The sequence below is a fragment of the Halomonas sp. 1513 genome, assembly GCA_001971685.1.
Taxonomy (GTDB): Bacteria; Pseudomonadota; Gammaproteobacteria; order Pseudomonadales; family Halomonadaceae; genus Franzmannia.
Genome location: CP019326.1, coordinates 3,320,921 through 3,378,591 on the forward strand (window position 1 = coordinate 3,320,921; position 57,671 = coordinate 3,378,591).

The window sequence follows — 57,671 nt, forward strand, 5'->3', positions numbered from 1 at the left end:
GCAGGTCCTCGAGGCTGCGGATCGGCTCGCGGGTCACGAAGTTGCAGGGGTCCCAGGCGCCGGCACCCAGCCAGGTCACGCCGTCGACCTCGGCGTAGGCCTCCTCCCAGATCTCCTTGAGGCCGTAGTGGTGGAACAGCGTCGGCACGTCGAGGCTGTAGCGCGAGGCGAACGGGAAGTAGCCGCCGAACACCGAGACATCCACCGGTGCGGCGATGGAGTCGTCGTCGCTCTGCACCGCGTCGATGGTGCCGCGCTGCATGGCGCGGAACAGCTCGCCGGTGGGCACCAGCTGGTCGGCGTAGTAGAGCTCGATCTCCATCTCGCCGTTGGCGGCCTTGTTGAAGGCATCGATGGAGGGCTTGATGACATGGGCCGCCAGCGCCGGACCGGCGTAGGTCTGCATGCGCCAGCGAATCGGGCTGCGCGACTGGGCATGCACGTAGGGCGCGCCGACGCTGGCCGCGCCTACCGTGGCGGCGGTGGCCACCCCGGCCTTCTTGAGGAAATTACGCCTGTTGTGATCGGTCATGATACTTCTCCATGGATTGTTGTTGTTACCACTCGTCACGCCGCTTGCTCGCGGCTCTTGTGCCTGCCCGTCGCCGGGCATGCTCGCGCCTTATCCGTAGTAGAGTTCCGGCAGCCACAGCGCCAGCTGCGGAAAGACGGTGATCAGCCCTAGCCCCAGCACCATGATCGCCACGAACGGCCAGACGCTGCGGTAGATGTCCATCAGCGTCACCTCGGGGGGCGCCATGGCGCGCATCAGGAACAGGTTGTAGCCGAACGGCGGGGTCATGTAGGCGATCTGCACGGTGATGGTGTAGAGCACCCCGTACCACACCGGGTCGAAGCCCAGGCTGACCACCAGCGGTACGTAGAGCGGGGCGACGATCACCAGCATCGCGGTATCGTCGAGGAACATGCCCATCAGGATGTAGGAGAGCTGCATCATCAGCAGGATCTCCCAAGGGCCGAGGCCCATACGGTCGAGGAAGACGTTCTCGATGGCGCGCACCGCGCCCAGGCCATCGAACACCGCGCCGAAGCACAGCGCGGCGAGGATGATCCACATGAACATGCAGCTGATGCCCAGGGTGCGGCGCACCGTAACCTCGATCACCGCGCGGGTAAGGCGGCCCTTGACCAGCGCCGCCAGGGTCGCGGCGAAGGCGCCGTAGGCGGCGCTCTCCACCAGGCTGGTGACGCCCATCAGGAACAGCCCGGTCATCGAGAAGAAGATCAGCAGCGGCAGTATGCCGGCACTGAGCAGCTTGAGCTTGGCGCCCAGCTGCATGGTGCGCTCCTCGACCGGCAGCGCCGGCCCCAGGCTCGGCTGCAGCCGGCAGCGCACCACGATGTAGATCACGAACATCGCCGCCAGGATCAAGCCGGGAATCGCCCCCGCCAGCCACAGCTTGCCCACCGGCTGACGCGCGATCATGCCGTAGAGCACCAGCACCACGCTGGGCGGCACCAGGATGCCCAGCGAACTGCCGGCCTGGATCACCCCGGTGACCATGATCTTGTCATAGCCGCGACGCAGCAGCTCGGGCAGGGCGATGCTGGCGCCGATCGCCATGCCCGCCACGCTCAGGCCGTTCATCGCCGAGACCACCACCATCAGGCCGATGGTGCCCACCGCCAGGCCGCCCTTCAGCGAGCCCATCCAGACGTGGAACATCTCGTAGAGATCACCGGCGATACCCGACTCGGAGAGCATGTAGCCCATGAACACGAACAGCGGCAGGGTCAACAGCGGGTACCAGTTCATCAGCACGAAGCTGGCGTTGAACGGCATCTCCACCCCGCCGTCGCCCCACAGCAGCAGCGCCGCGGCGGCGCCGACGAAGCCGATCACCCCGAACACCCGCTGGCCGGTCAGCAGCAGCAGCATCATGGTCGAGAACATCAGCAGCGCGATCATCTCGTAGCTCATGCCTCGCCCTCCGCGTCGATGGGGCGACCCAGCGCGGCGCCGAGATCACGGAAGAAGGTGGCGAATGCCTGCAGCAGCATCAGCACGATGCCAAAGCACATGATCAGCTTGACCGGCGCCAGCGGCGGCGCCCAGGAGGAGTGGTTGCGCTGGCCGTACTCCAGCGCGTACTGGGTGCTGGAGATGCCGCCCAGCAGCAAAGTGGCCAGGAAGGTGATCAGGAACAGGATGGTGACGGCATCCACCGCCGCCTGGGTGCGCGGCGACCAGCGGCTGTAGAACAGGTCCATGCGCACGTGGGCGCCCATCTGCATGGCGTAGGCGCCGCCCAGCAGGTAGTAGCTGGCGAGCATGAACTGCGACATCTCCACGCCCCACAGCAGCGGCGCATTAAGCACCGAGCGCGAGAAGGAGGCGTAGAGCAGCAGCCCCATCATCAGGAAGATCATGTACATCACCAGCCGCCCCACCCCACGATTGAGGCGCTCTACCCAGCGGACATAGACGCATATTGTTGTTGGCATTGGGTGGTCATTCCCGCGTCATGAATCGAATCGATTCAGTCTTGGACGCAGATCGAGGATCTGGCAAAGAGCATCGGTCGCACCGACGCCGCCGCTATCGGAAAAATCGATAGTGCACACCCAAGGCGCATTCGGCGGGGTGCGATGCGCCGACTCAGGGCTGGGTAGAGACCTCGGAGGAGAGCCAGGGCAGGCCGCGGTCGAGCTCCTGTCGGAAGCGCAGCTCCAGCAGGCGGCGGGCGTCGCGGGCGAGCTGCGCGGGCAGGTCGCCCAGCTCGTCACGGCGCGAGACCAGCGTCAGCTCACGCTGCAGCGTCGCCACCGGCAGCGGCGCCACCCGTACCTGAAGCGTCTCCAGGCCGGCCTGGTAGAGACATAGCGGGGTGGTGATGGTCCAGCCGGCGCCTGCGCTGACCAGGCGCAGCACGGCGAAGGTGTTGTCGAGATGCAGGCGCGCCGGCAACTCGAGCCGGTTGAGGCGCAGGTGGCGCTCGATGGCCTGGCCGATCAGCGACTGCGGCGTATAGCGCACGAAATCCAGCTGGCGGGCCAGCCAGCGCAGGTTGTCGAGGGGCCCCGACCAACTGGCCGGCGCCACCAGCACGAAGGGCTCGCGCAGCACTGCGTGGCGCTCGAGGCCGTCATAGTTCTCGAGCCGGTCGTCGGAGACGATGATGTCGACGTGGCGGGTCAGCAGGGCGTGGCTGTGCATGTGCGACAGCCCGGTGGTCAGGGTGTAGTCGCGGGTGTGGCGCTTGATCAGCTCGATCAGCGGCTGGCCCACCGCCGTGGCCAGCGAGTCGACCAGCGCCAGGCGCACCTGATGCAGTTGGCCGAAGGCGCCGGAGACCAGCTCGCGGCGGGTGCTGCGCGCCTCGTCGAGCAGGCGCCGGGCGCGGTCGTAGAAGAAGCGTCCGGCACTGGTCGGCTCCAGCGGCCGGGCGTTGCGCTTGAACAGGCTGACGCCGAGCCCCTCCTCGAGGGTGGCCAGGCTCTGGGATACCGACGACTGCTTGAGACCCAGGCGCCGCGCGGCGGCGCTCTGGCTGCCCTGCTCCAGGGTCTCGACGAAGATTTCCATGCTGCGTAGATCGAACCCGAAACCGCTGCGCATCCCAGTGTCCTTGAGTGGCCCACACTTGACCCTGTATCTCCAGCATCAGACTATCCTGTCAGGACGACCAGGCCCAGCCTGACCGGGAGGATCCCATGCCCCATCTGCTGTTCGTGTACGGCACCCTCAAGCGCGGTTTTGCCAACCACGCAGGCCACCTAAGCGAGGCCGACTTCCTCGACCTGGCGGTGACCTGCGAGCCGTTTCCGCTGGTGCTCAACGGTCCGCGTTACTCGCCAGTGCTGGTCGACGCCCAAGGCCGGGGGCTCAAGGTCCAGGGCGAGCTGTTCAGCGTCGACGCACCAACCCTGGATGAACTCGACCGCCTGGAGCGGGTCAATGAGCGCGACGGCTATCGCCGCCGCCGACTGGCGGTCGCCGATCCGCGCGGTCAGGTCCGCGCCGCCTGGAGCTACCTCAAGCCCCCCAGCTGGGTGGAGGATGTGAGAAGCGAGCCCATGGCGGTGTATGATGATCATCGCTACCGACCCAGGCCCGACGATTGACAAGCAACTGCCCCATCGCTACAACCCGGAGGTAACGATGAGCGCAACGGCAAGCGCCGCCGCCCCTGACAGTTTCCGCCCCGCCTCGACCTGGACCGCCTGGGGCCAATGGCTGGCCCTGGCGACCATGAGCATCGATCATCTGACCCGCTACGTGCTGCCCGACAGCTGGCAGCTCGACTGGGCCGGCTCCTCGATCGGGCGCATCGCCTTCCCGCTGTTTGCCGCCATGGTCGCTTGGCACGGGCTGTTCAATACCCGCAATCCGCAGCGCTATGCGCGGCGCATCCTGATCATCGGCGTCGCCGCGCAGCTGCCCTACATGATGATGCCGCGGGCCTCGGACGCCATCATCCTCAATGTCTGCTTCACGCTGGCGGCAGGCCTCGCCGGCGGCGCATGGCTGCGTGAGCTGGCGGCTCGTCAGGGGCGCGGCGAGCTGGCCGCGCACTGGGCGGTATTGGGCGCCGCGGCGACGCTGATCGTCTGGTACCTGCTCGGCGACTGGGTCGAGTACGGTCACAACGGCCTGCTGCTGATCCCGCTGCTGATGTTCGCCATGCATCACCTGAGCCAGGCCGGAGCCCACTTTTCGGCACGCCTGCTGGCCGCCGCCGCGGCATTCCCGGCGCTGTGGGTGGCGGGCCAGATGAACGCCTCGGACATGGCCAAGTCGTTCACCGTCGCCACCTGCCTGGCGGTGCTGCTGCTCGCCGCCGGCGCCGCCCAGCGCGTGCCTCAGGTCGGCGTGGCGATGCCGCGGCGGCTATGGCTGGCCTGGTACCCCGGCCACTTCGCGCTGATCGCCGCGTGGCTGTGGGTGATCGGCGCCGCGAGCTGGCCGCTGGGCTAGCCGGCCCTCGCCTCACGGCCAGCTGTAGACACCGCGATTGAGGCCGTCGCGTATTGCCGAGTGCACCTTGTTGCCGCGCAGCGTAGCGCCGCTATAGCCGTCTACGTCTCCTGCCAGCCGCTGCGGGGTGTAGAGCAGGAAAATCTCATACAGCTCTCGCCCCTCCAGTGACTCGCCGAGCTGACGATGCTGCTCCAGTACCGGATACAGGTCATCGTCTTCATCCAGCCGGCGATAATCAGTGCCGGCATAGGCCAGGTGACGATAACTGAGGCTGCCGATCCGGCCGTCGCGCAGCTCGAACTGCACATTGACCTGCATCTCGCCGCCGTCGCTGAACACGCCACGATAGCGACCGTCGGGATAGTGAGCGCTGAGCAGCGCCTTGGCCAGCCGCGACTCCGCCTCATCAAGCCCCTCTTCCTGAAGACCCTCCTCTTCATCTACTACGGCATCCGCTTGCGTATCCGCAGGTGCCTCCCTCTGCTGCTCGGTCTCAGCTACCGGGCTATCGAGCGGCTCGCCCTGGTCGTCGACCAGCCGCCCGATACGGTAGTTCTCCAGCTGGCGCTCGGCGGCCGGGCTGTGTGGCCGCCCGGGGCGTTTGTTGTCCCACGCCTCGCTGGACTCGCGGCCGCACCACTCGAGGATCACCTCCTCCTCGGTGGGATGGTCGGGCACATAGTCGGTGATGTCGTAGACACCGCCGTGGATGGCCTTCCAGCAGCTCTCGGCAGTGGCGTGCTCGGCCAACTCGTCGAGGGTGATATCACGCTCCTCACCCGAGCTGTCGGCCTCCTCGTCCGAGGAGAGCGCCTGCACCGACACCAGAGTGCCGATACTGGCCAGGAAGGCGATGAAGGCACTATAGGCAAACTTGTTCATAGGAAATCGAAGACCTCGCAGTGGATGCGCGCGGCCGGCACGCCTTGGGCGTCAAGCAGGTCGCGCAGGTGGCCAATCATCCCGGGCGGGCCACACAGGTAGATCTCTCGGTGGGCGTAGTCCGGACAGTGGTGGCGCAGGAAGGATTCGGTCAGCGGCCCCAGCTCGCGATAGAAGTGGGCCGTCACCGTGAAGCGCTCGACCTCCGCGGCGCAGCGGGTGAGCTCATCGAGGTAGTAGGCGCGGTCGGGGCCGTTGGCCAGGTAGAACAGCTGCACGTCGCGCGTCTCGTCCGACGCGGCCATGCCTCGCGCCGCGCTGACGAACGGAGTGATGCCGATGCCGCCCCCCAGCCATAGCGCATCGCGCTGGGGATAGTCCGCGGCGAAGAAGTCGCCGTATGGCCCTTCGATCATCGCCCGGCTGCCGACGCTAACCGTCTGCAGGGCATGGCTGGCATCGCCGAGGTCCTTGATGCCGACCCGCAGCAGCGGGTCATGCGGTGCCGAGGCGATGGTATAGGGGTGCTCCTCGCCGCGCCCCGCGGTCAGTGACTCGTCGAGCGGCGTGAGGTAGACGAACTGGCCGGGGCGATAGCTGAGCCCGTCGGCCTCTGGACGCAGCGCAATTTCCACCACGCCGCGGGCCAGCGATTCGACGCTCTCCACCCGGTAAGCGTGCCGGGCAAGCGACGGCGACAGCAGCTTGCGCCATACGATGGCCCCGGCGCCCAGGGCGCCCAGCAGCCACCACGGCCAGGTCTCCCCCGCCAGCGGCAGCGCGTGGCCCAGCGCCAGCAGCAAGGCCGCCGCCGAGAGCAGATGCAGACGCTTCCAGCGCTGATAGTCGAGCCGCCCGAAGAACTGGAAGGTCGGCGCCAGGAAGACCACCATCGCCAGCCAGGCCAGCCAACCGCTCCACAGCGCCAGCTGCGACAGCGGCGGAAACAGCTTCAGCACCGCGACATCGAGGCCCGCCGGCACCCGCGCCAGGCCGAGCGCCAGCACATGCAGCATGATCAGGATAAAAGCGCCGAAGCCGAGCAGCCGGTGCAGCTGCCAGAGCCGGTCGAGCCCACCGAACCAGCGGTCTAGGCCCGGCAGCCGGATGCTCAAGGCCGCCGTCACCAGCAGCATGGCCAGTCCCAGAATACCGCTGACGCGCCCCACCCAGCCGAGCAGCGCGGCGGCTTCCCCCGTCGGCCAGCCTAGCCTGGGCGCCGCTACCACCAGCGGCACCAGCAAGGCGATGATCAGCAGCAGATCACCGCGCTTCAATCGATAGCCCATATCCCCTCCTTTGCCCCAGTGTTACCGATCGCCGGCCAACCGCAAGGGAGGCGACATGCCAATGCCGTTTGGCTTGATCCAGGTCAAGCCGTGGCGCCCCCATAAAAAGGCCGCCCCTGGGGGCGGCCAACCACGCGAGCGAACCCTGTGTTCGGCGCGACTAGAAGTGCCACTCCAGATTGACGGTCATGGCGTCGGTATCCACCCCCGGCGCGTTCTGGTTGCCGAACTTGTTGCGCCAGTACTCGTAGCCGACCCCGGCCCACAGCTGGTTGCTCTCACCCCAGCTGAGCTGCCCCACGTCGAGCATCAACGCGCTGCGCAGCAGTTGCTCGGTAGCGGTGTCATTGCCGAAATAGTCCTCGCCCTTGCTGCCGTTCAGGTTGTAGAAGCCCTGGAACTTCATCGCCGCGGCGCCGACGTCGAAGGGCACGTTCCAGGCGATATTGAGCTGATAGTAGGGGTCGAAGCTGATGCGGTTGTCGACGCCGGCGCTGTCGCACACCTGGCCGCAGTGATTCCACTCGCGGCTGACGAACAGACTGACGTCGAGAAAGCCGCGCGGCAGATCGAACTTGAGGGTCGGGCCCAGCACCAGCTGGCGCTTGCGCGGTGCGAAGGCGCTGTTCTTGGTATTGAGATCGAAGCCGCCGGTCAGCGCCACGTCGCCCACCGGGCCGAACGCAAGCGGCTCGCCGAACAGCTTGCCGTAGTGCAGCTGGTGGCGGTAGACCAGATAGGCTTCGGTAGCACCGCTGTCGCTGCCCGCCGCTGGGTCGTTGCCGTCGGACTGCAGCACGTCGAGACTGAAGAAGTTCTGGCCACGGGAGTAGCCGCTGGCATGACTCAGGTTGAGGATGTGTTTGCTGACATGGTCAGGGTTATTGGGCTCGGTGAAGTCGCTGCCGTAGCGGTAGCCGAGCGAGGTATTGCTCCAGGTCGCGGCCTGTGCCTGGCCAGCCAGGGCGAGCGCCAGCGCCAATCCGGTGCCTATCGTTACAAAGCGTGCATGAATCATGGAAAGAGGATCTCCGGCGTCTTGTCGTTGTCGTGGATGCAGTCGCGCTGCACCCGCCCAGTCTAGGGACGCCAGAGAAGATGAAAACCGATATACTCCAATACCACTTATAAACCAAACAATATGATCAATCGGTCAACAAGGAGCCGACATGACGTCTCGCCAGGCCTCCCTCGACCCCTATCTGCTGCGTGTGCTGTGCCTGCTGATCGCCGAGCGCAGCGTGTCGCGAACCGCCCTGCGCCTGCATCAGTCACAGCCGGCGATCAGCGCCGCATTGCGTAAGCTGCGCGAGACCTTCGACGATCCACTGCTGGTCAGGGAGAAAGGCGGCATGGTGCCCACCGAGCGCGCCCTGCAGCTGCTACCCGACGCCGAGGCGGCGCTGGCCGCCCTCGACAAGCTGACCCGGCCGCCGCAGGCATTCAGCCCCTTCGCCAGCCGCCAGCGCTTCCGGCTCGGCGCGCCCGACTACCTGGCGCCGATCTTCATGACCACCGCAGTGGCCCGCTTCTGCCGCGAGGCACCCCAGGCGCAGCTGGAGATCCAGGCGCTGGGGCCGGAGTTCGACGTGGAAAGCGCCCTGGCCGAGGGCGAACTGGACGTGGTGATCGGCAACTGGCCCGAGCCGCCGGAGCGCATGCACCTGTCGATGCTGCTGGAAGATGAGATCGTGTGCCTGGTGTCGTCGCGCCACCCACTGGCGCGTCGCGGCATGACCCGCGAGCAGTACCTGGCCGCTCGGCATGTGGTGCCACTGCCCTACTCGATGAGCCAGCGTGGGCTGATCGACAGCCAGCTGGCCAGCCTGAGAGAGCGCCGCCATGCGGTGGTCGAGGTGCAGTCCTTCACCCTGGCGCCCTATCTGCTGCCGGACAGCGACCTGGTGTTCACCACCAGCCGCCATTTCGCACGCTTCTATGCCAATCTGCTGCCGCTGAGCATCCTGCCCTCGCCGATCGCCTTCCCGCCGATGCGCTTCTACCAGCTATGGCACGAGCGCAGCCACCAGGCGCCGCCCCAGCGCTGGCTGAGGCGGCTGCTGGGCGAGGCCGGACGGCAGGTGCAGTAGGCTTATTCGAAGCTGAAGCGCGGTGCCGGCGCATCCGGCAGCAGGGCGGCACAGGCGCGCACCTTGTCGAGCAGCTCGGCGTGGGTCGGCGCCACCAGGTTGACGTGGGCCAGCTTGCGCCCGGGGCGCTCGCGCTTGTCGTAGCGGTGCAGGTGGGCATCACCGATGGCGAGTATCGCCGCCGGGTCACCCTCCTGGCCGATCACGTTGACCATGCAGGTCGGCATGCGCGCCGCGGTGTCGCCCAGCGGCAGCCCCTGAATGGCCCGCAGGTGGTTCTCGAACTGGCTGGTCACCGCGCCGTCCATGCTCCAGTGGCCGGAGTTGTGCACGCGTGGCGCCATCTCGTTGGCCAGCAGGCTGCCGTCGCGGGCCTGGAACAGCTCCAGGGTCAGCACCCCGACGTAGTCGAGCTCATCGAGCAGCGCACGGATATAGCCGTCGGCGGTCTGCTGCACGCTGGCTTCGAGGTCGGGCAGCGGAGCAATCGAGTAGCGCAGGATACCGTCGACGTGCTGGTTCTCGGCCATCGGATAGAACACCACCTGGCCGTCGCGGCCACGCACGGCGATGATCGACACTTCGCGCACGAAGTCGACGAAGGCCTCGACGATCAGCCGCGGGTGGTTGATGGCACGCCAGGCAGCCGCGGCCTCGGCGGGATCCTTGAGCACCGCCTGACCCTTGCCGTCATAGCCCTCGGTCACCGACTTGGCGACCACCGGGGTGCCCAGTTCACGGGCCGCGGCTTCGAGCTCGGCGGCGCTCTCCACCAGCCGATAGGCCGGGGTGGGGATGCCCAGGCGGTCGAACAGCGCCTTCTCCTCGGCGCGGTTCTGGCACACGCGGATCGCCTCGCTGGACGGATAGACCGGCTTGACCTCCTCGATGGCCTGCACCAGCGACACCGGCAGGTGCTCGAACTCGTAGGTGACCAGCTCGACCTTCTCCAGGAAGGCCTCGAGGTGCCTGCGATCGGTATCGATCATCACGTCGCCGATGCCGGCGCTGGGGTGGCCGGTGGTGTCGAGGAAGGTGAAGCGGTTGGCCAGCGGATAGCCGGCCAGCGCCAGCATGCGGCCCAGCTGGCCGGCGCCGAGTACACCGATGTTCATCTGGGTCACCTCACTGCGCTTGCGGTCGGGGATCGGGGTTGTCGAGCACCGCCTGGGTCTGCTCGGCGCGGAAGGCCTCCACCGCCTCGCGCACCTTGGCATCCTGCAGGCCGACGATCTGCGCCGCCAGCAGGCCGGCATTGGTGGCGCCGGCCTTGCCGATGGCCAGCGTCCCCACGGCGATACCGCCGGGCATCTGGGCGATCGACAGCAGCGAGTCGAGCCCCTTGAGCGACTTGGACTCCACCGGCACGCCGAGCACCGGCAGCGGCGTCTGGGACGCCACCATCCCCGGCAAGTGCGCCGCACCACCGGCGCCGGCGACGATCACCTGCAGGCCGCGCCCGGCGGCACTCTTGGCATAGTCGAACAGCAGATCGGGGGTGCGGTGGGCCGAGACCACCTTGGTCTCATAGGCCACGCCGAGGCGTTCGAGCATCGCCACCGCATGCTCCATCACCGGCCAGTCGGACTTGGACCCCATGATCACGCCTACGCGCGGCTGCTGATTGGATGGCATCTATGGCTCCCGGAAGTGACACTGGAATGCGAAGGGCAGACATTCTAACGGCGCCCGCGGGCGCCGTCATCTTGACCAAGCAGGCAGGACTGATCCGTTGATATGCCTATTGCGAATACCGGCACCGCTCAGGACTGATCCGGGGGCAGGCTTACGAGGAGGCGCTGTAAACCATCCATGGGCGCTACCGATGCCATCCATGGCATCGAAACCTCCTCTTCAGCCTGCCCCCGGCGTCCTTCGCTTAGTAGCTATGCGCGGTTAGCCTAGGCGTGCACGGCGCTTAGCCGCTATTCGGCGAAGGCGTGGCCACCGCCTCACGACGGCTGGCCAGCCAGTTGCCGCCGATCGCCAGCGCCATCACCACCACCCCGACGATCTCGGCCATCAGGTTGGGGTAGAACACCGCCACGATGGACGGCACGATGGCCAGTCGCGGCAGCAGCGACATGCGCGTGAACAGGTAGCCCTCCAGCGCCGCGGCGAAGGCACAGAGCGCGAATATCGCGATCACCCCGTTCCAGATCACCACCGGTACCGGTCCGCCGACGATGATCTCCGGATTGAAGACCATGAACATCGGGATCAGGTAGAGGCCCTTGGCGAACTTCCAGGCCTGGAAGCCGGTCTCCATCGGCTTGGAGCCGGCGATCGCCGCCCCGGCAAAGCCGGCCAAGGCTATCGGTGGCGTGACGTTGGAGTCCTGGGAGTACCAGAACACCACCAGGTGGGCGATCAGCAGCGGCACGCCGAACTCGGCGGTCAGTGCCGGGCCGACCAGCACGATCAGCACGATATAGCTGGCGGTGACCGGCAGGCCCATGCCCAGGATCAGGCTGGCCAGCAGTACCATCACCAGCGCCAGCACCAGGTTGCCGCCGGAGAACGCCATCATCATCGACGAGAACTTGAGGCCCAGGCCGGTGAGGCCGACCACGCCGACGATGATGCCGGCCACGGCACACGCCATGGACACCGCCACGGCATTACGCGCGCCAAGCTCGAGGCCTTCGACCAGCTTGATGAAGCCGGCGATCACCACCCGCTTGATGCTCTCGAAGGTCACCGTCTGCCCCTGGCGCGGCGCCACGAACAGGAACCAGATCGCATAGCGCAGAACCGCCACGGCGACCATGGTCACCACGGCATAGAAACCCACTCGCATCGGCGAAAGATTCATCACCAGCAGCCACACCAGCACGCCCAGCGGCAGCAGGAAGTGCCAGCCGTCGCGCATCACGTCGCGCATCTTGGGCAGCTCGCTGCGCGCCATGCCCTGCATGCCCTGCTTGAGTGCGATGATATGCACGAACAGGTAGACGGTGGCGAAGTACATGATCGCCGGCAGGATGCTGACCTTGACCACCTCGAGATAGGGGGTGTTGGTGTACTCGGCGATCAGGAAGGCGCCAGCGCCCATCAGCGGCGGCATGATCTGGCCGCCGGTGGAGGCCGCGGCCTCGATGCCGCCGGCCTGGTGCGGCTTGTAGCCGAGTCGCTTCATCAGCGGAATGGTGAAGGCGCCGGTGGTCACCACGTTGGCGATGGCGCTGCCGGAGATCGAGCCCATGCCCGCCGAGGCGATGACCGCCGCCTTGGCCGGCCCGCCGCGCTGGCGGCCGGTGGCCGCGTAGGCCATGTCGATGAAGAACTTGCCGGCGCCGGTGCTTTCGAGGAAGGCGCCGAACAGCACGAAGATGAAGATGTAGGTCGCCGCCACGCCCAGCGGCAGGCCGAAGATCCCCTCCTGGCCGAGATACAGCTGGCCGGCCACCCGCTCGAGGTTATAGCCGCGATGCTCGAGGATGCCCGGCATCCACTGGCCGAGCCACGGCAGCTCGCCGCGCGGCCCGGCGAAGGCGTAGACGATGGCCAGCAGGCCGATCAGCGTCATGCCGAAGCCCACCGCGCGACGGCTGGCCTCGAGGACGGTCACGGTGGCAATGCAGGCCACCAGGATATCCGTCTCGTTCCAGAAGCCGGCACGCGAGATGATGTCATCCAGGAAGAACAGGATATAGCCGCCGGTGACCACCGCCCCGGCAAAGAACACCGCATCGATCAGCCCGCCGATGATGCCGCGCTTGCGGTGGGGGCCGAAGGCCGGAAAGATCAAAAAGGCCAGCATCATGATCAGCGCCAGGTGAATCCCGCGCTGGTAGAACAGCCCCAGCGGCTGGATACCCGCCGAGTAGAGCTGAAACAGGGACAGCCCTACCGCCACGATAGTGATCAACCACAGTATCGCGCGCGGTTGGATGGCGTTGCCGCCCGGCATCTGCACCGGTGGGCTCGTCGAGTCGCTCATGAATTCCTCGTCAGACGTCGTCTGGCTCGCTCAATGCTCGAGCGTGATAAGTTGTAGGATGACCCGTTCACCGCTGGCTCGCTCGCTGAGGCTCAGGGTCTGCGTCTCACCGCCCACCTCCCAGATCAGGCGATGATCGACCTCGCGGGAGCCGACCCGCAGTGCATAGCGGTTGTCGGCGACGGGCTCATGAATGTCATTGATCCAATAGCCGCCCTGGCCATCGGATACCTGTTCGCCGCGCCCCTGGGAGTGCCCCAGGCCGGCGGCAAAGTCGGGCTGATGACTGCGCTCCAACTGCATCTCGCCGGCCACGTTGCGGTAGCAGTCGAGGACCGTGAAATGGCGCACCGAATGGTTCCAGCCCAGGCACCATCGCTCCCCCGGTGCCCGCGCCACCTCGGCGAGCACGCTGCCGTCCTGGCCTACCGCCTGCAAGACGGCGTCTGGACGCGCCGCATCATCGCCCAACGCTAATATGGGAGCGCTAAAACACAACAGCAGGGCGGACACCAGTGTCCGCCCTGCCAGGTTGCCGAATCTCACGATGTTCATCGTCACATCGCTGGATCGCGCCGCGTTACCGTTACGGACGCAGACGATCCGGGATGTCGGCGTCGACTTCCTCGAAATAGCGAATCGCGCCCGGATGCAGCGGCACCGGGGTGGATTCCATGGTGAACTCGATGGTGGTGTCGTTGGCCGCCGGATGCACCGCGATCAGCTCATCGGTGTGCTCGAACAGCAGCTTGGTCAGCTGGTAGGCGAGCTCTTCGTCCATGTCGGAATTGACCACCAGGACGTTGGGGATACCGATGGTCTGGACCGCTTCATCCATGCCGTCGTACATGCCCGCCTCGAGCTCGTAAGGCGCAAACACCGGCTCGACTTCCTGGGCGTTGGCGATCTCCTCGTCGGAGAAACCGATCAGGCGAATGTCGCGGGTTGCCGCCAGGTTGAGGATCGAGCTGGTGGGCGGGCCCACGCTCCAGAAACCGGCGTCGATGTCACCGTCGCGAATGGCGTCGGCGGTCTCGTTGAAGTTGAGACGCTGGGGACGGAAGTCGTCGTAGCTCATGCCGTTGGCTTCGATCAGGGCGCGAGCGTTGAGCTCGGTACCGCTGCCCGGGGCACCCACGGAGACACGCTTGCCTTCCAGGTCGGCCAGCGACTCGATGTCGGAGTCGGCCAGGGTCACCAGCTGCACGGCATTAGGATAGACCGACGCCAGGGCGCGCGTGTTCTCGATCTGGCGGCCTTCGAAATCGCCGGTACCGTTGTAGGCCTGGTAGACGGTATCCGCCAGGGCCAGGGCCAGGTCGGCATCGCCGCGCATGATCAGGCCCATGTTCTCCACCGAGGCGCCGGTAACTTCGGCCGTGGCGCTGGCACCTTCGATATGGTCGTTGATCATCTCGGCAAAGCCGCCGCCGATCGGGTAGTAGACCCCGCCGGTACCGCCGGTGGCGATGGACAGCTGCTGGGCGGCTGCCAGCGGGGCAGTGGCCAGCAGTGATGCGGCAACCGCATATTTGATAGTGCGCATGGACTTCCTCCGGTCGTGAAACCTGACGTTCGTTATGATTGTTGGCGACCCGCCGCGCATGTGAACCGGGGGCCGCACTCCTGAAAAACCTAGCACGTCAGTAGCCTGAGTGACTACAACGACAATTTCACCATTGCCGAGCACGGCGGGATATGCTCGCCATTCAACGCTCGCCGCTGAGCCAGGTCGGGGCCAGCTCGTGCTGGCCGCGACCATCGGTGACATATAGCGTGCCTTCGCTGATCATCACCGCCCAGTCGATGCTGCGCGGCAGCTCCTCGGCCAGCGCCGCCAGCGGCGCCGCCGGCAGGCTGGCCACGTGCACGTTGGCCAGCGACTCGGCCGTGGCCAGCACCTTTGAGGCCCAGGCGTCGACCTTGCCGTAGGCCAGCAGCGAGACCCGCTCGGCGCGGCGCGAGCACCAGGTCAGGCGGTCGGCGTCGGGCAGGCCGACCTCGATCCAGTGCAGCACCCGACCGTCGAGGCTCTTCTGCCACAGCGCCGGCTCGTCGACGTCCGACAGGCCGCGGCCGAAGGCCAGCGCCTCGTCGTACCACAGCGCGTGCGCCAGCAGCCTCACCGTCATGCGCGTCTCGGTCTCCGAGGGGTGGCGCGCCACGGTAAAGCGCTCGGTGGCATAGACGCCGCGGTCGAGATCGGTGAGCGACAGGGTCACTTTATAAGGGGTTGCGCTAAGCGCCATTGCAAGATCCTGATGTCCAAGGCAATAAAACGGGCAATTGACGCTAGTCTACGCCGTCTCGTCGGGCAGGTCTGCGCGGGGCAAAAAAATCTCCGTGAAGCGCTGGAAGATTGCCGCAAAACCTTGCATCCTGAACAGGTCGAAAGCCAAGCCAACGGAGCCACATGAGCACGGCACGATTAACGACCGGTTGGGACCTGCGTGAGCCTTCGCCAGCGACACCCGACCTGGACGTCCGGGAACTCGAGAAGCGTTCCCGCCTGATGCGCGTCGTCACTCGCCGCATCGCCCTATCCGACCTGCCTAACCGCGAGATTGCCCAGCGCGCCGGCATCCCCACGCAGCGCCTCAGCGACCTGCTGGCCGGCAAGATCGAGCACTTTTCCGTCGAAGAACTGGAAACCCTGCGCCATAGCGTCGAAGACGAAAGCTAGATGGCCCGCGAGCTGGTGCTGGTGGGGGGAGGCCATAGCCACGTCGAGGTGCTGCGCCGCTTTGCGCTGGCCCCCGCCCTCGACGTACGCCTGACCCTGATCAGCCGCGACCGCTTCACGCCCTACGCCGGCATGCTGCCCGGCTATCTCGCCGGGCACTACGACTTCGACGACGCGCATATCGACCTGGCGCCGCTGGCCGAGGCCGCCGGCGCGCGCTTCCTGCGCGACAGCATCGACGGCCTCGACCTCGCCGCCCAGCGGGTGATTCCCCACGACCACTCGCCGCTCACCTACGACCGCCTGTCGCTGAATATCGGTGCCACACCGCGCCTGGCGACGGTACCCGGTGCCGCCGACCACGCCACGCCGCTCAAGCCCATCGACGGGCTCAATGCGCGCTGGCTGGCGCTGCTCGAGCGGCTGCAGCACGACCCGGTCAGCAAGACCATCATGGTGGTGGGTGGCGGCGTCGGCGGCGTCGAGATGCTGCTGGCCATGCAGCAGCGTCTGCAGCGCCTGTGCCGTGAGCGCGGTCTGGATGAGGATCTGCTGCGTTTCTGCCTGGTGACCCGCGGCCCGCGGCTGCTGCCCGGCCACAATGCGCGGGTGAGGCGACGCTTTACCCGCCTGCTGACGCGCCGCGGCGTGACGCTGCACAGCGATGCCGAGGTGGTCAGCGTCGGCGCCGGATGCATCCACATCGCCGACGGCCGCCGGCTGGTCTTCGATGAACTGCTGTGGGCGACGCAGGCCGGTGCCGCGCCGTGGCTGGCCAGCACTGGCCTCGACCTCGACGCCGAGGGTTTCATCCGCGTCGACGACCACCTGGCCAGCGTCAGCCATCCCCACGTGTTCGCCGCCGGCGACACCGCCTCGATGATCAACTACCGCCGCGACAAGCCCGCGGTTAACGCCGTGCGTCAGGGCCCTGCGCTGGCCGACAACCTGCGCGCCAGCCTTCACGACCGCCCCCTGACCCGCTACCGCCCCCAGCGCCGCCACCTGGCGCTGATCAGCACCGGCGACCGCTACGCCGTCGCCTGCCGCGGCCCCTGGAGCTGGTCCGGCGCCTGGGTGTGGCGCTGGAAGGATCGCAGCGACCGCCGCTTCATGGCCCGCTACCGCCCGCCGCTGGCAGCGCCATGAAAGACGTCCGGCCATAGGCGAGCTAGTCGTTGGATAGATAGTGCACGCTGAACAGGCCCTCGGCGTCGCGCCAGACCGCGCTCGGCCGATACCCCGCTCGCCGTGCCAACGCCTGGAAGCCCGCCACGCTGTATTTACAGGAGTTCTCGGTGTGCAGCGTCTCGCCCGGTTCGAACTCGAAGCGGTGATCCTCGAGGACGAGCGTCTGCCGGCACTCGCTGACCAGGTGCATCTCGATGCGCGAGGCCGCCTCGTTGAAGAAGGCCCGATGGCGGAAGCTGCCAGGCTCTACCTTGGCCCCCAGTTCCCGGCGCATGCGCTCCAGCAGGTTGAGGTTGAAGGCCGCCGTCACACCGGCGGCATCGTTGTAGGCCGCCTCGAGGAGGTCGCTATCCTTGACCAGGTCGACGCCGATCAGCACCCCGCTGCCGTGGGGCAGGGCCCGGCGCAGCGCGGCGAGGAAGGCCTCGGCCTCGGCCGGCGCGAAGTTGCCGATGCTCGAGCCGGGAAAGAAGGCCACCACCCGTCGCCCCTCGACACCCGACGGCAAGCGCAGGCGCGCCGAAAAGTCCGCCCAGGCGGCATGCACCTCCAGCCAGGGGTAGTCGGCCGCCAGGCGGCGGGTGCTCTGCAGCAGGAAATCCCGAGAGATATCCACCCCCAGGTAGCGCGTCGGGCGCATCGCCTCGAGCAGCAGGCGCACCTTGCGGCTGGCGCCGCTGCCCAGTTCGACCAGCAGCGACTCCGGCCCGACCAGCGCCGCGATCTCCTCGGCGGCCTCGGCGAGGATGCTCTCCTCGGTGCGGGTCAGGTAGTACTCGGGCTGGCGGCAGATCGATTCGAACAGCAGGGATCCCTGCTCATCGTAGAAATACTTGGGCGACAAGGCCTTGGGAGAGCGGCCCAGCCCGGCGATCACGTCGTCGCGAAACGACGGCCCCGTCTCGTCGACATGCTGGTCGTGAAAACGCACTGCAGTGGACATCGCTTGGCCTCGCTGGCGAACGGTGCTGGCAGGGTTCGACAATACGCCGATCTGCGGGATGGCGTCGTACCATCGATTTGCCTTTAGACTGTGGCGGCAACGTCGACGTCTCATCAATCTAGAGCGAGCCTGACCATGCAGCAACCGCAGCAGTCCCTGGGGTTACAAGCGTTACGGGATATCGTCCTGGTTGGCGGCGGACACACCCACGTGGGGGTGTTGAAGCGCTTCGCCATGAAACCCGAACCCGGCGTCAGGCTCACCGTGATCTGCCGCGACACCCATACCCCCTACTCGGGCATGCTGCCGGGCTATGTGGCCGGGCACTACAGCTATGACGACGTGCATATCGACCTGCGCCGCCTGGCGGAGTACGCCGGGGCACGCTTCTTCCGCGACGAGGCCATCGGCATCGACCACGAGGCCCAGACCGTCCTCTGCCGCTCGCGCCCGCCGGTGCCCTACGACTGGATGTCGATCAATATCGGCTCGACCCCCAGCGTGAATTCGGTCAGCGGTGCCGGCGAGCATGCGGTGCCGGTCAAGCCGATCCACCAGTTCAACGACCGCTGGCAGAGCCTGCTCGAACGTCTCTCGCACCCACACACCGGGCAGCACCCGGACCAGACCCGCGTCGCGGTGGTCGGCGGCGGCGCTGGCGGCGTCGAGCTGCTGCTGGCCATGCAGTACCGGCTGAGCAACGAACTCAGCGCCCAGGCCCGCGACCCGAGTGAACTGCGCTTCTCCCTCTTCACCCGTGGCACGCAGATCCTGCCGACCCACAATCCCCGAGTGCGCGCTCACTTCCAGGCCACCCTCAAGCAGCGCGGCGTCGAGGTGCACACCGCCACCGACGTGGTCGGTGTCGAGGCGGGCCGGCTGCAGACCGCCGACGGCAACTGGCACGCCGCCGACGAGATCGTCTGGGTCACCAATGCCGGCGGCGCCGCCTGGCTGCGCGACACCCACCTGGCACTCGACGACGACGGCTTCATCCAGGTCGGCGACACCCTGCAGTCGCTCTCCGACCCACGCATCTTCGCCGCCGGCGATATCGCCAGCCAGGTCGACCATCCCCGCGAGAAGGCCGGGGTCTTCGCCGTGCGGCAAGGGCGCCCGCTGGCCGACAACCTGCGCGCCGCCGTGACCGGCCGCGCCCTGTCGCCCTACCGCCCCCAGGCGCAATGGCTGGCGCTGATCAGCACCGGCGACCGTCATGCCGTGGCCTCCCGCGGCGGCCTCTTTCTCGCCGGTGACTGGGTGTGGCGCTGGAAGGACGGCATCGATCGGCGTTTCATGTCCAAGTTCAACGACTTGCCGCCGATGGAGGAAGGCGCCATGCGGGCGCCCCGGGCCAGCCGCGTGGCGCTGAACGAGGAGGAGAGCGCCCAGGCGATCTCGGCCATCGCCATGCGCTGCGGCGGCTGTGGTGCCAAGGTCGGCGCCTCGGTGCTCTCCCGGGCCCTCTCGACCCTGCAGCCGGTGGAGCGGGACGAGGTGCTGGTGGGCCTTCACGCCCCGGACGATGCCGCCGTGGTACGGGTACCGCCGGGCAAGGACGTGGTGCATACCGTCGACTTCTTCCGCGCCTTCATCGACGACCCCTATGTGTTCGGCAAGGTCGCCGCCAATCACGCCCTGGGCGACATCTTCGCCATGGGCGCCGAGGCCCAGACCGCCACCGCCGTGGCCACGGTGCCCCAGGGGCTCGAGGCCAAGGTCGAGGACACCGTCTACCAGATGATGCGCGGTGCCGTTGAGGTGCTCAACGAGGCCGGCTGCGCCCTGGTCGGCGGGCACACCGGCGAGGGCAGCGAGCTGGCCCTGGGGTTTGCCGTCAACGGCCTGATCGACGCCGGTGGAGCGAGCGACAGCCCCAAGGGGAAAGCGATCCTGACGAAAGGCGGCCTGCGCCCGGGCCAGGTGCTGATCCTGACCAAGCCCATCGGCACCGGCACCCTGTTCGCCGCCCATGCCCGGCTCGGCGCCCGGGGGCGCTGGATCGACGCCGCCCTGGAGAGCATGTGCCAGTCCAACCGCCAGGGGGCGAGCTGCCTCCGCGAACACGGCGCCACCGCCTGTACCGACCTCACCGGTTTCGGCCTGCTGGGGCACCTGGTGGAGATGACGCGCCCTTCCGGGGTGGATGCCGAACTCGACCTGACGGCGCTGCCGCTGCTCGAGGGCGCCGAGGAGACCGTCGCCGCCGGTATCCTGAGCTCGCTGCAACCCGCCAACGTGCGCCTGCGCCGTGCCATCCACGACCAGGCCGCCTGGGTCGACCACCCCCGCTATCCGCTGCTGTTCGACCCCCAGACCGCCGGCGGCCTGCTGGCCAGCGTGCCCGCCGAGCGCGCCGAGGCCTGCCTCGCGGCCCTGCACGCCCTGGGCTACGCCAGGGCCGCCATCATCGGCCACGTCCTCGAGGCCGGCGAAGCGCTGGAACCCATCCACCTGAAGGGTTGAGGGCGAGATTAAAGCGTCAGCCCGCAGGCGGCGATGACTCGCGCCAGCGCCTCCCGCTCGGCCGCGGGGCTGAACAGTGGTGCCCGCACCAGCACCTGCTGGCGGAGCCGGTCGACGAAGGCCGGTTCGGCCTCTGCTCGGCACAACAGGGCCCTCAGGGCCGCGGTGTCGGCCACCGGGAAGTAGCCGGCGTAGTCGTCGCCCAGCAGCCCGCGGTTTCCGGGGATATCGGAGGCCACCACCGGCAGGCCGGCCACGCAGGCCTCGCTGACCACATTGGCGCCCCCTTCCATGCGCGAGCTGATCACCATCAGCCGTGCCCGGGCCATCCACTGACGCACCCGCCAACGGGGCAGGTCGCCGAGCCAGCGGTAACGCGCATTGCAGGCCATCTCCTCGCGGGCGGCCTCGGCCCACTCCGGGCGGTGGGCGCCACCGAGTTGCACCACGCACAACCGCGACGTCGATGGCAGCTCGTGCACGGCCAGGGCCGCACGCAGCGAATCCTTCTCCTCGCGCAGGTGGCCGGCGACCAGCACCTCGAAACGGCGACGGATGGGTCCCGGGGCACGGGGCGGCAGTGGCAGGGCCGACTGGTGGACGACATGCAGGCGCGACAGGAAGCGCGGCGGCAGATCCTCGGCCAGGCAGTCATGCAGGCCGATCAAGGCATCGCTGGCGGCGAGGCTGTCGAGAAACGCCTCCGGGTCGCTGTGCTGGAAGCGGTAGACGTCGGTTCCGGTCAGCACCACCACCAGCGGGCATGCCGGAAAAGCGGCGCGACAGGCGCGAATGGCGGCGTGGCTGCGCACCGCATGCAGCGCCAGCACCAGGTCGGGAGGCTGGCCGTCCAGGCGGCAGCCATCGGCGTCCCCGTCGGATTGTGCAACGCGCACGCGACAGCCCAGGTCGTGCAGCAGCCCCGCCCAGCGGGTGGCCGTGGTCCGGTTGCCGGCATGAGAGCCTCGACGCGCCGGCGTGATCAGCGCTACCTTCAACACTATCTCGACTCCCTATCTCGACTACTTAGCTCGACTCCCTATCCTTGCTCCCTGAGCGCTCCACTCTCGACGAGGTCGGCATGCTCTCCACACCACTCAGCACACCGCCTACGCCACCCCGGCCCGCCGTCGAGCTGGCGGCGATGCTCACCGACGCGCGGACGCGCAGCCTGGCGCTGATGCAGGACACCCTGGAGGCCCGCGAACTCGGCCCGCGGCTGGCGATCGTCAATCCACCGCTGTGGGAGCTGGGCCACCTGGGCTACTTCCACGACCATTTCGCCCTGCGCGGCCTCTTTGGCCTGCCCGACTACCAGCTCGCCGATGCCGAGCGACTGTTCGATTCCAGCAGCATCGCCCATGACGACCGTTGGTCGCTACCGCTTCCGTCACGGGAGCAGACCCTGGCGTATCTGTCGCGGGTCCAGCAGGCCATGCTCGAACGCCTGCCCGACGGCGAGGCCAGCCCGGCCCAGAGCTATGTCTACCAGCTCACCACCCTGCACGAGGACATGCACGGCGAGGCCTTCCTCTACACCCGCCAGACCCTTGGCGACCCGGCCCCCGACCTGGGCACGCCACCGCCGGGGTTCGCCCCTGGCGAGCCCGCTGCCGGTGCGCTGCCCGGCGACGTCGCCATCCCCGGCGGCCGCCACCTGCTGGGCTCCGATGAAAGCGTTCCCTTCCGGTTCGACAATGAGAAGGCGCCCCTGGAAGTCCAAGTGGCGCCCTTCTCGATCGCCAAGGCGCCGGTGACCAACGCCGAGTTCGCCGCCTTCGTCGACGACGGCGGCTATGCACGACGAGAACTGTGGAGCGAGGCCGGCTGGCGCTGGTGCGAAAAACAGGGCCTGCGGGCACCCGTCTACTGGCGCAAGGGCGCCAACGGCCGCTGGGAGGAGCGACGCTTCGACCGCTGGTTGCCGCTGGCCCCCCATCAGCCGGTGGTGCATGTGAGCTGGTTCGAGGCCGAGGCCTGGTGTCGCTGGGCCGGTCGTCGCCTGCCCAGCGAAGCCGAATGGGAGGTTGCCGCCAGCCGCGAGCCAACACCCGACGGGGCCTCGCTCGCCCCCGGCAAGCGTCGCTTCCCCTGGGGCGACACGCCGCCGGATGCCCGGCTGGCCAATCTGGACGGCTGGCGCCTGGCGTCGCTGGACGTGGCGGCACTGCCCGACGGCGACAGCGCCTTCGGCTGCCGACAGATGCTGGGCAACGTCTGGGAGTGGACGGCCTCGCCCTTCGGCCCCTTCCCGGGCTTCGAGCCCGAGCTGTACCGCGACTACTCGGCGCCCTGGTTCAAGGAGGGCCGCTACGTGCTGCGCGGCGGGGCCTGGGCCACCCGGGGGCGGCTGATCCATAACGGCTACCGTAATTTCTTCACCCCGGAGCGCCAGGACATCCTGGCGGGGTTTCGTACCTGCGCGCTCTAAGAGGAGATAGCCCTGGGATTTTCGGTATCATGGCCCGTTCCGGTTACCCAGGCTCTATGCTCTAGAAGCCAAGATAATCTCGACTGGCCACTCCCCCACAAGGACGCCCTGACATGTTCCGACGCCTGCTGCCTGCTCTTGCGCTTGTCACACTCATCACGCCTTCCCTGGCCGCCGCCCAGACCCTGGTGTTCACCGCCATCCCCGACGAGGATGAGACACGCCTGCAGCAGCGCTTCCAGGCCGTCGCCGACTACCTCGCCGAGACGCTGGAGGTGGAGGTCCGCTTCATTCCGGTAACCTCCTATGCCGCCTCGGTCACCGCCTTTCGCAACAACCAGGTGCAGCTGGCCTGGTTCGGCGGCTTCACCGGCGTGCAGGCACGCCAGTTGGTGCCGGGCTCTCGCGCCATCGCGCAGGGCGTGGAGGACCCCGAGTACAAGAGCTACTTCATCGCCAACCAGCAGACCGGACTCGAACCGCACGGCGGCGACACCGCCCCCGAGGGCCTGCGCGACCTGACCTTCAGCTTCGGCTCCCAGAGCTCGACCTCCGGGCGGCTGATGCCGGAGTACTTCCTGCGCGAGCACCTCGGCGCCTCGCCCGACGAGCTGTTTACCCGGGTCGGCTTCAGCGGCAACCACAGCCGTACCATCTCGGTGGTGCAGTCCGGCGCCTACCAGGCCGGCGTGGTCAGCTACAAGGCGTGGGAGAACGAGCTCGAAGCGGGCAACATCGACCTCGACCGGGTTCAGGTGATCTGGGAGACGCCGCCCTACCCCGACTACCAGTGGACGGTGCGTGGCGACGTCGATGAGCGCTTCGGCGAGGGCTTCACCGAGCGCCTCCAGCAGGCCCTGCTCGACATGGATGACCCCGACCTGCTGGCCAGCTTTCCCCGCGCAGGCTTCATCCCTGCCGTGAACGACGACTACCGGGAAATCCTCGAGGTCGCGCAGTCCCTGGGGCTGCTCGACTGATGACCTTGCTGGCGCTGCAGGATGCCGTCGCCACCTATGGCGAGGTGCGCGTGCTCGGCCCACTGAGCCTGACGCTGGCACCCGGCGAACGCGTGGCGCTGGTGGGTCGCAGCGGTGCCGGCAAGTCGACGCTGCTGTCGGTGATGTATGACCGTTGGCGCGACCAGGGGGCCGCCCTGATGCCCCAGGACCTGGGTCTCGTGACGACACTCTCGGTATTCCACAATGTCTACATGGGCCGGCTCGACCGCCACCCCTGGTGGCGCAACCTGCTGACCCTGGTGCGCCCACGGCCAGCCGACGTGACGGAGATCGACACCCTGCTCGGCCGGCTCGGCCTGGACGACAAGCGCTGGACACCCTGCGGCGAACTCTCCGGCGGGCAACGCCAGCGCGTTGCCGCGGCGCGGGTCATCCATCAGGGCGGCGGCATGCTGCTCGCCGACGAGCCCGTCTCGGCACTCGACGGCCCGCTCTCCGAGGTGACCCTGACCGCGCTGACCGACGCCTACCCCACCGCGGTGCTGGCCATGCACGACGTGGACCTGGCACTGCGCTACTGCACCCGGGTGATCGGCATCCAGGATGGCGCCATCGCCATCGACCAGCCCAGCCAGCGCCTCTCCGCCACCGACCTGCTGCCGCTCTACTGATGCCGTTGACCGCCACGCGTCGCGTTACCCTGGGGCTGGTCCTGCTGGCGGCGGTGTGCCTGCTGTTCGGCGACTTCGAGATCAGCACCCACGACCCCTGGCACGCGCTGGGCCGCCTGTTCATGGGGCTGATCCAGCCCGACCTCTCGCGCGTCGACTTCCTCGGCGAGGCCCTGCTGCGAACCGTGGCCTTCGCCTTCGTCGGCGTGGGGCTCGGCTCGGCGGCGGGCATGCTGCTGGCCCTGCTCTTCCGGCATGTCTGGGTGCGCACCTTCTGCGCCTTTATCCGCGCCATCCACGAACTGTTCTGGGCGCTGATCTTCCTGCAGAGCTTCGGCCTGCACCCGATCACCGGGGTACTGGCCATCGCCATTCCCTACGCCGGCACCTTCGCCAAGGTCTATGCCGAGATCCTCGACGAGTGCGACCCACAGCCGGAACGCAGCCTGCCACAGCGCGCCGGGCGGCTATCGGCGCTGGTCTATACCCGCATCAGCCAGGCCTGGCCGCACCTGGTCAGCTATACCGCCTACCGCCTCGAGTGCGGCCTGCGCTCCAGCGCGGTGATCGGCTTCGTCGGCATGCCGACCCTGGGCTTTCACCTGGCAGGCGCCTTCGCCCAGGGCCACTACGGCACGGTGGGCGCACTGCTGCTGCTCTTCTACGCCCTGATCGCCAGCCTGCGGCTATGGGCGCGGCCACGGCTGCTGCCCCTCTACCTGGTGGCCTCCCCCTTCCTGCTGGGTACCGGGCTGCCGATCGTGTGGAGCAACGTCTCGCGCTTCTTCACCGAGGACATCGTGCCCGCCCCGCTGCGCAACGGCGAGGGCCTGGAGGGCCTGTGGCCCTGGTTCGGCGACCTCCTGCTCGGCCAGGCCCTGCCCGGCATCTGGCACACCCTGCTGCTGACCCAGATCGCCCTGGTACTCACCGGGGTGCTGGCGATGACGCTGTTCCCGCTGATCTCGCGCCACTTCACCGGGCGCCTGGGCGGCACCGCCGGTCATGTGCTGCTGGTGGTCATGCGTTCGACGCCGGAGTATCTGCTGGCCTTTATCCTGCTGCAGCTGTGGGGGCCCTCGATGCTGCCGGCGGTGGTCGCCCTGGCGCTGCACAACGGCGGCATCATCGGCCACCTGGTCGGACGCCGCAGCAACGAGATCCACCTGCGCCAGGACGCCCCGGGCGGCATCAACCGCTACGCCTACGAGGTGGCGCCGCGGGTCTACGGCCCCTTCCTGGCGCTGCTCTTCTACCGCTGGGAGATCATCATGCGCGAGACGGCGATACTCGGGATTCTCGGCATCGCCACCCTGGGTTTCTACGTCGACAGCGCCATCCAGGAGCTGCGCTTCGACCGCGCCATGCTGCTGATCCTGATCACCGCGCTGCTCAACATCGCGGTGGATATCCTCGCCCGCCGACTGCGCGCCCACCTGCGCCTTAGCCACACCGCCCGTAGCGAGCCGTAGCCGACTCGTCCCCGAAGGACAAACGCCCCCGCCGGGTGACCGGCGGGGGCGCTGTCGGATGATACCTTCCAGCAGGCGGGCGTTCAGTCCAGCAGGTCGGTCACCGCACCGCGCGAGGCCGAGCTCACCGTTTTGGCATACTTGGCCAGCACGCCGCGGGTGTAGCGTGGCGCCGGCTGCTGCCAGGCGCCGCGGCGCCGCGCCAGCTCCTCGTCGGAGATGTCGACGTCGATGGAGTTGGCCTCGGCGTCGATGGTGATGGTGTCGCCGTCCTCGACCAGCGCCAGCGGGCCGCCCTCGAAGGCCTCCGGCGAGACATGGCCGACCACGAAGCCGTGGCTGCCGCCGGAGAAGCGTCCGTCGGTGATCAGCGCCACCTGGCTGCCCAGGCCGCGGCCCATGATCGCCGAGGTCGGGGTGAGCATCTCGCGCATGCCGGGGCCGCCGCGGGGGCCTTCGTAGCGGATCACCACCACGTCACCGGCCACCACGCTGCCGTCGTTGATCCGCGCCTGGGCCTCCTCCTCGGAGCCGAACACCCGTGCACTGCCGGAGAAGCGCGTGCCCTCCTTGCCGGTGATCTTGGCCACCGCGCCCTGGGGCGCCAGGTTGCCGTAGAGGATGCGCAGGTGGCTCTCGGCCTTGAGCGGCGCCTCGAGCGGCGCGATGATCTTCTGCTCCACGGGATAAGGCGCCACCTCGGCGAGGTTCTCGGCCAGCGTCTTGCCGGTCACCGTCAGGCAGTCGCCGTGCAGCATGCCGGCATCCAGCAGCGTCTTCATCAGCGGCTGGATACCGCCGATCGCCACCAGCTCGCTCATCATGTAGTGGCCGCTGGGGCGCAGGTCGGCCAGTACCGGCACGCGCTTGCCGATCTCGGTAAAGTCCTCCAGCGACAGCTCGACACCGATGGTGCTGGCCATGGCGATCAGGTGCAGCACCGCATTGGTGGAGCCGCCCAGTGCGATCACCACGGTGATGGCATTCTCGAAGGCCTGGCGGGTCATGATGTCGGAGGGCTTGATGTCCTGGGCCAGCAGCTCCAGCACCGCGGCGCCAGCCGCCTCGCAGTCGGCAGCCTTGGCATGCGAGACCGCGTTCTGCGCCGAGCTGCCCGGCAGGCTCATGCCCAGCGCTTCGATGGCCGAGGCCATGGTGTTGGCGGTATACATGCCGCCGCAGGACCCCGGCCCGGGAATCGCCGTCTCCTCGATCTGCTTGAGCTCGATGAGGTCCAGATCGCCCCGCGAATGGGCGCCCATGGCCTCGAACACCGAAACGATGTCGGTGTGGCCCTCGCCGGGCAGGATGGTGCCGCCGTAGACGAACACGCTGGGCCGGTCGAGCCGCGCCAGGCCCATCAGGCAGCCCGGCATGTTCTTGTCGCAGCCACCGATGGCGACCAAGCCGTCGAAGCCCTCGCAGGCCGCGACCGTCTCGATGGAGTCGGCGATCACCTCCCGCGACACCAGCGAATACTTCATGCCCTCGGTGCCATTGGCGATACCGTCGGAGATGGTGATGGTATTGAAGATCACGCCCTTGCCGCCGGCCGCATCGGCGCCGTCGCTGGCGCGCCAGGCCAGGTCGTCGATATGGCTGTTGCAGGGCGTGAGGTTGCTCCAGGTCGAGGCGATGCCTACCTGAGGCTTGGTAAAGTCGCTGTCGGTGAAACCCACCGCGCGCAGCATGGCACGGCTGGCCGCCTTGCCTGGGCCATCCACTACCGGGGCGGAGTGACGGCGGCGGGAATCATTCGGCGTATCGCTCATGGGGCGCTCCTGACGGTTTCGATGCATTTTTTAGAGCATAAAGAGTGGCCCCCCTGAGCGCATCTGGCAACCGGCCAGACTGGCATCAGTCGAATCGGGCCCAGACCGCGTCGTGGAAGCCGCGCTCCTTGGCCACCGTGTCGCGGAAGCACTCGGCCATGGCGGCGAAAGCGGTCGCGTCGAGCTGCGCCGCTTGCTCATCGAGGCGCTGGCGCAGCCAGGCGACGAATTCCTGAAAGGCCGGGTTGTCGTGCAGATCGATCCACTCCCCCATCAAGGGGTGCAGTCCGTCCACGCGGGTCACCCGCAGCGCCCACTCGAGATAGATCCACTCGGTCACCACCAGCGCCGCCAGCAGCTCGGCGTAACTGCCGCTCAGGCCCGTATCGCGCAGCAGCCGCTGGAAGGCCTGGGTCTCGGGCAGGTAGTCGGGGGCCTGGCCGGCCACACCGAAGGTCTCGAAGGTGCGCTGGAAGGTGCTGTTCTCGTCGCTGGTCAGCATGCCCATGAACTGGCCCAGCACCACCCGGTCGTCCATGCCCGGGGCATGGCCGATGGCGTGGCCGATCAGCGCCGTGAAGGGGTCGACGAAGCCGTAGTCCTGCACCATATAGGCGGCGAAGTCGTCTCCCGCCAGCCGGCCCTCGGCCAGGGCGTCGAACAGCGGGTGGTCCACCGTGGCCGACCAGTCGGGCTCGCTGATCTCGCGCAGCCAGTCGCTGATGCGCGGGGCGCTGCGCGAGGCGGCCCAGTCGCGGTACTGCTCATAGGTGCTCATGATGCGCTCCTTGGCATGTCAGAGGAGAAGGCAGGGCGCCGCCAGGCGATCAGCAGGCTGACCAGGGTCGACGCCAGCAGCGCGCCGAGAAACGGCGCCAGAGTGGGAATGCTGTCGGGGAAGCTCGCCGCCAGCAGGCCGGCGCTGAGGCTGCCGGAGGTGATCCAGCCCGGCACCACGGCGCCGAGCATGCCGGCAACGCCACCGGCCACCGCCGCCAGCGGGCTCATCCGCCGCCACAGCCCCAGCAGCACCGGCACCACGATGGCGGCACACAGCAGGTCGGCGATCAGGAACAGGCGCAGCACCGAGTAGCCCTGCAGCGCCACCGCCACCACCGGTACCATCAGCGCCACCGTGGCCAGTCTTGCCCCACCAATCGACAGCCCCGGCTTGCCGGCATCCGCCACCACCAGCGAGGCGATGCCGTTCTGCAGGGTATCGACGCTTGATGCCACCAGGGTCACCGCCAGCACCAGCGCCGGCAGCGCCAGCCAGGCCGGCGCCTCGGCCAGCAGCGCGAAGAACGGGATCGGCGGCTCACCGAGAGCGATGCCGCTCATCGCCGCCAGCATGCCCAGGCCGCCGATCAGCATCACTACCACCACGCAGATGCCGGCACCCAGCCAGGCGCCCTGCCCCAGGGCGCGGTCGTCGCGAGCCGACCACACTCGCTGCCAGTAGCCCTGATGGAAGAGGTTGGCGGCGGTGACCGCGATCACCAGGGTCAGCGCCACCGACAACGAATTGCCCAGCGGCGCCGTCGGCAGGGCCGCCCCGGCCGGCATCTCCGGCAGGCGCCACAGCGCCACGCCGCTCACCAGCAGCAACAGCACCAGCAGCAGCCAGGCCTGCCAGCGGTCGGTGGCGAGGCTGGCGCGCAGCCCGCCCAGCGCGGTGTAGAGCAGGGTGACCAGCGCCACGCCGATCACCACCAGCGCCGGCGGCACGTCCGAGAGCAGCGCGGCAATCGCACCGATGGCGGTGAGCTCGGCGGCCAGGAAGCAGGCCATGTAGGCCACCGAGACCAGCGACACCCAGCGCCGCACGCCGACCCCGTAGCACGCCTCGGCGAACTCGCCGATGCTGCGCCCGCGCGGCAGGCGGCGGCGAATCGCCGGGCCATACAGCCCCAGCACGATGAACGGCAGCGACGAGCCAATGGCGTAGCCGGCCAGCGCCAGCGGGCCGACGAAAGCGCCGATTTCCGGCGGTGCGAAGAGAATCCAGGCGCCCATGCTCGAGGCCAGGAACGACAGCCCCAGGGTCTGGGCACCCTGGGAGTTGCGCGCGGTCACGTAGTCGTCGAGGGGGCCGTCGGCGCGGCGCGCACGCAGGCCAAGGTAGGCAAAGCACAGCAGCGCCGCGCCGAGCACGGCAGACGTCAGATAGGGCATGTCGCACTTCCTCCGCCGGTATGAACCGGATCAGGTTCCAGGGTCGGCGCATGGCCCTCTCAGCCCCCGCTGGTGCGGCGGGACTCCCCTGGCGACAGTGAATTGTGGGATATCCTTCGATGGAAAACCCGGCGCTAGCCGGGGCAATTATCATCGGCCGCCCATCGGGAGAAGTCAAAGTCGCCGCCCGCGGCTCAAGTCGACGCCCCTGATGGCCGATACTAATCTAATGGACGACTGACGCTGCCGCGCCTGCTGCTGCGACACCGACAACAAGACTACCGCCACCGAGACTGCCCGATGCCTTTCAAGGAAGCCAAGGAACACGCCCCAGGCCGCTTGCACGCGCTGTTCGCCGACCCCTACAGCGCCTTCGAAAATGACACCATGGAGCGACAGCTGCATCTGGTCGTGGCGCTCAAGATGCTGTTCGAAGCGCCGCTGCGTGCCGGCAGACTGAGGCTGCGGGTGATCCATGGCTGGGAAAACGGCAGCGCAGAGCCGCCGGAGTTGGCATACAGCGAGCATCGGATCGCCTCGCTGGCGGATGCCCGGGCGGTGGCCGAGCGCTATCATCGTGCCGTCGTGGAAGGCGATGTGCTGCCTTGCGATAGCGGTTCGCTGCTGGCCGAGCCGCTGGCTGACGCCATCGACCGCGCCGAGCGGCAGGGTCACGCCATCGACAGCGAGACACGCGCCAATCCCGCCCACTGGCCGGTATTCGAGCACGGCCTGTCACTGTATACCTTCTTCAAGGTCTACCACCGGCTGACCTATGGCGAAGACGACACCTACCGTGCCAGCCGCTGTGATACACCGGAAGGCGTGCGCGAGATTCACGAATTTCATCTCGAAGAGGGCGAGTTCGCCATCGTCACCCCGCCGACCGACGCCGACAGCGGCGACACCCTGCTGCTGCTCCATGAAAGCCAACTGGGCCCGGTGCTGGCGCTGATGGAGGAGTGCCTGGCCGCGGCGCGCAGGTGGGGCCTGGTCGGCTAGGTACCGCAGAAGGTGCGGAAGACCCGGGCACTAGGCGGTGCCGGCTGAGCGTAGTCGGCGTCAGCGGCACGCTCCTCGAAGGGGCTCGCCAGCACCTGCATCAGCCGCTCGAAGGGGGCGAAGTCGTCCTCGTCGATGGCCGCGGCCAGCGCCGCCTCGACGCGATGGTTGCGCGGGATATAGGCCGGATTGGCCAGCCGCATGCGCTGCGCGATCTCGCTGCCCTCGTCGCCTTCCCGCGCCAGGCGTCGACGCCAGTCGGCAAGCCAGGCCTGGATCGGCTCGGCGCGCTCGAACAGCGCCACCAGTGCCTGCTCCTCACCCTCGGCGGCATCGCATAGCCGCCGGAACGTCAGGGTAAAGTCGGCATGGCCCGCCTGCATCGCCTCGAGCAGTGCCTCGACCAGTTCACGATCCGCCGCGTCACTGCCGGCGGCCGACTCGCTCAGGCCTAGCTTGGCACGCATCACGTCAAGCCACTCTGCCTCATACGCGGCCGGATAGGCCTTGAGCACCTCGCTCGCCGCGTCGACCGCCCGCTGCTGGTCGTCATCGATCAGCGGCAGCAGGGTCTCGGCGAAGCGCGCCAGGTTCCACTGGGCAATCCACGGCTGATTGCGGTAGGCGTAACGCCCCCCCTCATCGATGGAGCTGAACACCGTGGCCGGATCATAGCGCTCCATGAAGGCGCAGGGGCCGTAGTCGATGGTTTCGCCGGAAATGGACGCGTTGTCGGTGTTCATCACCCCATGAATGAAGCCAAGTCCCATCCACCTGGCCACCAGCGCCGCCTGGCGCGCCTGCACCGCCTCGAACAGCGCCAGGTAGCGCGCCCCCGACGGCTCGATATCGGCAAGCGCGGGATAGTGGCGCTCGATGGCGTATTCCGCGAGCTGCTGCAGCGCCTCGCTGTCGTCACGCGCAGCGAAGTACTGGAAGGTACCGATACGCAGGTGGCTCGACGCCACGCGGGTCAGTACCGCGCCGGGTTCCGGTACACCGCGCACCACCCGCTCGCCGGTGGTCACCGCCGCCAGCGCCCGGGTGGTGGGCACGCCGAGTACCTGCATGGCCTCGCTGATCAGGTACTCGCGCAGCACCGGTCCCAGCGGCGCGCGACCGTCGCCGCCGCGCGAGAACGGCGTGCAGCCGGCGCCCTTGAGCTGGATATCGCGCAGCCGCCCGTCGCGGTCGGTGACCTCGCCGAGCAGCACCGCCCGGCCATCGCCCAGGCGCGGGTTGAAGTGGCCGAACTGGTGGCCGGCGTAGGCCTGGGCCAGCGGTGCCGCCCCGTCGGGCACGCGATTGCCGGCCAGCCACTCGGCGGCCTGCGCCGCGTCGAAGGTGCTCAGGTCGAAGCCGAGTGCGTCGGCCAGCGGCCGATTGAAGGCCACCAGCCGCGGCGCCTTGACCGGCACCGGTTCGAAGCGGGCATAGAAGCGTTCGGGGAAGTGTGCGTAGCGCAGGGTGAACTCGGGAAACATGACGGCTCCGGTCGCTGGCGAGAGGTATTGGCGCCTAAAGCCTGAGTATAACGCTCAGGAATGCAATGATCGACCGACATGCGTCGATCGTTTGGCCAGGACGATCAGCGCTCGACCGCCATAGTCAACTTCGGCGCATCTGAAAGCATTTGCCCCCCAAATCGGGGCAGATTGGACTTTTAGCCTTCAAGTGAGTAGGGTGAGGCTCCCTCGGATCGAACCTAACCACGACAATAGCGATCCCTGACCGGCCCGGCCTCCGGCCCAGGCCACCCTGGTCTTGCCTCCCTGCAGACTGGACCACCGGTGCTAGCGACACTGCGTCGCCCGCGCCATCAATAGAGATGACACCCATGTCGCGCCACTATGCCGATGAAGGCCGGTGCATGCCGCGCCGCCCGCCGCCTGACCGCCCCTCTGCGGGGTAATGCCTGACCCACGGCATCGTCTTGCCGTGCCCGATCGATAGCAGTGATTGCTGCGCCACGCTTGGCGCCAGCACGTTCGTGTCTGCGCGTCGGTCAACCACAGGCCGACTTCGAGCCTGAGCACCCCGCACCACCACCGCCATCGCGCCCGGTATGTCGACCCGATCGTCATGCCCTGGACGTATCCGTTCCACCCTCAGAGGGACTGCCCCTTGAACAGCGAATCGCTCTATCAATTTTCGACTCTGACCGTCATCTTGCTGCTGCTCGCCTTCTACGGCGGCACCTACCTGATGACGCTCGGCATCCGCAAGAAGAACGAGGACGCCGACGCCTTCATGGTCTCCAACCATCGCGTGGGCTTCGGCATGGGCGCTGCCAGCATGACCGCCACCTGGATCTGGGCCGCCTCCTTCTACGCCGCCGCCACCTCCGGCTATACCTACGGCGTCTCCGGGCCTATCCACTATGGCCTGTGGGGGGCACTGATGATCCTGTTCATCTACCCCTTCGGCCGGCGCTTTCGCAAGCTCGCCCCCAATGCCCACACCCTGGGCGAGCTGATCCACGCCCGCCACGGCTCCTCCAGCCAGCTGATCCTGGCGCTCTCCAACGTGCTGGGCAGCGTGATCAGCCTGATGGTCAACTTCACCGCCGCCGGCGCCCTGGTCTCGGTGCTCTCGCCGCTGTCGTTCCAGGCCGGGGTGATCATTGCCGGCTTCGGCGTGCTGCTCTATACCCTTTGGTCGGGGTTCCGCGCCTCGGTGATGACCGACTTCGCGCAGCTGGTGGCGCTGATGGCGATTGCCATCGTGATCATTCCCGCGGTGTTCTTCGCCATGGGCGGCCCCAGCGAACTGGTGGCAGGCCTGGACAACCTGACGGTCGAGCAGGCCAACCTGTTCTCGATGGATGCCATCCTCTACCAGGGCGCGCCCTTCTTCGTCGCCGTGCTGGCCTATGCCATCGGTAACCAGACGATTTCCCAGCGCCTGTTCGCGGTCAACGAGAGCCATATCAAACCGACCTTCATCACCGCGACCATCGGCTACGGTGCCATCGTCATCGGGCTGGGCATGATCGGCCTGATGGCGCTGACCCTGGGCGTCGAGCCGATGGGCGGCGACATGAACAACCTGATACCACAGATGGTCTCCGGCTACCTGCCGCCGCTGTTCATTGCGCTGTTCTTCATCCTGGTGATCGGCTCGCTCTCGTCTACCGCCGACTCCGATCTCTCGGCGCTGTCGGCGATCATGATGGCCGACGTCTACGGCAAGAACATCGCCCGCGGCAAGGCCGACCCCAAGCGCATGCTGCTGGTGGGCCGTGTGACCATGATCGTCGCCACCGCGGTGGGCATCGTGTTTGCCAGCTTCTCGCTGGATATCCTGGTGATGCTGGTGTTCGTCGGCGCGCTGTGGGGGGCCATCGTCTTCCCGGTCATCGCCAGCTGTTTCTGGAATCGGGTCACCAACCAGGCCTTCACCACCTCGGTGCTGGTGGCCATGGTGCTGTTCTGCCTGGCGCGCTTCGAGCTGCTGCCCATGAGCGGTGCCAGCGGCCTGTTCTTCGAGGTCCTGGCCAGCATCGGTGGCGGCGTGATCATCGGCCTGATGGTGTTCGGCTTCCTGGGCCGCATCGCCGGGTTCATCGCCGCGGCCCTGGCGCTGCTGGCGATGCTGGTGTTCGCCACCGACTTCCTGCGCGACTACACCGTACTGCTGGCCTCGCTGACCGCCTACGGCGCCAGCACCGTGGTCTGCGTGGTGATGAGCCTGCTGAGCCGTCAGGAAGACTTCGACTTCGCCACCATCGGCGAGCGGGTCGGCGACTACGACTCTCAACAGCCCAGCGTGCAGCCGGGCGGTGCCGCACCGGCCGGTCCGGCCGTCCAGCACTGATCATTCCCTTGAGCTCAACGCGATGCCGCCGGCCGGCATCGCCATAATGGAGAATCCAACATGACCGCACTCTATGGTTTCTACGTGCTGATCTGGCCTGCCATCACCCTGGGGGTGCTGGTGGTGATCTGCCGCGCGGTGCTCCGCGACCGCCGCAAGGCGAAGGAGGAGCAGCGCGAGCTGGTGTGAACCGCGCTGCATGACCGCAACGGGCCCTGATATCAGGGCCCGTTGCGTTTCTGGGGAGGAGATTCAGGTATGACGCCTCAGCGCCCGATCAACCCGGTGGTCAGCCACGGCTGCCAGGCCAGCAGCACCAGGGTCGCCAGGGTGGCGAGCAGGAACGGAATCAGCGCGCGGAAGATGCGCAGCGGCGAAGCGCCGGTCATCGACGAGGCGATGAACAGCCCCGCCCCCACCGGCGGCGTAAGCAGCCCGAGCACCAGCGTCAGGCACACCACCACGCCGAACTGATAGGGGCTGATGCCGAACTGCTGGGTGGCGATCGGCAGCAGGATCGGCACCACCAGGATCAGCGCGGCGATGCCGTCGATGATCATGCCCACCAGCAGCAGCGAGCCGATCACCAGCAGCAGGAACAGGAAGGGGTCGGTGGTCAGCGCCGAGATCGCCGCGGCGGCCATCTGCGGCAGGCGCTCGTAGGTCACCACCCAGCCGAACACCCCGGCGGCGGCGATCAGCATGATCACCAGCCCGGCGTTGACCGCGGTGCGGGTCAGCACCCGCGGCAGCTGGCCGAGGGTCAGCTCGCCATACAGCAAGCGCCCCAGCAGCAGCGCGGCCAGCGAGGCCAGCGCCGCCGACTCGGTGGGCGTGGCCAGGCCGAGCATTATCCCGCCGATGATGATCAGCGGGATCGACAGCGCCGGCACGCCCATGATCAGCGCCCGGCGCGCCTCGGCGCGGGTCGGCCAGTTACCCTTGGGGTACTGCTGACGCAGCCCGACCACGGCAATCGCCAGGAAGAAGCCGAACCCCAGCAGCAGCCCGGGCAGGATACCGGCGATGAACATCTCGGCGATCGGCACCTGGGCGATCACCCCGAACAGCACGAACAGCATCGACGGCGGGATGATCGGCGACAGCAGGCCACCGGCAGCGGTGATCGCCGCGCTATAGGGCGTGTCGTAACCCTCGCGCTCCATGGCCGGCACCATGGCCCGCGACATGATCGCGATCTGCGACGCCGCCGAGCCGATGATCGCCGCCATCATCATGTTGGCGACCAGGTTGATATAGGCCAGGCCGCCGCGGAAGCCGCCCACCAGCAGCCGCGCCAGGTCGATCAGACGGCGGGTCACGCCGCCCTCGTTCATCAACTCGCCGGCCAGCATGAACAGCGGGATCGCCAGCAGCCCGTAGCTCTCGATGGCACCGAACAGCTGCTGCGGGTAGGACTCGAACAGCACCGTATTGCCCGAATCGGCGATATACCAGGCGGCGGTGAGCGCCAGCACCAGGGCGATGGGCACCGCCGCCAGCAGCAGAACCGCGAACACCGCCAGAGTCATGGGCGCGCCTCCTCGGTGGTGGCGCCCAGTTCACGCAGCGCCTGCCACAGGTTGGTCACAGCGTGTAGGGTCAGCGAGACGGCGAACAGCGGCATGATCAACCATACCCAGAACTTCCTGATGCCCAGGGTCGAGGTGTTCTCGGCGTAGATGAAGTTGAAGGTCTGGCCCTGAAAGGCCTGGATATCGAAACCGGCCCGCCATAGCGCCAGCGGCTGGTACCAGCGCCAGCACAGCCACAGCATCAGCAGCGCGAAGATCAGCACCGTGAGGTCGACGAACAGCGACAGCCAGCGCCGCGGGCGACCCGGCAGCGCATCGCTGAGCAGCGTCACGGCGATGCCCTGGCGGCGCTTGAGCACCGCCGAGGCGATCAGGAAGGTCATCCAGATCATCGCGTAGATGGCCAGCTCGCTGATCCAGTACAGCGGACTGCCCGCCGCGCGAAAGACGATGTTGACCAGGATCAGCAGGGTCACCGAGGCGGCCAGCGCCGCCGCGGCGATCTCTTCGAGCCTGGCCAACCCCAGGGAGAGGCGTGACAGCATGGCGCGTACGCTCACTCCTCGCGCAGGCGGTCGGCTTCCTCGCGCAGCGCCTCGAGGGACGGTGCCTTGTCGGCCCAGATGCCCTCCCACTCGGCGATGGCGTCGCTGAAGAACTCGGCGTCGGCCTCAACGATATTGAGGTCGAGGCCGCGGATCTCCTGCTCCTGCTCGGCGTCCTGCTGCTGGAAGCCGGTGATCACGTTGTCGAGGTGCTCGGCCATGGCGGTGCGGATCATTTCCTGATCGCCCTCGTCCAGCTCGTTCCATACCCGGCCCGAGACCACGCCCACCATGGGGAACATCATATGGTTGGAGATCAGCAGGTTATCCGCCTGCTCGTAAAACTTGAGGATCAGGATCGAATCGAAGTCCATGTCGATGGCATCGACCTGACCGTTGGCCAGCGCATCGTAGACCTCGAGCAGCGGCAGCGGCGCCGGTGCCGCGCCGGTGGCGGTATAGAAGTCGCGAATCGGCTCGAACGGGGTGATGCGCAGGCGCTGGCCGCGCATGTCGTCGACGCTCTCGATGGGCGAACGCGAGAGGACCTGGCGCATACCCACCATGCCGTAGCCCATGCCGACCAGGCCGACACCGCTGGGCAGCTGGTCGAGCAGCGCATTGGCGGCATCCGACTGCAGCAGTCGCGCAGCGTGATCGACGTCATCCACCAGATAGGGCGCGTAGAGCGCACCGAAGTCCGGCACCCGGTTGGAGATCTCGGCGATGGTCAGAAAGGCCATGTCCAGCGCGCCGGTCTGCAGCTGCTGCACCATCTGCGCCTCGTTACCCAGCTGCTGGGCCGGGTAGACGCTGACGCTGTGCTCGCCGTCGGAGCGCTCGGCGAGAGTCTCGGCGAAGGCCTCGGCCTCCTGGGACCACATGTGCTGGGGCGGCGTGATCAGCCCGAGCCGAAAATCCCGCGCCTGGGCGGAGAGCGAAGCAGCGGCGAAGGTGGTGGCCGCAACGGCCAGTGTCAGCGTCTTGAGGGGGCGCATGAGAGCCTCGTCATTATCGGAATAGTAAGAGCCCGACAAGGTTACCTCAGCGCCTGCGTTGATGGCACCCATCCGCTGCGCCAAGCGCCGGCCGACAGGTGCCGCGCTCGCTCAGAACAGCAGCGAGGGGGGCAGAGTGATGCCGATCATCTGGATGAACAGCAGCCATACCGCCGCCGCCACCAGCACCGGGACCAGCAGAATGCTCTTGATCCGCGCCCCGGGGGCCAGCACGGCGATCAGCACGGCATTGTAGAGGTAGGTCGAGACGATCAAGCCCAGGTTGAGCACCATCCAGAAATAGACCACGGCGCCGCCCAGCATCAGCCCCGAGGCCAGGCCGATGGCCACCAGATCCTGCGCCGGCCCCTCCTCGGCCCCCTGCCCCTGACGGCGCCGCCTGGCCTCCAGGCCCAGCATGGCCAGCACCCAGACCCCGGAGGCGATCAGGAAGTAGTAGGCCGTCTGCGGCATGATGTAGGACGGCACCAGCGGCGCCACCCGCCAGTTGCCGTACTCGATGTGCAGCAGGCCGGCCACCCCGAGCGATAGCATCAGGGCCACCGACAGCAACTCTCTCACCATGGTGCGGTTCATTTCTTGGCCCTCAGCGCAAAGGTGAATAGCAGGATCAGCACCACCGCCGCCACATAGAAGCCGATGGCAATCGGGCTGCTGACCAGCACCCACCAGTCACCGCCGCCCATGATCATCGACTGCCGCAGGGCACGCTCGGCCCCCGGGCCGATGATGAAGCCCAGCACCAGCGGCGCCAGCGGGAACTTGAGCAGGCGCAGCGTGACCCCCAGCACCCCGGCGAACAGCAGCACCCAGACGTCCACCACCGAGTTGTTGGCGGCGTAGGTGCCGACGATGGCCAGGATGAACACGGCGGGTATCAGGTAGCCCGGCTGGATCATGGCGATCCGCGAATAGTAGGGCAGCAGCACCTTGCCCAGCACCAGGTTCACCAGGTTGGCGAAGATCAGCGTGAAGAACAGCGCGTAGATGATCTCGGTATTGTCGTTGAGCAGGCTCGGCCCGGGGGTCATGCCCATCAGAATGAAGGCCGCCCCGAACAGCGCCGCGGTGGCACTGCCGGGGATGCCGAAGGCGAACAGCGGAATGAAGGTCGAGCCGGCGGTGGCACTGTTGCCCGACTCGGCGCTGGCGATCCCCTCCAGCGAACCCTTGCCGAACTCCTCCGGCTTGCGTGAGAAGCGCTGCGCCAGGCCGTAGCTCATGAAGGCCGCCAGCGACTGCCCGGCGCCGGGCAGCGCCCCGATGAAGGTGCCTACCGCCGCGCCGATATAGGTGGCCTTGAGGGTCGACTTGAACTCCACCCAGGACAGCTGATCCTTGCGGATATCGTAGCCCTGCAGCAGGCTGGCCTGCTCGGCCACGTCGTCCATCAACTTGTCGACCTTGCGCCGCCACAGCTTGGCGCCCTGCACCACCACTTCGGAGATCGCAAAGATCCCGATCAGTACCGGGATCAGGCTCAAGCCTCCCGACAGGCCCGGCATGCCGAAGGTCAGCCGCGCCGAGCCGGTGATCGGATCGCGCCCGATCATCGCCAGCAGGATGCCGATGGCCGCCACGGCGAGCCCCTTGGCCACCATGCCCTGGCTGAGGGCGGCGATCAGCATCAGCGAGAAGGCGTAGAGGGCGAAGAATTCGATGGGCCCGAAGCTCAGCGCCACCGCGGCCAGCGGCACGGCGATGAAGATCAGCACCAGGTCACTGGTGGTGTCGCCGATCACCGAGGAGTAGAGCGCGGTATGCAGCGCCTTGCTCGGCTTGCCCTTGAGCTTGGCCTGGTAGCCGTCGATGCTGGTGGCCGCCGCTCCCGGGGTACCCGGCACGCCGAACGATATGGCGGCGATCGAGCCACCGAACAGCCCGCCCTTGTAGATCCCCACCAGCAGGCCCATGGCCATGGCCGGCTCCAGGAAAAACACGAACGGCAGCAGCAGGGCGATGGCCATATCCCCCGACAGGCCAGGAATGGCGCCGAGGGTGATGCCCAGCAGCACTCCCAGCATCACATACATCAACACATAAGGATGAAAGGCCAGCGCACTGGCCTCAATGACAAGATCAAGCATCGGTGCTCTCCGAGGAGGCAGAAAGGATCACGCACACAGAGGAAGCCGGCAGGGCCGGCTTCCTCGGCGCCCGGCGTCAGTCTTGCTCGATGGCGGCAAGCACTTCCTTTACCCGCTCGGTGGTCTCGCGGTAGATCTGCTGTGCGCTCTCGCGGCCCTGAACGTTGTTCAGCCCGGCGGAGGCCTGGTTGGACATGGTTTGCGCGGTCTCGGTCTCGAGGCCCTGCATGATGCAGTCGGCGAGAGCCTGCTGAATCTCGTCGGAGACCGAGGAGAAGGTGTAGACCAGCAGCGGCGCCTCGAAGGAGACGTCATAGCCGGCTTCCTGGAAGGTCGGCACGTCAGGCAGCACGTCGGAGCGCTCGTCGGCAAATACGCCGATGGCGGTGACTTCGCCCTCTTCCACGTTGGAGACGATCGACGGCGGCAGCGTCATGCCCAGGTGGGCGTGGCCGCCGAGGATCATGGTACGGGTCTCGCCGCCCCCGGTGGTCGGCAGGTGCACGTTCTGGATGCCGGTTTCCATCTCCAGCAGCACCAGCGGCAGGTGCACCAGGCTCAGCGGGTCGGCGTGGCCGAAGATCAGCGTGTTGGGCTCCGCTTCGGCCAGTTCGATCCAGTCCTCGATGCTCTGGATGGGGTGGTCGGCCTTGACGTAGACGGTGGGCTTCCAGTCGGTGAGGTGAACGATCGGCGCCCAGTCCTCCACCTCCCAGTCGGTGTCTTCGGTAAGGGTCTGGGTAATGGTCGCGGAGTAGTCCGCCATCAGGATGGTGTGACCGTTGGGTTCAGCATCGGCAACGAACTGCAGCCCCTCCATGCCGCCGGCCCCCGGCATGCTGACGACATCGATACGCGTGCCGCAATATTCCGCGGCGTTGGCGGCAATAATACGCGCGGTAATGTCGGTACTCCCCCCTGCACCATAGGGCATCACAATACGAATTGGATCGCTTCCCAGCAGTGACTCTGCATCTGACGCAGCAGCAGAGGTAGCCATCATGGCAGTGGAGATCATGGCGGCGCTGATCGCCACGCTGATTTTCGACATTTTAGGCGTCATCATCAATTCCTCAATACTCTTCATGTTCTTGTTACATAAGGAGATAATAACTGTCTTTCACGACAGCAACCCTTCCTTTCCAGGAGCCCTTAGCGGACCTTCGACGAGCCGTTCAGCGAGTCTTCGGTGATTATATTTGCCTGCTAAAGGTATGCTCATTAAGCGTATCGCCAATGGCTTTCTGCTCCTCTTATGAGCCTAATTGGCCAAGTCGAATGGCACTTGCCGATTCCCCGGAAATCTTTGTCAATAACCCGGCGATAACCTAAAAATTAAATAGCGGACTAAATAAAAAACCGGCTGGCACAACATTAGGCAATGGCCTATACCGCCAGCAGCTACAATGAATCCGGCGCCCGCCGATGTCGGCGGGCGAAGCACAGGGATTCACCATGCCCCAGCACATCACCTACTACTTCAGCCAGGTCTCTCCCTGGTCCTACCTTGGCCACGCCAAGATCGGCGAGATCGCCTCGCGATACGACGCGACCATCGACTACGTGCCGATCACCCTGAGTGCCGTCTTTCCGCGAACCGGCGGTTTGCCCCTGCCCAAACGGGCTCCAGAGCGCCAGGCCTATCGCATGGCGGAGCTGAAACGCTGGCCACAGCTGCGCGGCGTGCCGCTCAACGTGACGCCCAAGCACTTCCCCACTGATGATCGCCCGGCGGCACGCCTGGTACTGGCCGCCAAGGCACACGGGCACGATATCGCCCAGCTGTCGCTGGCCATACTGCGCGCCTGCTGGCACGAGGAGCGCGACGTCGCCGATCTCGCCACCCTGAGCGAGCTCGCCGCCGCCTTCGGCCTGGACGGCAAGGCACTGCTGGAGGCGTCGGAATCGGCGCAGGGGCAGCAGCGCCTCGACGACGCCTGCGAGGAGGCGATCGCCGCCGGCTGCTTCGGCGCGCCCTGGTACGACGTGGACGGCGAGCCCTTCTGGGGCCAGGACCGCCTCGAGCTGGTGGAGAAGAAACTGGCCGGCGAGCTGTGAGCCGAGCTAGGCCACGAACGGATCTACCGGTGTGCAGGGACCAAACGCGGACTCGATGACCTCGGCTGCCTCCAGCACCAGATCATCGCGAAAGCGGTCGGCGTAGAGCTGGATGGCCATGGGGGCAGTGTCGATCGGCCGGGTCGGCACCACGGCAGCGGGGATGCCGAGCAGATTGCCGGGGGTCACGAACCACTGCATGCTCAGCATCAGGTCGGCGCCGGCGGGTGATGCCACGTCGGCATCGTGCTCGAAGGGTAGCGAGGGCCACACGGGGCCGAGAATGATCGGATAGTGCGCAAGGAATGCCAGCCAGGCTCGACCGATGCGTGAACGCTCCTGATGCAGCGCGGCATGCGTTACCGCCGGATCGATCTTGGTGATCAGGGCATCCATCAGCATGGCGGCCTCGGCGCTAATCGTGGGGCGTATCGTCTCGGCGGTAAGGCTCAGGTCGGACATCTGGAACTGCGTCCAGAGGTGGTTGATCCGCTCGATCTCCGGCGGCATCGCCTCCTCCACCTCGTAGCCGGCCGCGGCAAGCGCCCTGCCCGCCGCCTGCACGCTGGCGACAATGGCCGGGTCAACGCGACAACCGGGCAGCGAGGTCACCATGGCGACGCGCCGCACCGCCCGCGGGCTATTCAGTGCCACCGTCACCGAGCGGGGGTCGCGCACATGCTGGCCGTGAATCTGCTTCAGCACCAGCTTGAGGTCGCTTACGCTGCGCGCGATCGGGCCATCGGTCAGCATCGCCTGGGCACTCAGGAAGCCGTCGCCGGCACTGCCGAATGGCACGCGCCCCTGGGTCGGCTTGAGTGCCGCCACGCCGCAGCAGAACGCCGGGTTTCTCAGTGACCCGCCGATGTCGTTGCCGATGCCGAGTGGCGACATGCCGGACGCCACCGCCGAGCCTTCCCCACCGCTACTGCCCCCCGCGGTCAGCTGCGCGTTCCACGGATTGCGCGTCAGCCCTCTGAACGGGTTGCTGGTCGAGATACGCAGGCCCATTTCAGGCATGTTGGTGCGCCCAATGGGAATCGCGCCGGCAGCGCGCATCCGCTCAATCACCGGCGCATCCCGCTCAGGCAGCGCGTCGGCGTTCGCCGCCAGGCCGAAGGTGGTCGGGGTGCCGACGCAGTCGATGTTTTCCTTCACGGTAATTGGCACCCCGTGCAGCGCCGGCAGATGGCGTTTGCCGTGTTTCTTGCGAAACGCATCTGCCGCGTCTGCCGCCTCGCGCGATGAGGTTTGCAGCATCACCGTGACGGCATTGAGCAGCGGATTGACCGCCTCGATCCTCACCAGATGCGCATCGATCACCTCACGGCTCGATACATCTCCGGCTCTGATGAGCGCTGCCAATGTCGTGGCGGACTGGCGCCACAGTTCCTGAGCACGGCCCGGGGCCGCGGAAGCACGCTTTATCATGGTGTCAGTTCCTTTGTGGCCGTGCTGCTCGCTAACCGGGGCGGCACGGAGATGCGATCCTGCATCATCAAGAAGGGGGGGGGGGGGAGCGGGAGATATAGCCCCTCCGGGCAGGGCGGGGGCAGCTCCAGGTAGCCTCACTGCAGAGTGAGGCCTACCCAGTAGGATAGTCGCTCATGGCGAAATAACCTCGGGCGGCGAAAAGGAATGCCGGACCGATCCGCCGATTGCCAGACGCGGCTGTGCCAGGAGCACGACAAGCTCCGCGTGACCGGCCAATATATAGCAGACGCTGTCATAGCCTCGATCCAGTACAGATGGCACGCGCAAAGATAGAGAGTAGGACGATGAAAACGATACAAGCGGCTTGCGCGGTCATTCAGCGCGAGGATGGCGCCATCCTGATGGTGAAGCGCCTTAACCCGCCCGAAGCAGGCTTATGGTCCGTACCTGGCGGAAAGGTCGAGCCTGGGGAAAGCTTGCCTGCCGCCGCCGCCCGCGAGGCGTTCGAGGAGACGGGCCTTCAGGTCGAGGTTGGCCAGCGGCTCTGGTCGACACAGCTGGCCTGGGACGATGACATCGTCTACGAACTGCACGATTTTGCCGCCACCCCCATTGGCGGTGACCTGCAAGCCGGCGACGACGCCGCCGAGGTACGCTGGGTGCCTGCCAGCCAATTAGGCAGCCTGCCGCTGGTCGCAGAACTGCTCGATCACCTGCGCGCTGCAGGGCTGGCTCCCTGCCTCTAGACCGATACGGCTGCATAACGCGACAACCTCGGATAAAGCGGCTTAACCAAATGCTGGAAACTTCGGTGCGCTATCGTAAGAGGAACGCCACTATTAATGGCACCATGAGAGCGTGCCCGTGTTATGAAAAGGATGCCTATGTCACCTGCCGATATGTCCCTGACGCTTGGCTCGACGGTAGATTACTACCGCCCCCCTTGTGCCGATGCCCTGGGACTGATTCGACTCCGCGCCAGTGACGAGGGGCTCACCGAGGTGGCGTTCATTGCCAACCAAGACGCTGCTCCCCAGCCAAGCACTCTAACAGCGCTGGCCAAGGCGCAGCTCGAAGAGTATTTCGCCGGTACCCGCCGGCACTTCGACCTGCCACTGGCGCCGCGGGGCACCGACTTCCAGCGTCGCGTATGGGAGGCGCTGGCCACCATCCCCTTTGGCGAAACCCGCTGCTACGCCGAGATCGCCGAACAGCTGCGCTGCAAGGGCGGCCAGCGCGCCGTGGGCGCGGCCAACGGCAAGAACCCGATGGCCATCGTGGTGCCCTGCCACCGGGTGATCGGCAGCGATGGGCGGCTGACCGGCTACGCTGGCGGCATTGGCCGCAAGCAGTGGCTGCTGGCCCACGAGGCAGGAGAGGTGCCGCTCGGCCTGATGTAGCCAATCGCTGCCGATGTGGAAGTCGCCTGCGGTCGTTCGCGCGATCAACCAACGTCAGCCTCGTGAATAAAACACAGGGAAAGTGCATCCACGCCTCTCTACGGGCCGTACATGGTAGTGACAAGCGGTTTTAACGGCCGACATGTCGCAGATTTTGGATCAAGCGACACGGCAATACCACGTAACGTAGAGAGGTAAGCGTCATGAAATACACCACGATCATCGCACAGAGCATTGCTGCCAGCGTTCTTGTTCTGGGCCTGGCTGCCCAAGCTTCTGCAGTAGAAGCGACCCACACTCGCGTCGAGGCTGGCAGTCCTGCGCATGGTGGTACTATGGAAGGCTACCGGATTGTTCAGTTAGAAAAGGATCCGGGCACGAGCTATCAAGGCGCGTCCAGCGATCATCTCCCGCCGAAGGTGGGTAACCCGATGATTGGCGGCAACCGTGAAGGTCTGCATCGCCATGGCATTGAGTTCGTTGGTGCGTCAAATATTACCGATCAATCGGCAAGCAGCGATCAGAACAGCCTCAAGATGGACCTCGAACTCAGAAGCGGTACACGTGGCTGATAACGGCATGGCGTAGCGTCGACGCATCAACGCCACTAGAGATCATCATGCAACGGGCCTTCCTCTGGAGGCCCGTTTTTACATCCCCACGGCCCGTTGACGCTGTGCGGGCTTGAGCAGCCGTTCTGCGTTTATCCGACTCCTGTTTTCCGGCACCATGAGGTCTGGCCATCCGCAGGAACACCCGCCATGCCCCTCGCTTTATCTGCCAGCCTTCACCCCGGCTTCATGGTCGTTCACGGCAATCGCCTGGAGGACCTGCGCGGCCTGGCGGTGGAGTGGATGAAGCGCCACCCGCTCAGCCCCCTCGAGTACGAGACGATCCTGGTGCAGAGCAACGGCATCGGCCAGTGGATGAAGCTGGCGCTGGCCGCCGACGAGGCCGACGGCGGTAGCGGCATCGCCGCCGCGCTGGATGTCACCCTGCCGGCGCGCTTCCTGTGGCAGGCCTACCGCGCGGTACTCAACCACGTGGAAGGCGACCCCAACGCGGTGCCGGCCACCTCGCCCTTCGACAAATCGCACCTGATCTGGCGGCTGCTGCGCCTGCTGCCGGAGCTGATGCCGCGCGAGGAATTCGCCCCGCTACGCCGCTTCCTCGAAGGCGACAACGACCTGCGCAAGCACCACCAGCTCGCCGAGCGCCTGGCCGACCTGTTCGACCAGTACCAGGTCTACCGCGCCGACTGGCTCGACGCCTGGGGCCGCGGCGAGGACGTGCTGATCTCCGCCCGCGGCCAGGCCCAGGCGCTTCCCGACACCCAGCGCTGGCAGCCCGCCCTGTGGCGGGCGCTGATCGAGGACGTGGGCGACGACGGCGTGGCCTCCAGCCGCGCCATGGTGCACCGGCGCTTCCTCGAGGCGGCGCGCCAGCTCGACGGCGACAACCGCCCCGTTGGTCTTCCAAGGCGGGTGATGGTGTTCGGCATCTCATCGCTGCCCCAGCAGTCGCTGGAAGCGCTGGCCGCCATCGCCCGCTGCAGCCAGGTGGTGCTGTGCGTGCACAACCCCTGCCAGCACTACTGGGCCGACATCATCGAGCACAAGGACCTGCTCCGTGCACAGCGCTACCGGCAGCAGCGCAAGGAGGGCATGCCGGCGCGGCTCGACGTGCTCGGCGATGGTGACGGCGAGGAGAGCCTGCACCTGCACGCCCAGCCGCTGCTGGCCGCCTGGGGCAAGCAGGGCCGCGACTACCTGCGCCTGCTCGACGAGTACGACGACGCCCAGCAGTACCAGCGCCTGTTCGCCGCCGATTCGCTGCGCATCGACCTGTTCGAACCCTTCGTGGGCGAGGGTGACGGCCGGCTGCTGCAGCAGTTGCAGGACGACATCCGCGAGCTGCGCCCGCTGCACGAGACCCGCGAGACCTGGCCGGCAGTGGACCCCAGCCGCGACGACTCCATCGTCTTCCACGCCGCCCACAGCCCCCAGCGCGAGGTGGAGATCCTTCACGACCAGCTGCTCGCCGCCTTCAGCGACGACCCCAGCCTCAAGCCCCGCGACGTGATCGTGATGGTGCCGGACATCGACCACTACGCGCCCCACGTGCAGGCGGTCTTCGGTCAATATGCGAGGGGCCAGCTGGACCGCGACGACCCGCGCTACATCCCCTTCACGCTCTCCGACCAGGGCAGCCGCCACCGCCTGCCGCTGCTGATCGCGCTGGAGAAACTGCTGCGCCTGCCGGAGCTGCGCCTCTCGGTGAGCGACCTGCTCGACATGATCGACGTGCCCGCCCTGCGCGCACGCTTCGGCATCAAGGAAGACGAAGTACCCACCCTGCGCCGCTGGATCGAAGGCGCCGGCATCCGCTGGGGGCTCAACGCCGGCCAGCGCGGCAGCCTCGACCTGCCACATGGCATGGAGCAGAACACCTGGGCCTTCGGCCTGCGCCGGCTGCTGCTGGGCTACGCCGTGGGCGAGGCCGCCAGCGGCCCGTGGCAGGGTATCGAGCCCTTCGACGACATCGGCGGCCTGGAGGCGGCGCTGGCCGGGCCCCTCGCCGCGCTGCTGGAGACCCTGGAACAGCAGTGGCGCAGCCTGCGTGAGCCCACCGACGTGAGCGGCTGGGTGCAGCGCCTGCGTGCCCTGCTGGAAGCGAGCTTCCTCGCCGACACGCCCGAAGACAGCCTGATGCTGGCCCAGCTCGAACAGACGCTGCAGGAGTGGCAGGAGAGCGCCGAGGAGGCCGGGCTGACCCGCGACCTTCCGCTCTCCGTGGTGCGCGAGCACTGGCTGGGGCAGATCGACGAGTCGAGCCTGTCGCAGCGCTTCATGGCCGGCGCGGTGAACTTCGCCACCCTGATGCCGATGCGCGCCATCCCCTTCAAGCGCGTCTGCCTGCTGGGCATGAACGACGGCGACTACCCGCGCAGCCAGCCGCCGATGGACTTCGACCTGATGAACGGCGACTACCGCCCCGGCGACCGCTCGCGCCGCGAGGATGACCGCTACCTGTTCCTGGAAGCGCTGCTCTCCGCCCGGGAGCAGCTCTATGTCAGCTGGGTGGGCCGCAGCATCGTTGACAACGCCGAGAAGCCGCCCTCGGTGCTGGTCGGCCAGCTGCGCGACCATCTTCAGGCCGGCTGGAACACGACGGACGGCGCTGATCTGCTCGATTCGCTCACCACCGCGCACCCGCTGCAGCCGTTCAGCCGCACCTACTTCCCCAGCGAAGCGCAGCAGGCCGAGCGCAACGTCTCGGCCCGGCGGCTGTTCACCTACGCCCACGAGTGGCGCGACATTCACGGACAAGCGCATGGCGAAGCGATGGCGGAAGCAGCGCCCCTCGACCTGGAGGCATATAAACAGGACACGCCGCTGACACTGCACCAACTGGGTAATTTTTTGCGCGACCCGGCGAAGGCCTTCTTTACCACCCGGCTCAAGGTCTTCCTTGAGCGCGAGGACATCGTCAGCCTCGACCACGAGCCCTTCGCCCTGGACGGCCTCGGCAACTGGCAGCTGCAGGACCTGCTGATCCGCGAGCAGCGCCGCGCCGTGGACGAGAACCAACCCCGCGAGCCGGCCATGCTGGCCACCCTCGACCGCCTGCAGGGCCAAGGCGTGCTGGCCATGGGCGCCTTCGGCGAGCGCATGCGCGAGCAGCTCACCGAACCGATGCCGGAACTGTTCGACGCCTATGAAGCCGCGCTGGACGAGTGGCCCCACGCCATCGAAGAGCCCGAGCCGGTGCAGCTCAACGTGCCCGGTGCCCCGCCTCTAGAGGATTGGCTCGACGAGCTGCGCCGCGACCCAGAGGGCAACCGCTGCCGCCTGGTGCTGGTCAGCAGCAGCCTGATCAAGAAGGGCAAGTATCACTGGCAACACATCTTGCGTCACTGGGTAGCGCACCTGGCCGGTCATCTGGAAGGCCAAGCCATGACGACGAGGCTGCTCTCCAAGGCCGGCCACGTGACACTGCTGCCGCTCGACCAGGAACTCGCCCGCGGCCACCTGCGCGAGATCGTCAAAGCCTGGCAGGCCGGCATGCGCGAGCCGCTGCCGCTGGCCTGCGACACCGCCTTCGTCTGGCTGAGCAAACTGGGAACGCCAGAGAGTGAGCGCGACAGCGACGCCTGGCACGCTGCCCGCAAGGCCTACGAGGGTGACGACTACAACGCCGGCGAAGTGGGCCGTAACGCCTACCTCGCCCACCGCTGGCCAACCTTCACCCGGCTCTACGAAGCTCGCCAGGACGCCCTCTGCTTCGCCGAACTCACCGAATGGCTGCTCGCCCCGGTGCACCTGGCAGTCAAAGGGGACAAGAAAGAGAGCGGGAAGAAGACAGGTGGCAAGAAGGAAGTGAAGGCAACGGGGAGCCAAGCATGAGCGACGTGACGCAGTTAGACCCATTGGCGTTTCCGCTCCACGGCAGCCGCCTCATCGAGGCGAGTGCGGGCACCGGCAAGACCTTCACCATCGCCCTGCTCTACGTGCGCCTGGTGCTCGGCGCCCGCTCGGATTCCGACGATGCTGCCTTCGAACGCCCGCTCACGCCACCCGAGATCCTGGTGGTCACCTTCACCAACGCCGCCACCCAGGAACTACGCGAGCGGATTCGCGCGCGGCTCGTCGAGGCAGCCAATGTCTTTCTTGAAGGGCATGAATCGAACCTGAACCTCGCCGAGACTTCGGGAGCAGGTCGTAGCGAGGGTCTTGATCCACTCCTCCTAGCCCTCCGCGACCAATACGATCCCGCCACCTGGCCCGCCTGCGCCCGGCGCCTGCAGCTCGCCGCCGAATGGATGGACGAGGCCGCCGTCTCCACCATCCACAGCTGGTGCTACCGGATGCTGCGCGAGCACGCCTTCGACAGCGGCAGCCTGTTCTCCCTCGACCTGGAAAACGACCAGACCGAGCTGGAACTCGAGGTGGTGCGCGACTACTGGCGCAGCTTCTACTACCCGCTCAACACCGACGAGCTGGCCAGCGTGGTACGCCACTGGAGCACGCCCGAGCAACTGCACGCTGCCGTGCGCGGGTTGATGCCCGAAGCCGAGGCGCTGAATAAAGGCGCCCCGCCCCCGGCCGAAACGGTGGCCAACGCCCAGCGCGAGACCGCCGAGCGCCTGGCAGAGCTCAAGGCGCCGTGGGCCACGTGGGTCGAGCAGTTGCGCGATGTATTCGAAGAGGCCGCCCGGCAGAAGGCCTTCAAGGGCCATAGCTTCAATGCCCGAAGCCGCGCCAACTGGCTCGGCGCGCTACACGACTGGTGCCAGGGCGATGCCACCTGGCCTGGCCTGACCGACGCCGCCTGGCAGCGCCTTACGCCCCAGGGCATGGCCGAGATTTGGCTCAAGGGCGAGCCACCCGACCACCCGGCCCTGGCCGCGCTGGAAACGCTGCAGGACGCGCTCAACGCCCTGCCCGATCCCTACGCCGACCTGCTCACCCACGCCGTGCACTGGTGCCGCGCGCGGCTCGACCGCGAGCAGGAACGCCGCGCCGAGATGGGCCCCAACGAGCTGCTCGTCCATCTCGACCGGGCGCTAGCCGGCCCCAACTGCGAAGCGTTGGGGGCACAGATCCGCCGCCAGTTCCCGGTCGCCCTGGTCGACGAATTCCAGGACACCGACCCGGTGCAGTACCGCATCTTCGACTGCGTCTACCGCATCCGCGAGAACTCGCCTGAGACCGGCGTGTTCCTGATCGGCGATCCCAAGCAGGCGATCTACGCCTTCCGCGGCGCCGACATCCACACCTACCTGCGCGCCCGCCGCGACACCGAGGGCCGCCACGTCACCCTGGGCACCAACTTCCGCTCCAGCGAGGCGATGGTCGAATCGGTGAACCGCTGCTTCGAATTCGCCGAAGCGCACCCGCCCGGTGCCTTCCTGTTCAAGGAGACCGACGGCAGCAATCCCGTACCCTTTAATCGTGTGGGCGCAAAAGGGCGCAAGGACTCACTCACCCGCCAGGGCCAGCCGCTACCGGCCATGACCCTGTGGCAGCTCGACAGCGACGAGCCGCTCTCCAAGACCGCCTACCACGGCGTAATGGCCGAGCGCTGCGCTTCATACATGGTCGAGCTGCTCAACGAGGGCCAGCACGGCAGCGCCGGTTTTCAAGAAGGCGGCGCACTCAAGCCGCTCAAGCCTTCCGATATGGCGGTGCTGGTCAACGGCCTGGGCGAGGCGCGGGCGATCCGCCAAGCCCTGGCCCGGCGCGGCGTGAAGAGCGTCTACCTCTCCGACAAGGACAAGGTGTTCGCCTCGCCGGTCGCTACCCAGCTCGACGCCTGGCTGCGCGCCTGTGCGGCGCCTGAAGACGACCGGCTGCTGCGTACCGCCCTGGCCACCCCGGTGCTGGGGCTCGATATCGCCATGTTGGACAAGCTGAACGAAGACGAACTGGCCTGGGAAAGCCGCGTACTGCAGTTCCGCGACTACCACCGGCTGTGGCAGCGCCAGGGCGTGCTGCCGCTGGTGCGCAAGATCATCCACGACTTCGACGTGGCCACACGGCTACTTGCCTGGGGGCCTGCAAGCGACGGTGAGAGAGCGCTTACCGACCTTCTCCATCTCGGAGAATTGCTGCAGCACGCCAGCCAGGAACTCGACGGCGAACACGCGCTGATCCGCTTTCTCGCCGAATCCATCGCTCATCCCGAAGGCCAGGGCGACACCCACAAGCTGCGCCTGGAGAGCGACGCCGACCTGGTGCAGGTCATCACCATTCACAAGTCCAAGGGGCTGGAGTACCCGCTGGTGTTCCTGCCCTTTATCTGCAGCCACCGCCCGACCAAGAAGGACGACTCGCCGCTGCGCTGGCACGACGCCGAGGGCCGCCTGCGCATCAGCCTGGAGGCCGACGAGGAGACCCTGGCCACCGTCGACCGCGAGCGCCTGGGCGAAGACCTGCGCAAGCTCTACGTGGCGCTGACCCGGGCGCGCCACGCCACCTGGCTCGGCATGGCCCCGCTCAAGGGCGGCGAAGGCAGCGCCATCGGCCAGCTGCTGGCCAACGGCGAACCGATCGGGCCCAGCGTTTTTGAACAAGCGCTGACGCGGCTGAAGGGCGACTGCGCCGCCATCGAGATCGCCCCGGCACCGCCGGCCCACGCCCAGATCGTCACCCAGCGCGAGCGCGACGAACTGCTCGGCGAAGCACGCACGCCCACGCGCCCCGCCCGCGAGCACTGGTGGATCGCCAGCTACTCGGCGCTGCGCCTCTCGGGAGACATGCTCTCTATTGAAACCACGACCGCCCCAGTAAGCACTGACTTACCCTCCAACCCTCAGACTCCCTCACTTGCTGCAACAGCCGGCGCCCCGCTCGCCGAGCCGGCCACCGCCCTGGAGGCCACCGCGCTGGAAGTGATCGAAGAGCCCCATGACAGCGGCCAGAGCGAACCACTGCCCTCCTTGCACAGGTTTCCGAGGGGCCCCGGCCCCGGCACCTTCCTGCACGGAATATTGGAGTGGGCCGGCGAGCTGGGCTTCGCCCGCGTGGCCCGCGACCCGGCCCTGCGCGAGGAGACCCTGGCCCGCCGCTGCCAGGTGCGCGGCTGGCAGCCATGGCTGAATACTCTGCACGCCTGGTTCGGCACCCTGCTCGGCGCCCCGCTGCCGCTACCCAACGGCGCGGGCAGCCTTACGCTCGAAACGCTGACGAGCTACCAGGTGGAGATGGAGTTCTGGTTCGCCGCCAGCAAGGTCGACACCCGCCGGCTAGACGCCCTCGTAAGTGCTTACACACTCCCCAACCCAGATGGCAGCTCAGGTACCCGTCCCGCGCTGGATGCCGATACCCTCAACGGCATGCTCAAGGGCTTTATCGATCTGGTGTTCGAGCATGAGGGGCGCTACTACGTGGCCGACTGGAAATCCAATCACCTGGGGCCGGACGACGCCGCCTATGCCCCCCAGGCCATGCAGCAGGCCATCGCCGAGAAGCGCTACGACCTGCAGTACGCGCTCTACCTGCTGGCCCTCCACCGGTTGCTCAAGGCGCGCCTGCCGGGCTACGACTACGACCAACACATCGGCGGCTCGCTCACCGTCTTTCTCAGGGGCGCCAATGCGGAGAGCCGCGGCGTGCACGCCGAGCGCCCCCCGCGCCAGCTGATCGAAGCGATGGACGCGCTGTTCCGGGGCGACTCCCAAGCGGCGAGCACCGCCACCCAGGCAACGGAGGCGCCGGCATGAGCAAGCGCAGCAAGCACCACGACGATGGCACCCCGGACCTGTTCACCGACCTGAACGAGCCCGACGCTGCCGAAGCGCCCCAAGCCGAGCCGGGCAACGCACAGGGCGCACTCCACGAGACCCAAGCGCTGTTCGCCCTGCTCGACCGCTGGGTAGAGCGCGGCTGGCTGCGCGCGCTGGACCGCGCACTGGCCAGCTTTTTCCAGCGCGAGATAAGCGACGCTTCGCCGCTGCTGCTACTCGCCGCCGCCCTCGCCAGCCATCAGCTCGGCCGCGGCCATGTCTGCCTCGACCTCGCCCAGACCCTGGCCGCCCCCGACCTGGCGCTCTCGCTGCCGCCGGAAGGCGACGACCTCAGCGACCCGCCGCCGCTGCCCAGCGACCTGCTGGCAGGGCTGGAACTCGCCACCTGGCGCGACGCCCTGCACCACCCCGCCCTTGTAGCCGACGGTAGTGGCCCAGGCAATACCCCGCTGGTGCGCAGCACACGCGACGGCAACGTGCGCCTCTACCTGCGCCGCTACTGGCAGTACGAGCAAGACATCCGCGGACTGATCGGCGCCCGCCTCCCAAGTGTCTCCACCAACCAATGTAGGAGCGGCTTCAGTCGCGATGATGCCCCCACCAACCAACGTGGGAGCGACTTCAGTCGCGATGATGATGCCACCAACCAATGTGGGAGCGACTTCAGTCGCGATGGCGCCGACAGGCGCCCGGATAACGCCACCGACACTAACCGCTTCGCCACTGCTCTTGATTCCCTCTTCCCCAGCAGCGCGGACATCGACTGGCAAAAAACCGCCTGCGCCCTCGCCGCCCAGGCCCACTTCGCCGTGATTACCGGCGGCCCCGGCACCGGCAAGACCACCACCGTGGTCAAACTGCTTGCCCTGCTGCAGGCGCTGGCCCTGGGCGAGCCCGCCACCAACAAGGTCCCGCGCCCGCTACGCATTCGCCTGGCCGCCCCCACCGGCAAGGCCGCGGCGCGACTCAACGAATCCATCGCCAAGCAGGTGCAGGGGCTTTCGCTGGTGGAACTGGCCGCCGCCATGGGCCAACAGGGTGTGGATATCTCAACCTTGCGTGACAGCATCCCGACAGAGGTCACCACGCTGCACCGCCTGCTGGGCTCGCGGCCGGATACTCGCCACTTCCGCCACCATGCCGGCAACCCGCTGGCGCTGGACGCCCTGGTGATCGACGAAGCCTCGATGGTGGATATCGAGATGATGGCCGCAGTGCTCACCGCCCTGCCGCCCAGTGCGAGGCTGATCCTGCTTGGCGACAAGGACCAGCTCGCCTCGGTGGAAGCCGGCGCCGTGCTCGGCGACTTGTGCCAGCGCGCCGAAGGAGGCCACTACACCCCGGCCACCTGCGACTGGCTGGAACGGGTAAGCGGCACGCCAATCCCCGAACAGTACAAGGATGAGGCAGGCCAGCCGCTGGATCAGGCCATCGCCATGCTGCGGGTTAGCCACCGCTTCGATGCAAAAAGCGGCATCGGCCAGCTCGCCGAAGCGGTCAACCGCCCGCTTGGCCCAGACCACGGCCAGAAGGAGAAGAAACGCGCCGTGCGCGAGATCTTCGGCACTGATGGAAAGTCACGCTACGCCGATATCGCCCGCCTCGCCCTGGCGGACGCCGACGACCCGGCGCTGGACCGCCTGGTGGTGAACGGCAACCCCGCCGGCTTTGCCAACAGTGGCGAAGGCCGCCACGACCGACGCGGCGAGCACATCTCGCCGCCGGTCGGCTACGGCCACTACCTTGAAGTGATGAAATCAGCGCGCCCCGCACAGCCCTACTTCGGCGATGGCGAAGCGCGCCAGCCCTATGACGACTGGGCGCGCCAGGTGCTCGCCGCCCACGGCCACTTCCAGCTGCTGTGCGCGCTGAGGAAAGACACCTGGGGCATTGAGGGACTGAATCCGAGAATCGGCCGCTCGCTGCGCCGCGCCGGCTGGCTCAAGGCCAGCGACCTGGAGCTGGAACAGGGCTGGTTTGAAGGCCGCCCGGTGCTCGTCACCCGCAACGACTACGGCCTGGGGCTGATGAACGGCGATATCGGCATCACCCTCGCCGTGCCCGAGGCCCGCAGCACCACCGAACACCCAAGCCGCACCCTGCTACGCGTCGCCTTCCCGGCAAGCGACGGCAGCGGCGACATCAAGTGGGTGCTGCCCAGCCGCCTGCAGGCGGTGGAAACCGTGTTCGCCATGACGGTACACAAATCCCAGGGCTCGGAATTCACCCACACCGCCCTGCTGCTCCCCGACGCGCCCAACCCCATCCTCACCCGCGAGCTGGTCTACACCGGCATCACCCGCGCCAAGCACTGGCTGACGCTGGTGGAGACTGGACGTGGGATGTTGGATGAAGCGGTGACGAGGGAGGTCGTAAGGGTGAGTGGGTTGGGGATAACATCAGGCCAAGATTAAGCGCCATAATCGTGATTTTTGGCCTTTTGGGGACCTTCAAGGAGCGTGAATACCCTTGCCTAAGGGTCTATCCGACCTATCGGACGGCAGCTCCGGCCGCGCCTCACGGGCCATGGCTGCCGGGGTAGGGCGAGGAGGACTCCATCCCATTGCTTACGCTGCAGCAAAATCCTGGTTGTCTACCACCGATCGAGCACACCGCCCCGGCAGGCTTACGAATCCTTGGACGATACGAAAACTTCCGCAGTGAAAAGCGCTTAAATCCGCTTTTAATGTAACTGATTGTGTATTATTGTTACGGTAGGTCTGTAGACGGAGGCGCATAGTAAGAAAGGCCTGCGAATCTGTCTAAGGCACGGTGGCGCAAGTTTCATCGAAGCGGGGGAACTCATGATCACTCATCGCACAGCCAGAAAAATTACCAGGGCCTTACTGCACAGCAACAACGCCAACGCGGAAAGACCAGCGATAGCCTTAGAGCAATGCCAGGCAGACGAGGGGCCGATGAGCCTCATGCAGGCAGCTAATGCCCGGCGAGATGCCGAATACCTAGCCAGGCGCAATGGCCTCAAGGAGCCCCTGCTTCAGCTCTGGAAGTTCAACTGAAGCGACCAACCCATTACACCCGCCTCATTCATCAGGGTGCTGAATGAGAGTGTTGAACCGAGAGGTTGCCGGTACCGACCCAGACACCAACGCGTGAAATGCTCATGGGATGCTCTCCTTAGACGGTCGTTTTCTGTACGTAGAAATGTTTACGGGATTTCTTTAGGCAAAAGCACCCCTCCAGGGCCTCGTTGAGGGGTGCTCACTGCGTGTAAAGAAAACGACCACATTGCATACAGCAGCTATCGGCCAAAACCTGTCTTTTAGATAGGTCTGATACAATGTCGGGGCTCAGCCGTCGGTTTGAAGCGTCAGCGAAAAACCGGTCGGCTGTAGCCTTTGGTTAGGCATTTCCGATCCGCTGAACCACTTGATTCATTGTGTAGTGAACAAACTGCTTACCGAGCTCGGTCAATTGATATTGTTTAGTATCTTCAAACGCCGATTCCATAGTGCTTGATCCAGTGCCTTTAGTGCGCCCCTTGGACGGTGGCTTTTTCACGAAACGACCGTCATAGGTCGTTTCACGATATTGTCGAATTACTCCACCAGTGCTCAGATCTCTAATTAGAAGCCTGAAGAGATCCGCTTCTGGGCTGTCCTCTCGTGGCACTGTATCGCTGACTGAACGCCATACTTCGAGTCGAGTGACTCCAGGCTGTTGATAAATTTCACGTATTACTTTGAAGTGGATTTCGTGGTAAGTGTCTAACCAATCGTTGAATAACCGAACTTGGTCATCTGGGCAGAGATGAGAAGCTGCGGCGTTAGATATTAGGTTGACCACATACTCCCTTTTTTCCTGCGTCTCTGCGCTATCCCAAGGCCGAAATGCCCTGCGCACAAGACCAAGGTATTCCTCTGACTGAATTCGCTCTTCATAATCATCGTGAACCGACTCCAAGCGACCAGCAACATCGTCCAAGGAGACCATAAGGTTTTCAACTTTAGCTTTGTGCACTCTCAGCCATTCTTCGTATAGTTCGTTAACTTTCCCTTGTTGCTTTTCGCTGTGCGCTGAAGCTCCAGCCGTAAACATGGTACCGACCCAAGGAATGGCACTCATGGCATTCGCTACAACTCGGCAATAGCGCTTCCATTTATCTTCGTGCTTTAGAACTGTTAAATCATGAAAAATAAATTCTTCAGCTCTGCCGGTCGTCAGTTCCTTGTCATCCATGGAAACACCCCCCTCTCTTGACTTGTCTAATAGCGTGTTTAGACGGTGCGCGCTATGATTAGGTGAGCGTGTCGGCACGTGTGTCCGGCAAATGCCGCCTGCCAAAAACCCCGCAATCCTTTAATCGTTACACCTATTAATTTACATGAGGCATGTATATCCCAAATTCGCACGCCTGCTGCACTTTCCGGAACAGCCGCTTTGGGTCGAAGAGCGACTGACTACCGGCTCCAGCACACGTTGAGCATGTTCTGGACCATCCTATACATTCCACCCGAGGAGGTCCATACCATGAACACTTCAAATACTGCTACCCGCAAGGCTTGGAACAAAGGCAAGCTGGTTGGTCAGAAAACCCCGCTTCGCCTCAAAGACATTTGGGCCATACGTGTCAGGCTGCAGCTTGCTGATAAGG

The 57,671-nt window shown here is 66.6% G+C and carries 45 protein-coding genes, 1 pseudogene and 1 riboswitch (2 of these 47 running past the window's edge); of the genes and pseudogenes, 19 read left to right on the plus strand and 27 right to left on the minus strand.

Translation table 11 applies throughout. The features are described 5' to 3' along the window. The 4 genes from BWR19_15060 to BWR19_15075 all read right to left on the minus strand — a co-directional run. Positions 1-532 carry the 5' end (the start) of a C4-dicarboxylate ABC transporter gene (locus BWR19_15060; GenBank protein ID APX94151.1) on the minus strand. 533 nt of this gene lie to the left of the window's left edge, so the window shows 532 of its 1,065 coding nt (coding positions 1-532); the start codon lies at positions 530-532; its stop codon lies off the left edge, out of view. A gap of 90 nt (positions 533-622) precedes the next feature. Continuing rightward, entirely contained in the window at positions 623-1,942 is a 1,320-nt protein-coding gene (locus BWR19_15065) for a C4-dicarboxylate ABC transporter (GenBank protein ID APX94152.1), read from the minus strand. Beyond that, the gene (locus tag BWR19_15070; GenBank protein APX94153.1) at positions 1,939-2,466 is read right to left on the minus strand and encodes a C4-dicarboxylate ABC transporter permease; all 528 of its coding nucleotides are present in this window, start codon (positions 2,464-2,466) and stop codon (positions 1,939-1,941) included. Before BWR19_15070 ends, BWR19_15065 begins: the two co-directional genes overlap by 4 nt. A 154-nt stretch (positions 2,467-2,620) precedes the next feature. Beyond that, positions 2,621-3,580 carry a LysR family transcriptional regulator gene (locus BWR19_15075; protein APX94154.1) on the minus strand — a complete coding sequence of 320 codons (960 nt, stop codon included), beginning with the start codon at positions 3,578-3,580 and terminating at the stop codon, positions 2,621-2,623. Between the two features lie 95 nt (positions 3,581-3,675). Here BWR19_15075 and BWR19_15080 point away from each other — a divergent pair, with 95 nt between their 5' ends. Both BWR19_15080 and BWR19_15085 read left to right on the plus strand, forming a co-directional pair. Beyond that, positions 3,676-4,086 carry a hypothetical protein gene (locus BWR19_15080; protein APX94155.1) on the plus strand — a complete coding sequence of 137 codons (411 nt, stop codon included), beginning with the start codon at positions 3,676-3,678 and terminating at the stop codon, positions 4,084-4,086. Between the two features lie 37 nt (positions 4,087-4,123). After that, positions 4,124-4,939, plus strand: coding sequence for a TraX (locus tag BWR19_15085; GenBank protein APX94156.1), 816 nt, complete (start codon positions 4,124-4,126; stop codon positions 4,937-4,939). Positions 4,940-4,951: 12 nt separating this feature from the next. On the opposite strand, the gene BWR19_15090 is transcribed toward BWR19_15085, so the two are convergent. The 3 genes from BWR19_15090 to BWR19_15100 all read right to left on the minus strand — a co-directional run bounded on the left by BWR19_15090 (position 4,952) and on the right by BWR19_15100 (position 8,131). Beyond that, the gene (locus BWR19_15090; protein APX94157.1) at positions 4,952-5,824 is read right to left on the minus strand and encodes a hypothetical protein; all 873 of its coding nucleotides are present in this window, start codon (positions 5,822-5,824) and stop codon (positions 4,952-4,954) included. After that, positions 5,821-7,113: an oxidoreductase gene (locus BWR19_15095; GenBank protein APX94158.1), complete on the minus strand. Its 1,293-nt coding sequence runs from the start codon at positions 7,111-7,113 to the stop codon at positions 5,821-5,823. Before BWR19_15095 ends, BWR19_15090 begins: the two co-directional genes overlap by 4 nt. A gap of 160 nt (positions 7,114-7,273) precedes the next feature. Then, on the minus strand, positions 7,274-8,131 hold the full coding sequence (locus BWR19_15100; GenBank protein APX94159.1) for a hypothetical protein: 858 nt from the start codon (positions 8,129-8,131) through the stop codon (positions 7,274-7,276). 151 nt (positions 8,132-8,282) lie between these two features. Here BWR19_15100 and BWR19_15105 point away from each other — a divergent pair, with 151 nt between their 5' ends. Then, the gene (locus tag BWR19_15105) at positions 8,283-9,203 is read left to right on the plus strand and encodes a LysR family transcriptional regulator (GenBank protein APX94160.1); all 921 of its coding nucleotides are present in this window, start codon (positions 8,283-8,285) and stop codon (positions 9,201-9,203) included. Between the two features lie 2 nt (positions 9,204-9,205). Here the strand turns inward: BWR19_15105 and BWR19_15110 are convergent, their stop codons facing one another. From BWR19_15110 to BWR19_15135, 6 genes are all read right to left on the minus strand, one after another. Beyond that, positions 9,206-10,318 (minus strand): 5-(carboxyamino)imidazole ribonucleotide synthase, encoded by a 1,113-nt coding sequence (locus tag BWR19_15110; GenBank protein APX94161.1) that lies wholly within the window; start codon positions 10,316-10,318, stop codon positions 9,206-9,208. A 10-nt stretch (positions 10,319-10,328) separates the two neighbouring features. After that, positions 10,329-10,838 (minus strand): 5-(carboxyamino)imidazole ribonucleotide mutase, encoded by a 510-nt coding sequence (locus BWR19_15115; GenBank protein ID APX94162.1) that lies wholly within the window; start codon positions 10,836-10,838, stop codon positions 10,329-10,331. Between the two features lie 283 nt (positions 10,839-11,121). Further along, on the minus strand, positions 11,122-13,146 hold the full coding sequence (locus BWR19_15120; protein APX94163.1) for a permease: 2,025 nt from the start codon (positions 13,144-13,146) through the stop codon (positions 11,122-11,124). 30 nt (positions 13,147-13,176) lie between these two features. Next, the gene (locus tag BWR19_15125) at positions 13,177-13,701 is read right to left on the minus strand and encodes a hypothetical protein (protein APX94164.1); all 525 of its coding nucleotides are present in this window, start codon (positions 13,699-13,701) and stop codon (positions 13,177-13,179) included. Between the two features lie 31 nt (positions 13,702-13,732). After that, positions 13,733-14,692 (minus strand): C4-dicarboxylate ABC transporter substrate-binding protein, encoded by a 960-nt coding sequence (locus BWR19_15130; protein APX94165.1) that lies wholly within the window; start codon positions 14,690-14,692, stop codon positions 13,733-13,735. A 163-nt stretch (positions 14,693-14,855) separates the two neighbouring features. After that, positions 14,856-15,395, minus strand: coding sequence for a hypothetical protein (locus BWR19_15135; GenBank protein APX94166.1), 540 nt, complete (start codon positions 15,393-15,395; stop codon positions 14,856-14,858). Positions 15,396-15,559: 164 nt separating this feature from the next. Between BWR19_15135 and BWR19_15140 the strand changes: the two genes are divergently transcribed. Next, positions 15,560-15,829 carry a hypothetical protein gene (locus BWR19_15140; protein APX94167.1) on the plus strand — a complete coding sequence of 90 codons (270 nt, stop codon included), beginning with the start codon at positions 15,560-15,562 and terminating at the stop codon, positions 15,827-15,829. Next, positions 15,830-16,978, plus strand: a complete 1,149-nt coding sequence (locus BWR19_15145) for a hypothetical protein (protein ID APX94168.1) — start codon at positions 15,830-15,832, stop codon at positions 16,976-16,978. Positions 16,979-17,000: 22 nt separating this feature from the next. On the opposite strand, the gene BWR19_15150 is transcribed toward BWR19_15145, so the two are convergent. Next, entirely contained in the window at positions 17,001-17,963 is a 963-nt protein-coding gene (locus tag BWR19_15150) for an L-histidine N(alpha)-methyltransferase (GenBank protein ID APX94169.1), read from the minus strand. A gap of 135 nt (positions 17,964-18,098) precedes the next feature. Here BWR19_15150 and BWR19_15155 point away from each other — a divergent pair, with 135 nt between their 5' ends. Next, positions 18,099-20,429: a selenide, water dikinase SelD gene (locus tag BWR19_15155; protein ID APX94170.1), complete on the plus strand. Its 2,331-nt coding sequence runs from the start codon at positions 18,099-18,101 to the stop codon at positions 20,427-20,429. An 8-nt stretch (positions 20,430-20,437) separates the two neighbouring features. Here BWR19_15155 and BWR19_15160 read toward each other — a convergent pair whose 3' ends face one another. Continuing rightward, positions 20,438-21,427, minus strand: a complete 990-nt coding sequence (locus BWR19_15160; protein ID APX94171.1) for a glycosyl transferase family 1 — start codon at positions 21,425-21,427, stop codon at positions 20,438-20,440. A 146-nt stretch (positions 21,428-21,573) separates the two neighbouring features. On the opposite strand from BWR19_15160, the gene BWR19_15165 reads away from it, so the two are divergent. The 4 genes from BWR19_15165 to BWR19_15180 all read left to right on the plus strand — a co-directional run bounded on the left by BWR19_15165 (position 21,574) and on the right by BWR19_15180 (position 25,965). Further along, on the plus strand, positions 21,574-22,860 hold the full coding sequence (locus BWR19_15165) for a hypothetical protein (protein ID APX94172.1): 1,287 nt from the start codon (positions 21,574-21,576) through the stop codon (positions 22,858-22,860). 113 nt (positions 22,861-22,973) lie between these two features. Beyond that, positions 22,974-23,840 (plus strand): putative selenate ABC transporter substrate-binding protein, encoded by an 867-nt coding sequence (locus BWR19_15170; GenBank protein APX94173.1) that lies wholly within the window; start codon positions 22,974-22,976, stop codon positions 23,838-23,840. Further along, entirely contained in the window at positions 23,840-24,493 is a 654-nt protein-coding gene (locus tag BWR19_15175) for an ABC transporter (GenBank protein ID APX94174.1), read from the plus strand. The genes BWR19_15170 and BWR19_15175 overlap by 1 nt, the downstream gene beginning before the upstream one ends. Further along, positions 24,493-25,965 carry an ABC transporter permease gene (locus BWR19_15180; GenBank protein ID APX94175.1) on the plus strand — a complete coding sequence of 491 codons (1,473 nt, stop codon included), beginning with the start codon at positions 24,493-24,495 and terminating at the stop codon, positions 25,963-25,965. The genes BWR19_15175 and BWR19_15180 overlap by 1 nt, the downstream gene beginning before the upstream one ends. An 83-nt stretch (positions 25,966-26,048) precedes the next feature. Here the strand turns inward: BWR19_15180 and BWR19_15185 are convergent, their stop codons facing one another. The 3 genes from BWR19_15185 to BWR19_15195 all read right to left on the minus strand — a co-directional run bounded on the left by BWR19_15185 (position 26,049) and on the right by BWR19_15195 (position 29,912). After that, positions 26,049-27,737, minus strand: coding sequence for a dihydroxy-acid dehydratase (locus BWR19_15185; protein APX94176.1), 1,689 nt, complete (start codon positions 27,735-27,737; stop codon positions 26,049-26,051). Positions 27,738-27,822: 85 nt separating this feature from the next. Further along, positions 27,823-28,515, minus strand: a complete 693-nt coding sequence (locus BWR19_15190) for a hypothetical protein (protein ID APX94177.1) — start codon at positions 28,513-28,515, stop codon at positions 27,823-27,825. Continuing rightward, the gene (locus BWR19_15195) at positions 28,512-29,912 is read right to left on the minus strand and encodes a sodium:solute symporter (protein ID APX94178.1); all 1,401 of its coding nucleotides are present in this window, start codon (positions 29,910-29,912) and stop codon (positions 28,512-28,514) included. The genes BWR19_15190 and BWR19_15195 overlap by 4 nt, the downstream gene beginning before the upstream one ends. Then, positions 29,902-30,012: riboswitch (TPP riboswitch) on the minus strand. (Overlaps the previous gene by 11 nt.) A 200-nt stretch (positions 30,013-30,212) precedes the next feature. On the opposite strand from BWR19_15195, the gene BWR19_15200 reads away from it, so the two are divergent. Continuing rightward, positions 30,213-30,914, plus strand: coding sequence for a hypothetical protein (locus tag BWR19_15200; GenBank protein ID APX94179.1), 702 nt, complete (start codon positions 30,213-30,215; stop codon positions 30,912-30,914). Here BWR19_15200 and BWR19_15205 read toward each other — a convergent pair. Continuing rightward, positions 30,911-32,398 carry a hypothetical protein gene (locus BWR19_15205; GenBank protein APX94180.1) on the minus strand — a complete coding sequence of 496 codons (1,488 nt, stop codon included), beginning with the start codon at positions 32,396-32,398 and terminating at the stop codon, positions 30,911-30,913. The genes BWR19_15200 and BWR19_15205 overlap by 4 nt on opposite strands. A 640-nt stretch (positions 32,399-33,038) precedes the next feature. On the opposite strand from BWR19_15205, the gene BWR19_15210 reads away from it, so the two are divergent. After that, on the plus strand, positions 33,039-34,730 hold the full coding sequence (locus tag BWR19_15210; GenBank protein ID APX94181.1) for a sodium:proline symporter: 1,692 nt from the start codon (positions 33,039-33,041) through the stop codon (positions 34,728-34,730). A gap of 266 nt (positions 34,731-34,996) precedes the next feature. Here the strand turns inward: BWR19_15210 and BWR19_15215 are convergent, their stop codons facing one another. From BWR19_15215 to BWR19_15240, 6 genes are all read right to left on the minus strand, one after another. Continuing rightward, the gene (locus BWR19_15215; GenBank protein APX94182.1) at positions 34,997-36,262 is read right to left on the minus strand and encodes a C4-dicarboxylate ABC transporter permease; all 1,266 of its coding nucleotides are present in this window, start codon (positions 36,260-36,262) and stop codon (positions 34,997-34,999) included. Next, positions 36,259-36,810 carry a C4-dicarboxylate ABC transporter permease gene (locus BWR19_15220; protein ID APX94183.1) on the minus strand — a complete coding sequence of 184 codons (552 nt, stop codon included), beginning with the start codon at positions 36,808-36,810 and terminating at the stop codon, positions 36,259-36,261. Before BWR19_15220 ends, BWR19_15215 begins: the two co-directional genes overlap by 4 nt. A gap of 11 nt (positions 36,811-36,821) precedes the next feature. Continuing rightward, a complete protein-coding gene (locus tag BWR19_15225) occupies positions 36,822-37,808 on the minus strand; it encodes a C4-dicarboxylate ABC transporter substrate-binding protein (GenBank protein APX94184.1) in 987 nt (328 codons plus the stop codon). A gap of 111 nt (positions 37,809-37,919) precedes the next feature. Next, on the minus strand, positions 37,920-38,405 hold the full coding sequence (locus BWR19_15230; GenBank protein APX94185.1) for a hypothetical protein: 486 nt from the start codon (positions 38,403-38,405) through the stop codon (positions 37,920-37,922). Further along, the gene (locus BWR19_15235) at positions 38,402-39,916 is read right to left on the minus strand and encodes a hypothetical protein (GenBank protein APX94186.1); all 1,515 of its coding nucleotides are present in this window, start codon (positions 39,914-39,916) and stop codon (positions 38,402-38,404) included. The genes BWR19_15230 and BWR19_15235 overlap by 4 nt, the downstream gene beginning before the upstream one ends. Positions 39,917-39,992: 76 nt before the next feature. Further along, complete coding sequence (locus tag BWR19_15240; GenBank protein ID APX95051.1) at positions 39,993-40,979, minus strand: hypothetical protein; 987 nt, start codon at positions 40,977-40,979, stop codon at positions 39,993-39,995. A gap of 392 nt (positions 40,980-41,371) precedes the next feature. Between BWR19_15240 and BWR19_15245 the strand changes: the two genes are divergently transcribed. After that, on the plus strand, positions 41,372-41,974 hold the full coding sequence (locus BWR19_15245) for a 2-hydroxychromene-2-carboxylate isomerase (protein APX95052.1): 603 nt from the start codon (positions 41,372-41,374) through the stop codon (positions 41,972-41,974). A 6-nt stretch (positions 41,975-41,980) separates the two neighbouring features. Here BWR19_15245 and BWR19_15250 read toward each other — a convergent pair whose 3' ends face one another. After that, the gene (locus BWR19_15250; GenBank protein ID APX94187.1) at positions 41,981-43,405 is read right to left on the minus strand and encodes a hypothetical protein; all 1,425 of its coding nucleotides are present in this window, start codon (positions 43,403-43,405) and stop codon (positions 41,981-41,983) included. Between the two features lie 347 nt (positions 43,406-43,752). On the opposite strand from BWR19_15250, the gene BWR19_15255 reads away from it, so the two are divergent. The 5 genes from BWR19_15255 to BWR19_15275 all read left to right on the plus strand — a co-directional run bounded on the left by BWR19_15255 (position 43,753) and on the right by BWR19_15275 (position 55,470). Beyond that, a complete protein-coding gene (locus tag BWR19_15255; protein ID APX94188.1) occupies positions 43,753-44,154 on the plus strand; it encodes an NUDIX hydrolase in 402 nt (133 codons plus the stop codon). Between the two features lie 153 nt (positions 44,155-44,307). Next, entirely contained in the window at positions 44,308-44,808 is a 501-nt protein-coding gene (locus BWR19_15260) for a cysteine methyltransferase (GenBank protein APX95053.1), read from the plus strand. Between the two features lie 761 nt (positions 44,809-45,569). Then, positions 45,570-49,214 (plus strand): exodeoxyribonuclease V subunit gamma, encoded by a 3,645-nt coding sequence (locus BWR19_15265; protein APX94189.1) that lies wholly within the window; start codon positions 45,570-45,572, stop codon positions 49,212-49,214. Beyond that, positions 49,211-53,032, plus strand: coding sequence for an exodeoxyribonuclease V subunit beta (locus BWR19_15270; protein APX94190.1), 3,822 nt, complete (start codon positions 49,211-49,213; stop codon positions 53,030-53,032). The genes BWR19_15265 and BWR19_15270 overlap by 4 nt, the downstream gene beginning before the upstream one ends. A gap of 128 nt (positions 53,033-53,160) precedes the next feature. Next, a complete protein-coding gene (locus BWR19_15275; protein ID APX95054.1) occupies positions 53,161-55,470 on the plus strand; it encodes an exodeoxyribonuclease V subunit alpha in 2,310 nt (769 codons plus the stop codon). Positions 55,471-56,419: 949 nt separating this feature from the next. Here the strand turns inward: BWR19_15275 and BWR19_15280 are convergent. Beyond that, on the minus strand, positions 56,420-57,256 hold the full coding sequence (locus BWR19_15280) for a hypothetical protein (GenBank protein APX94191.1): 837 nt from the start codon (positions 57,254-57,256) through the stop codon (positions 56,420-56,422). Between the two features lie 291 nt (positions 57,257-57,547). On the opposite strand from BWR19_15280, the pseudogene BWR19_15285 reads away from it, so the two are divergent. Next, positions 57,548-57,671, plus strand: a pseudogene (locus tag BWR19_15285) (integrase) (it continues 497 nt past the right edge of the window).

Coding starts and splice junctions, on each gene's coding strand:
- BWR19_15070 (APX94153.1), bottom strand. CDS start 2,466: ATGCCAACAACAATATGCGTCTATGTCCGCTGGGTAGAGCGCCTCAAT.
- BWR19_15165 (APX94172.1), top strand. CDS start 21,574: ATGCTCACCGACGCGCGGACGCGCAGCCTGGCGCTGATGCAGGACACC.
- BWR19_15105 (APX94160.1), top strand. CDS start 8,283: ATGACGTCTCGCCAGGCCTCCCTCGACCCCTATCTGCTGCGTGTGCTG.
- BWR19_15270 (APX94190.1), top strand. CDS start 49,211: ATGAGCGACGTGACGCAGTTAGACCCATTGGCGTTTCCGCTCCACGGC.
- BWR19_15255 (APX94188.1), top strand. CDS start 43,753: ATGAAAACGATACAAGCGGCTTGCGCGGTCATTCAGCGCGAGGATGGC.
- BWR19_15115 (APX94162.1), bottom strand. CDS start 10,838: ATGCCATCCAATCAGCAGCCGCGCGTAGGCGTGATCATGGGGTCCAAG.
- BWR19_15085 (APX94156.1), top strand. CDS start 4,124: ATGAGCGCAACGGCAAGCGCCGCCGCCCCTGACAGTTTCCGCCCCGCC.
- BWR19_15190 (APX94177.1), bottom strand. CDS start 28,515: ATGAGCACCTATGAGCAGTACCGCGACTGGGCCGCCTCGCGCAGCGCC.
- BWR19_15200 (APX94179.1), top strand. CDS start 30,213: ATGCCTTTCAAGGAAGCCAAGGAACACGCCCCAGGCCGCTTGCACGCG.
- BWR19_15265 (APX94189.1), top strand. CDS start 45,570: ATGCCCCTCGCTTTATCTGCCAGCCTTCACCCCGGCTTCATGGTCGTT.
- BWR19_15220 (APX94183.1), bottom strand. CDS start 36,810: ATGCTGTCACGCCTCTCCCTGGGGTTGGCCAGGCTCGAAGAGATCGCC.
- BWR19_15140 (APX94167.1), top strand. CDS start 15,560: ATGAGCACGGCACGATTAACGACCGGTTGGGACCTGCGTGAGCCTTCG.
- BWR19_15280 (APX94191.1), bottom strand. CDS start 57,256: ATGGATGACAAGGAACTGACGACCGGCAGAGCTGAAGAATTTATTTTT.
- BWR19_15110 (APX94161.1), bottom strand. CDS start 10,318: ATGAACATCGGTGTACTCGGCGCCGGCCAGCTGGGCCGCATGCTGGCG.
- BWR19_15065 (APX94152.1), bottom strand. CDS start 1,942: ATGAGCTACGAGATGATCGCGCTGCTGATGTTCTCGACCATGATGCTG.
- BWR19_15230 (APX94185.1), bottom strand. CDS start 38,405: ATGAACCGCACCATGGTGAGAGAGTTGCTGTCGGTGGCCCTGATGCTA.
- BWR19_15195 (APX94178.1), bottom strand. CDS start 29,912: ATGCCCTATCTGACGTCTGCCGTGCTCGGCGCGGCGCTGCTGTGCTTT.
- BWR19_15125 (APX94164.1), bottom strand. CDS start 13,701: ATGAACATCGTGAGATTCGGCAACCTGGCAGGGCGGACACTGGTGTCC.
- BWR19_15215 (APX94182.1), bottom strand. CDS start 36,262: ATGACTCTGGCGGTGTTCGCGGTTCTGCTGCTGGCGGCGGTGCCCATC.
- BWR19_15205 (APX94180.1), bottom strand. CDS start 32,398: ATGTTTCCCGAGTTCACCCTGCGCTACGCACACTTCCCCGAACGCTTC.
- BWR19_15260 (APX95053.1), top strand. CDS start 44,308: ATGTCCCTGACGCTTGGCTCGACGGTAGATTACTACCGCCCCCCTTGT.
- BWR19_15235 (APX94186.1), bottom strand. CDS start 39,916: ATGCTTGATCTTGTCATTGAGGCCAGTGCGCTGGCCTTTCATCCTTAT.
- BWR19_15240 (APX95051.1), bottom strand. CDS start 40,979: ATGACGCCTAAAATGTCGAAAATCAGCGTGGCGATCAGCGCCGCCATG.
- BWR19_15185 (APX94176.1), bottom strand. CDS start 27,737: ATGAGCGATACGCCGAATGATTCCCGCCGCCGTCACTCCGCCCCGGTA.
- BWR19_15080 (APX94155.1), top strand. CDS start 3,676: ATGCCCCATCTGCTGTTCGTGTACGGCACCCTCAAGCGCGGTTTTGCC.
- BWR19_15150 (APX94169.1), bottom strand. CDS start 17,963: ATGTCCACTGCAGTGCGTTTTCACGACCAGCATGTCGACGAGACGGGG.
- BWR19_15170 (APX94173.1), top strand. CDS start 22,974: ATGTTCCGACGCCTGCTGCCTGCTCTTGCGCTTGTCACACTCATCACG.
- BWR19_15145 (APX94168.1), top strand. CDS start 15,830: ATGGCCCGCGAGCTGGTGCTGGTGGGGGGAGGCCATAGCCACGTCGAG.
- BWR19_15225 (APX94184.1), bottom strand. CDS start 37,808: ATGCGCCCCCTCAAGACGCTGACACTGGCCGTTGCGGCCACCACCTTC.
- BWR19_15120 (APX94163.1), bottom strand. CDS start 13,146: ATGAGCGACTCGACGAGCCCACCGGTGCAGATGCCGGGCGGCAACGCC.
- BWR19_15175 (APX94174.1), top strand. CDS start 23,840: ATGACCTTGCTGGCGCTGCAGGATGCCGTCGCCACCTATGGCGAGGTG.
- BWR19_15075 (APX94154.1), bottom strand. CDS start 3,580: ATGCGCAGCGGTTTCGGGTTCGATCTACGCAGCATGGAAATCTTCGTC.
- BWR19_15250 (APX94187.1), bottom strand. CDS start 43,405: ATGATAAAGCGTGCTTCCGCGGCCCCGGGCCGTGCTCAGGAACTGTGG.
- BWR19_15245 (APX95052.1), top strand. CDS start 41,372: ATGCCCCAGCACATCACCTACTACTTCAGCCAGGTCTCTCCCTGGTCC.
- BWR19_15090 (APX94157.1), bottom strand. CDS start 5,824: ATGAACAAGTTTGCCTATAGTGCCTTCATCGCCTTCCTGGCCAGTATC.
- BWR19_15095 (APX94158.1), bottom strand. CDS start 7,113: ATGGGCTATCGATTGAAGCGCGGTGATCTGCTGCTGATCATCGCCTTG.
- BWR19_15155 (APX94170.1), top strand. CDS start 18,099: ATGCAGCAACCGCAGCAGTCCCTGGGGTTACAAGCGTTACGGGATATC.
- BWR19_15180 (APX94175.1), top strand. CDS start 24,493: ATGCCGTTGACCGCCACGCGTCGCGTTACCCTGGGGCTGGTCCTGCTG.
- BWR19_15135 (APX94166.1), bottom strand. CDS start 15,395: ATGGCGCTTAGCGCAACCCCTTATAAAGTGACCCTGTCGCTCACCGAT.
- BWR19_15100 (APX94159.1), bottom strand. CDS start 8,131: ATGATTCATGCACGCTTTGTAACGATAGGCACCGGATTGGCGCTGGCG.
- BWR19_15130 (APX94165.1), bottom strand. CDS start 14,692: ATGCGCACTATCAAATATGCGGTTGCCGCATCACTGCTGGCCACTGCC.